50 protein-coding genes and 1 pseudogene (2 of these 51 running past the window's edge) are annotated in these 57,671 nt (G+C 65.8%); 18 read left to right on the top strand and 33 right to left on the bottom strand.

Annotated elements, in window-relative coordinates; all coding sequences use genetic code 11:
* The 18 genes from ftsZ to AC1ME3_RS10845 form a co-directional block, all read right to left on the bottom strand.
* A protein-coding gene (gene ftsZ / locus AC1ME3_RS10930) for a cell division protein FtsZ (protein WP_480953156.1) crosses the window boundary here: on the bottom strand, positions 1-162 show its 5' portion. The gene continues 1,416 nt to the left of window position 1, outside the view; 162 of the gene's 1,578 nt are visible here — the first part of the coding sequence; it begins with the start codon at positions 160-162; its stop codon lies beyond the left edge, outside the window.
* Between the two features lie 113 nt (positions 163-275).
* On the bottom strand, positions 276-1,538 hold the full coding sequence (ftsA, locus tag AC1ME3_RS10925; RefSeq protein WP_056051322.1) for a cell division protein FtsA: 1,263 nt from the start codon (positions 1,536-1,538) through the stop codon (positions 276-278).
* A 1-nt stretch (position 1,539) separates the two neighbouring features.
* Complete coding sequence (locus tag AC1ME3_RS10920; protein ID WP_480953155.1) at positions 1,540-2,514, bottom strand: cell division protein FtsQ/DivIB; 975 nt, start codon at positions 2,512-2,514, stop codon at positions 1,540-1,542.
* On the bottom strand, positions 2,511-3,494 hold the full coding sequence (locus AC1ME3_RS10915) for a D-alanine--D-alanine ligase (protein ID WP_480953154.1): 984 nt from the start codon (positions 3,492-3,494) through the stop codon (positions 2,511-2,513). Before AC1ME3_RS10915 ends, AC1ME3_RS10920 begins: the two co-directional genes overlap by 4 nt.
* Positions 3,461-4,366 carry a UDP-N-acetylmuramate dehydrogenase gene (murB, locus tag AC1ME3_RS10910; RefSeq protein ID WP_480953153.1) on the bottom strand — a complete coding sequence of 302 codons (906 nt, stop codon included), beginning with the start codon at positions 4,364-4,366 and terminating at the stop codon, positions 3,461-3,463. The genes AC1ME3_RS10915 and murB overlap by 34 nt, the downstream gene beginning before the upstream one ends.
* A gap of 83 nt (positions 4,367-4,449) precedes the next feature.
* Positions 4,450-5,868: a UDP-N-acetylmuramate--L-alanine ligase gene (gene murC / locus AC1ME3_RS10905; protein ID WP_480953152.1), complete on the bottom strand. Its 1,419-nt coding sequence runs from the start codon at positions 5,866-5,868 to the stop codon at positions 4,450-4,452.
* On the bottom strand, positions 5,865-7,007 hold the full coding sequence (gene murG / locus AC1ME3_RS10900) for an undecaprenyldiphospho-muramoylpentapeptide beta-N-acetylglucosaminyltransferase (RefSeq protein ID WP_056486645.1): 1,143 nt from the start codon (positions 7,005-7,007) through the stop codon (positions 5,865-5,867). Before murG ends, murC begins: the two co-directional genes overlap by 4 nt.
* Entirely contained in the window at positions 7,004-8,185 is a 1,182-nt protein-coding gene (locus AC1ME3_RS10895) for an FtsW/RodA/SpoVE family cell cycle protein (RefSeq protein ID WP_480955812.1), read from the bottom strand. Before AC1ME3_RS10895 ends, murG begins: the two co-directional genes overlap by 4 nt.
* Positions 8,186-8,256: 71 nt before the next feature.
* Positions 8,257-9,633, bottom strand: a complete 1,377-nt coding sequence (murD, locus tag AC1ME3_RS10890) for a UDP-N-acetylmuramoyl-L-alanine--D-glutamate ligase (RefSeq protein WP_480953151.1) — start codon at positions 9,631-9,633, stop codon at positions 8,257-8,259.
* Complete coding sequence (mraY, locus tag AC1ME3_RS10885) at positions 9,630-10,700, bottom strand: phospho-N-acetylmuramoyl-pentapeptide-transferase (RefSeq protein WP_056051331.1); 1,071 nt, start codon at positions 10,698-10,700, stop codon at positions 9,630-9,632. The genes murD and mraY overlap by 4 nt, the downstream gene beginning before the upstream one ends.
* Positions 10,701-12,080: a UDP-N-acetylmuramoyl-tripeptide--D-alanyl-D-alanine ligase gene (locus AC1ME3_RS10880; RefSeq protein ID WP_480953150.1), complete on the bottom strand. Its 1,380-nt coding sequence runs from the start codon at positions 12,078-12,080 to the stop codon at positions 10,701-10,703. It lies immediately after the preceding gene.
* Between the two features lie 127 nt (positions 12,081-12,207).
* Positions 12,208-13,623, bottom strand: a complete 1,416-nt coding sequence (locus AC1ME3_RS10875) for a UDP-N-acetylmuramoyl-L-alanyl-D-glutamate--2,6-diaminopimelate ligase (protein ID WP_480953149.1) — start codon at positions 13,621-13,623, stop codon at positions 12,208-12,210.
* Between the two features lie 10 nt (positions 13,624-13,633).
* On the bottom strand, positions 13,634-15,352 hold the full coding sequence (locus AC1ME3_RS10870; protein ID WP_060526690.1) for a peptidoglycan D,D-transpeptidase FtsI family protein: 1,719 nt from the start codon (positions 15,350-15,352) through the stop codon (positions 13,634-13,636).
* Entirely contained in the window at positions 15,349-16,038 is a 690-nt protein-coding gene (locus tag AC1ME3_RS10865) for a hypothetical protein (RefSeq protein ID WP_060526689.1), read from the bottom strand. Before AC1ME3_RS10865 ends, AC1ME3_RS10870 begins: the two co-directional genes overlap by 4 nt.
* Positions 16,035-16,985, bottom strand: coding sequence for a 16S rRNA (cytosine(1402)-N(4))-methyltransferase RsmH (gene rsmH / locus AC1ME3_RS10860; RefSeq protein WP_192974370.1), 951 nt, complete (start codon positions 16,983-16,985; stop codon positions 16,035-16,037). Before rsmH ends, AC1ME3_RS10865 begins: the two co-directional genes overlap by 4 nt.
* Positions 16,982-17,482, bottom strand: coding sequence for a division/cell wall cluster transcriptional repressor MraZ (locus AC1ME3_RS10855; RefSeq protein ID WP_480953148.1), 501 nt, complete (start codon positions 17,480-17,482; stop codon positions 16,982-16,984). Before AC1ME3_RS10855 ends, rsmH begins: the two co-directional genes overlap by 4 nt.
* A 523-nt stretch (positions 17,483-18,005) precedes the next feature.
* Positions 18,006-18,245, bottom strand: a complete 240-nt coding sequence (locus AC1ME3_RS10850; RefSeq protein WP_480953147.1) for a hypothetical protein — start codon at positions 18,243-18,245, stop codon at positions 18,006-18,008.
* Positions 18,246-18,334: 89 nt separating this feature from the next.
* Entirely contained in the window at positions 18,335-19,303 is a 969-nt protein-coding gene (locus AC1ME3_RS10845) for a cysteine synthase A (RefSeq protein WP_480955811.1), read from the bottom strand.
* 447 nt (positions 19,304-19,750) lie between these two features.
* Between AC1ME3_RS10845 and AC1ME3_RS10840 the strand changes: the two genes are divergently transcribed.
* From AC1ME3_RS10840 to aat, 3 genes are all read left to right on the top strand, one after another.
* Complete coding sequence (locus AC1ME3_RS10840) at positions 19,751-20,134, top strand: hypothetical protein (RefSeq protein ID WP_480953146.1); 384 nt, start codon at positions 19,751-19,753, stop codon at positions 20,132-20,134.
* Between the two features lie 107 nt (positions 20,135-20,241).
* Positions 20,242-20,964 carry a ParA family protein gene (locus tag AC1ME3_RS10835; RefSeq protein WP_480953145.1) on the top strand — a complete coding sequence of 241 codons (723 nt, stop codon included), beginning with the start codon at positions 20,242-20,244 and terminating at the stop codon, positions 20,962-20,964.
* Positions 20,961-21,692, top strand: coding sequence for a leucyl/phenylalanyl-tRNA--protein transferase (gene aat / locus AC1ME3_RS10830; protein WP_480953144.1), 732 nt, complete (start codon positions 20,961-20,963; stop codon positions 21,690-21,692). Before AC1ME3_RS10835 ends, aat begins: the two co-directional genes overlap by 4 nt.
* A gap of 35 nt (positions 21,693-21,727) precedes the next feature.
* Here aat and AC1ME3_RS10825 read toward each other — a convergent pair.
* The 5 genes and pseudogenes from AC1ME3_RS10825 to AC1ME3_RS10805 form a co-directional block, all read right to left on the bottom strand.
* Positions 21,728-21,961 (bottom strand): annotated as a pseudogene (locus AC1ME3_RS10825) (DUF2155 domain-containing protein); the annotation flags it as partial.
* 197 nt (positions 21,962-22,158) lie between these two features.
* Positions 22,159-22,551: an NADH:ubiquinone oxidoreductase subunit NDUFA12 gene (locus AC1ME3_RS10820; protein ID WP_056060269.1), complete on the bottom strand. Its 393-nt coding sequence runs from the start codon at positions 22,549-22,551 to the stop codon at positions 22,159-22,161.
* A 364-nt stretch (positions 22,552-22,915) separates the two neighbouring features.
* A complete protein-coding gene (locus tag AC1ME3_RS10815) occupies positions 22,916-23,344 on the bottom strand; it encodes a DUF192 domain-containing protein (RefSeq protein WP_480955810.1) in 429 nt (142 codons plus the stop codon).
* 68 nt (positions 23,345-23,412) lie between these two features.
* Positions 23,413-23,988: a cold-shock protein gene (locus tag AC1ME3_RS10810; RefSeq protein WP_082441341.1), complete on the bottom strand. Its 576-nt coding sequence runs from the start codon at positions 23,986-23,988 to the stop codon at positions 23,413-23,415.
* 93 nt (positions 23,989-24,081) lie between these two features.
* Positions 24,082-24,789 carry a regulatory protein RecX gene (locus AC1ME3_RS10805; protein WP_480953143.1) on the bottom strand — a complete coding sequence of 236 codons (708 nt, stop codon included), beginning with the start codon at positions 24,787-24,789 and terminating at the stop codon, positions 24,082-24,084.
* A gap of 94 nt (positions 24,790-24,883) precedes the next feature.
* Here AC1ME3_RS10805 and AC1ME3_RS10800 point away from each other — a divergent pair, with 94 nt between their 5' ends.
* Both AC1ME3_RS10800 and AC1ME3_RS10795 read left to right on the top strand, forming a co-directional pair.
* Entirely contained in the window at positions 24,884-26,647 is a 1,764-nt protein-coding gene (locus AC1ME3_RS10800) for a fatty acyl-AMP ligase (RefSeq protein WP_480953142.1), read from the top strand.
* A 158-nt stretch (positions 26,648-26,805) separates the two neighbouring features.
* Positions 26,806-29,178: a putative bifunctional diguanylate cyclase/phosphodiesterase gene (locus AC1ME3_RS10795; protein ID WP_480953141.1), complete on the top strand. Its 2,373-nt coding sequence runs from the start codon at positions 26,806-26,808 to the stop codon at positions 29,176-29,178.
* A 27-nt stretch (positions 29,179-29,205) separates the two neighbouring features.
* Here AC1ME3_RS10795 and AC1ME3_RS10790 read toward each other — a convergent pair whose 3' ends face one another.
* Positions 29,206-30,495, bottom strand: coding sequence for a M20/M25/M40 family metallo-hydrolase (locus AC1ME3_RS10790; RefSeq protein WP_480953140.1), 1,290 nt, complete (start codon positions 30,493-30,495; stop codon positions 29,206-29,208).
* A gap of 168 nt (positions 30,496-30,663) precedes the next feature.
* Here AC1ME3_RS10790 and AC1ME3_RS10785 point away from each other — a divergent pair, with 168 nt between their 5' ends.
* Positions 30,664-31,335 carry a PAS domain-containing protein gene (locus AC1ME3_RS10785; protein WP_480953139.1) on the top strand — a complete coding sequence of 224 codons (672 nt, stop codon included), beginning with the start codon at positions 30,664-30,666 and terminating at the stop codon, positions 31,333-31,335.
* A gap of 12 nt (positions 31,336-31,347) precedes the next feature.
* Here AC1ME3_RS10785 and AC1ME3_RS10780 read toward each other — a convergent pair whose 3' ends face one another.
* Positions 31,348-31,803 carry a universal stress protein gene (locus AC1ME3_RS10780; protein WP_480953138.1) on the bottom strand — a complete coding sequence of 152 codons (456 nt, stop codon included), beginning with the start codon at positions 31,801-31,803 and terminating at the stop codon, positions 31,348-31,350.
* Positions 31,804-31,938: 135 nt separating this feature from the next.
* On the opposite strand from AC1ME3_RS10780, the gene AC1ME3_RS10775 reads away from it, so the two are divergent.
* The 5 genes from AC1ME3_RS10775 (at position 31,939) to AC1ME3_RS10755 (ending at position 37,284) form a co-directional block, all read left to right on the top strand.
* Positions 31,939-33,294 carry a pyruvate dehydrogenase complex dihydrolipoamide acetyltransferase gene (locus AC1ME3_RS10775; RefSeq protein ID WP_480953137.1) on the top strand — a complete coding sequence of 452 codons (1,356 nt, stop codon included), beginning with the start codon at positions 31,939-31,941 and terminating at the stop codon, positions 33,292-33,294.
* 124 nt (positions 33,295-33,418) lie between these two features.
* Positions 33,419-33,631: a hypothetical protein gene (locus AC1ME3_RS10770; RefSeq protein ID WP_480953136.1), complete on the top strand. Its 213-nt coding sequence runs from the start codon at positions 33,419-33,421 to the stop codon at positions 33,629-33,631.
* The gene (locus AC1ME3_RS10765; RefSeq protein ID WP_480953135.1) at positions 33,628-34,017 is read left to right on the top strand and encodes an acyl-CoA thioesterase; all 390 of its coding nucleotides are present in this window, start codon (positions 33,628-33,630) and stop codon (positions 34,015-34,017) included. Before AC1ME3_RS10770 ends, AC1ME3_RS10765 begins: the two co-directional genes overlap by 4 nt.
* An 18-nt stretch (positions 34,018-34,035) precedes the next feature.
* A complete protein-coding gene (gene lpdA / locus AC1ME3_RS10760) occupies positions 34,036-35,430 on the top strand; it encodes a dihydrolipoyl dehydrogenase (RefSeq protein ID WP_480953134.1) in 1,395 nt (464 codons plus the stop codon).
* Positions 35,431-35,859: 429 nt separating this feature from the next.
* Positions 35,860-37,284: a hypothetical protein gene (locus AC1ME3_RS10755; RefSeq protein WP_480953133.1), complete on the top strand. Its 1,425-nt coding sequence runs from the start codon at positions 35,860-35,862 to the stop codon at positions 37,282-37,284.
* An 18-nt stretch (positions 37,285-37,302) separates the two neighbouring features.
* On the opposite strand, the gene AC1ME3_RS10750 is transcribed toward AC1ME3_RS10755, so the two are convergent.
* From AC1ME3_RS10750 to AC1ME3_RS10735, 4 genes are all read right to left on the bottom strand, one after another.
* A complete protein-coding gene (locus tag AC1ME3_RS10750) occupies positions 37,303-38,421 on the bottom strand; it encodes an RcnB family protein (protein WP_480953132.1) in 1,119 nt (372 codons plus the stop codon).
* 126 nt (positions 38,422-38,547) lie between these two features.
* Entirely contained in the window at positions 38,548-39,042 is a 495-nt protein-coding gene (locus tag AC1ME3_RS10745) for a GAF domain-containing protein (protein WP_480953131.1), read from the bottom strand.
* Between the two features lie 246 nt (positions 39,043-39,288).
* Positions 39,289-39,714: an alternative ribosome rescue aminoacyl-tRNA hydrolase ArfB gene (gene arfB / locus AC1ME3_RS10740; protein WP_093399511.1), complete on the bottom strand. Its 426-nt coding sequence runs from the start codon at positions 39,712-39,714 to the stop codon at positions 39,289-39,291.
* Positions 39,715-39,735: 21 nt separating this feature from the next.
* On the bottom strand, positions 39,736-40,452 hold the full coding sequence (locus AC1ME3_RS10735; protein ID WP_480953130.1) for an RluA family pseudouridine synthase: 717 nt from the start codon (positions 40,450-40,452) through the stop codon (positions 39,736-39,738).
* A gap of 48 nt (positions 40,453-40,500) precedes the next feature.
* On the opposite strand from AC1ME3_RS10735, the gene AC1ME3_RS10730 reads away from it, so the two are divergent.
* Positions 40,501-41,247 (top strand): M15 family metallopeptidase, encoded by a 747-nt coding sequence (locus AC1ME3_RS10730; protein WP_480953129.1) that lies wholly within the window; start codon positions 40,501-40,503, stop codon positions 41,245-41,247.
* A 243-nt stretch (positions 41,248-41,490) separates the two neighbouring features.
* On the opposite strand, the gene AC1ME3_RS10725 is transcribed toward AC1ME3_RS10730, so the two are convergent.
* Complete coding sequence (locus AC1ME3_RS10725) at positions 41,491-41,973, bottom strand: hemerythrin domain-containing protein (protein ID WP_480953128.1); 483 nt, start codon at positions 41,971-41,973, stop codon at positions 41,491-41,493.
* Positions 41,974-42,352: 379 nt separating this feature from the next.
* On the opposite strand from AC1ME3_RS10725, the gene rpoB reads away from it, so the two are divergent.
* Positions 42,353-46,507, top strand: a complete 4,155-nt coding sequence (gene rpoB, locus AC1ME3_RS10720; RefSeq protein ID WP_056051380.1) for a DNA-directed RNA polymerase subunit beta — start codon at positions 42,353-42,355, stop codon at positions 46,505-46,507.
* A gap of 169 nt (positions 46,508-46,676) precedes the next feature.
* Positions 46,677-50,963: a DNA-directed RNA polymerase subunit beta' gene (gene rpoC / locus AC1ME3_RS10715; protein ID WP_056060318.1), complete on the top strand. Its 4,287-nt coding sequence runs from the start codon at positions 46,677-46,679 to the stop codon at positions 50,961-50,963.
* Positions 50,964-51,235: 272 nt separating this feature from the next.
* Here the strand turns inward: rpoC and AC1ME3_RS10710 are convergent, their stop codons facing one another.
* On the bottom strand, positions 51,236-51,553 hold the full coding sequence (locus AC1ME3_RS10710) for a metalloregulator ArsR/SmtB family transcription factor (RefSeq protein ID WP_480953127.1): 318 nt from the start codon (positions 51,551-51,553) through the stop codon (positions 51,236-51,238).
* Positions 51,554-51,660: 107 nt separating this feature from the next.
* On the opposite strand from AC1ME3_RS10710, the gene AC1ME3_RS10705 reads away from it, so the two are divergent.
* Both AC1ME3_RS10705 and AC1ME3_RS10700 read left to right on the top strand, forming a co-directional pair.
* The gene (locus tag AC1ME3_RS10705) at positions 51,661-52,542 is read left to right on the top strand and encodes an acyl-CoA desaturase (protein WP_480953126.1); all 882 of its coding nucleotides are present in this window, start codon (positions 51,661-51,663) and stop codon (positions 52,540-52,542) included.
* A gap of 217 nt (positions 52,543-52,759) precedes the next feature.
* The gene (locus tag AC1ME3_RS10700) at positions 52,760-53,548 is read left to right on the top strand and encodes a hypothetical protein (protein WP_480953125.1); all 789 of its coding nucleotides are present in this window, start codon (positions 52,760-52,762) and stop codon (positions 53,546-53,548) included.
* A 143-nt stretch (positions 53,549-53,691) separates the two neighbouring features.
* Here AC1ME3_RS10700 and AC1ME3_RS10695 read toward each other — a convergent pair whose 3' ends face one another.
* Positions 53,692-54,477 (bottom strand): metallophosphoesterase family protein, encoded by a 786-nt coding sequence (locus AC1ME3_RS10695; protein ID WP_480953124.1) that lies wholly within the window; start codon positions 54,475-54,477, stop codon positions 53,692-53,694.
* Between the two features lies 1 nt (position 54,478).
* Positions 54,479-55,573 (bottom strand): catalase family protein, encoded by a 1,095-nt coding sequence (locus tag AC1ME3_RS10690; RefSeq protein ID WP_480953123.1) that lies wholly within the window; start codon positions 55,571-55,573, stop codon positions 54,479-54,481.
* 106 nt (positions 55,574-55,679) lie between these two features.
* Between AC1ME3_RS10690 and AC1ME3_RS10685 the strand changes: the two genes are divergently transcribed.
* The gene (locus AC1ME3_RS10685; protein ID WP_480953122.1) at positions 55,680-56,354 is read left to right on the top strand and encodes a fumarylacetoacetate hydrolase family protein; all 675 of its coding nucleotides are present in this window, start codon (positions 55,680-55,682) and stop codon (positions 56,352-56,354) included.
* A 42-nt stretch (positions 56,355-56,396) separates the two neighbouring features.
* Positions 56,397-57,671: the 5' portion of an OFA family MFS transporter gene (locus AC1ME3_RS10680; protein ID WP_480953121.1), read on the top strand. 345 nt of this gene lie beyond the right edge of the window; only the first 1,275 of its 1,620 coding nucleotides appear in the window; the start codon lies at positions 56,397-56,399; its stop codon lies off the right edge, out of view.

Here is a 57,671-nt window from a genome sequence, read left to right as displayed (position 1 = left end):
CTTCAACGCCTGCGCGTCGGTGTTCGCCACGAGGAAGTCGACGCCCTGGACGTCGGCCCGCATCATGTTGGCGATCGCGTTGCCGCCCGCGCCGCCGACGCCGATCACCGCGATGCGGGGGGCCAGATCGTCCACTTCGGGACTAAGGAATTCGATGCTCATCGCCGTTCTCCGCACAACCCGGTAGATACGCTACGGCCGGGCCCCTGATTAATCTGTGTGCACCAACGTCACGGCCTGTTCCAGCCGAAATAACGCCAGCGCCCTCGAAACTCTTAATAATTCGCGCGCGCCGCCTGAATCAACTTGCGCATCATACCCATACCCTTTGGCCGATGCACCGTCGTCCGCTGCGGCGCGAGCCCGCGAAGGTCGATCGGGTTGGTCGCCGCATAGAAGGCCAACCCCGCTAGCGTCGCGAACGCCGGTCCGCCATGCGCTTCCGGCAGCGCGGTCAGACCACGCGGTCGACCGATCCGCACCGACCGCCCGAGCGCCTGTTGCGCATAGTCGGCGATGCCCTTCAGCTCGGCACCACCGCCGGTGAGCACAACCTGACGCCCGACCGGCCCCTCGAACTTCAGCTTGGTGAGCGCGTTGCGCACTTCCCCCATCTGATGCTCGAGCCGCTGGCGGATCACGCCGATCAGCTGCGCCTTGGTGATCTGAGCCCCCTCGCCCGCGCCGTCCTCGGCGGAGATCGGCATGACCGGGATCATGTCGTGATTATCGCGGGGGCTGGCGTTGGCCGAGCCGTGGAAGCACTTCATCCGCTCGGCATTCTGCCGCCGCGTCCCGAACGCGCTGGCGATGTCGTCGGTAATGTCCTGCGCGCCGATCGGGATCGAGGTCAGCCCGACGAGCATGCCCCCGGCGAACAGCGACACGTTGGTGATCCCCGCGCCCATCTCGACCAGCGCGACGCCAAGCTCGCGCTCCTCGTCGCTGAGGCAGGCGAGCCCGGTAGCGACCGGCGAGGCGATGATCGACTTCACTTCGAGATGCGCGGACCGCACGCAGAGATCGAGGTTGCGCACCGGTGATCCGTCCGCGGCAACGACATGGATGTGCACGCCAAGCCGATCGGCATGCAGACCGAGCGGCGTCTTCACCCCCGTCAGCCCGTCGAGCGTATAGAGCGCGGGTTGCGCGTGCAGCACCATGCGGCCCTGCGGATCGATCGAGTTGCGCCCCGCGGCGAGCAACGCATCGATATCCTGTTGCTCGACCCGGTGGCCGCCAAGCTCGAACTCGACCTCGGCGACGTCGGACACTAGCCCGCCGGCCGAGAACCCGACCCAGACATTCTCGATGTTGATCCCCGCGATCCGCTCGGCCTGCTCGACCGCCTCGCGCACTGCCGCTTCGGTCGTCGCCATGTCGGCGATATAGCCGCGCTTGACGCCGCGGCTCTCGCGCTGGCCGGTGCCGAGCACGATCAGCTCGCCGCCGTCCCCCTTCTGCGCGATCATCGCCGAAACCTTCGACGACCCGATATCGAGCGCCGTGATCAGCCCTTCCGGTGCCACCTTCGCCATGTCATCCCTCCCCGCCCATTACGTTCGCGCCCGCCGTTTGCGACGGAGTATTCGTAGTTTCGCCTGCCGCCGGCGCGCTGGCCCCTGCGCTGGCAGGTGCCGGCACGTCGACGCTGTGCGCCAGGCTCGCGCCCGGTTTGCGCGCGACCAGCTTGGTCGGATCGCGCATGTCGAACCGAATCCAGCCGCGCCCCAGCAGCGGCCTCGCGCCATCCAGTTCGGCGAACTTCACCAGCGCACGAGGCGCACCGTCCTCGGGCAGCGCCAACGTTTCGCCGCTTTCGAACGTCAGGTCCCAGCGCCGATTGCCGACCCAGGTCGCCGCCTTCACGCGCGGCTTCAGCGCCGGCGCGGCGGCGAGCAACGTCTGGTACGACGCCTCCTGCCGATCCGCGCCCGGCCCGATCACCAGTGGCAAATTCGGGATCGCATCCGGCTGGACCGGCTCCAGCAGTACGCCCGACGAGTCGATCAGCGTCAACTGGCCATTGTCCTGCCACACCGCAGCGGGCGTGCGCTCGACGATATCGACGAGCATCGTGTTGGGCAGCCGCCGCGAGACATGCGCGTCCGCAATCCAGCCATAGCGCAGCAATTTCTGCCGCACCGCCTCAAGGTCGACCGACAGCATCGACGTCTGGTTCTGCTTGTCCTCCAGCGCGACCGCATAGACCGACATCCGGTCCATCCGCTTGAGGCCGGTCACCTCGATCTGCTCGACCTTGAAGCCCGCGCGCCCGGCACCCTCGGCGACCGCCGCGCCGATCATCCCCGGGATGCCGACCCACGTCGCCGCCGCGATCGCCACAGCCCCGCCCGCGCCGAGAATCGACCACGTCGCGATTTTCCGCAGCGTGTCCTCGCTGACCGGGAGCATCCCGACCAGCCGGTCCATGACCGACACCTTCTTGACCGCGACCTTCCGGCGCGGGGCGGGCCGCTTGGGTGGCGGACCGCGCTTGATCGTGCGGCTCATGGGACCCCGTTTTTAGTAGGGGGGTGATCCTGAAGCGCTTCGTCGACAATCGCCTGGACCAGCTCGGCATAGCTCATGCCGATATGCCGCGCCTGTTCGGGGACGAGGCTTAAGGGAGTCATCCCCGGCTGCGTGTTCACCTCGAGAAGGAACAGCCCGTCGACACCGCGCTCGTCATCCCAGCGGAAGTCCGACCGCGACGCGCCCTTGCAGCCGAGCAACCGATGCGCTTCGAGCGCGAGGCTCTTGCAGGCGTCGGTAATTTCGTCGGGGATCTCCGCCGGGCAGACGTGCACCGTCATCCCGTCGGTGTATTTCGCGTCGTAGTCGTACCAGCCGCTCTTGGGCTTCAACTCGGTCACGCCGAGCGCCTTGCCGCCGAGCACCGCGGTCGTCAGCTCGCGCCCACGGATATACGGCTCGGCAAGGAGTTCCTCGAACTCGCCCCACGGGCCCACGCTGTCGCGCGCGATCGGATTTCCGTAGTTGCCGCTGTCGGTAACGATCGCCACGCCGACCGAGGAGCCTTCGTTGACCGGCTTCAGCACATAGGGCCGCGCCATCGGATCGCTCTCGAACAGATCCGCGGACTTGACGATCCGCCCACCCGGCATCGGCACGCCTGCGGGGACGAGCAGCAGCTTGGTCAGCACCTTGTCGATCGCGATCACCGACGTCGCGAGCCCGGAATGCGTGTAGCGCAAGCCCATTAGGTCGAGCAGCCCCTGTACCGAACCGTCCTCGCCGGGGGTGCCGTGGAGTGCGTTGAACACGAGGTCGGGCTGCGCCTCGGCGAGTTTAGCGGCAACATCCCGCCCCATATCGATCCGCGTAACCCGGTGCCCAAGCGACTCAAGTGCGTCCGCACAGCCATTGCCGGACATCAGCGAAACCTCACGCTCCGCCGACCAGCCGCCCATGAGCACCGCAATGTGAAGTGGCGCGCTCACTTCGCGACCCCGACCCGCTGGATTTCCCATTCCAACGTCACCCCCGAATGCGCCTTCACCTTGTCGCGTACCTCTTCACCCAGTGCCTCGATCTCCGCGCTCGACGCGGACCCGAGGTTCAGCAGGAAATTACAATGCTTCTCGCTGACCTGCGCATCACCGCGAGTCAGCCCCCGACACCCTGCCGCGTCGATCAACGCCCACGCCTTGTGCCCCTCGGGGTTCTTGAACGTCGAGCCACCCGTGCGCGAGCGAAGAGGCTGCGAAGCCTCGCGCTCAGCCGCGATCCGGTCCATCTCCGCACCGATCACGGCTGGTTCGCCGGGCGTGCCGGAGAATACGGCTTCGACCACGACGGCTCCCGCCGGAAGGTCCGAATGACGATAGGTGAAGCCGAGTTTCTCGGCAGGCCAGGTCTCGACAGAACCGTCGCGCGTGACGACGGTAGCCTCGACCAGAATGTCGCTGACATCCCGTCCATAAGCGCCAGCGTTCATCCGAACCGCACCCCCAACCGTCCCCGGAATCCCGCGCAAAAACTCAAGCCCGGCAATCCCAGCATCCCGCGCGGCACTGGCAACGGTAATCCCCATCGCTCCCGCGCCTGCACGAACGCGACCGTCCTGCACCGAAACCTTGGCCATCGCCTTAGGCAATCGCACAACGACCCCCGGCACGCCGCCATCGCGCACGATCAGGTTCGAGCCGACCCCGACCGGCAGCACCGGCGTCGAAGGATCAAGATCCCGCAAAAATGCAGCCAGATCGTTCGCCGTATCGGGCCGCACCAGTGTCTCCGCCGGCCCACCGGTCCGAAACCATATGAAAGCCGCCAGCGAAGCCCCTGCCTCGACCTTGATTCCCCTTCCGCTTGCGGGAGGGGTTAGGGGAGGGACTGACATAGCCGCGCCCGTGCCGTCGGATGAGGCCGAAACCCCTTCCCCGACCCCTCCCGCGAGCGGAAGGGGAGCAGAAGCGCGAGCGTTCACGCCAGCACCTTCCCGCGTTCGGCAGCAATCGCATCCGCCAACCCAGCCGCCCACTTCGTGATGTCGCCAGCCCCAAGGCAAACGACCATGTCGTCAGCCTCGATCGTCGCCGCCAACTCCACCGCCAGCGCATCAGCGTCCGCAACCACACCGGCGAACCGGTGCCCCCGCCGCTTCAACCCCTCGACGAGAGCCGCCGCATCGACGCCCTCCACGGGAGCCTCGCCCGCGGCATAGACCGGCGTCACCAACACCCGATCCGCGTCGTTGAACGCCGTCTGGAAATCCTCCATCAGATTGCCCAGACGCGAATAGCGATGCGGCTGCACGACTGCGATCACGCGACCCTTCACGCCCTCGCGCGCCGCCGCCAGCACCGCGCGGATCTCGACCGGATGATGGCCGTAGTCGTCGATGATCGTCACGCCGTCGACTTCACCGACGTTGGTGAAGCGCCGCTTCACGCCGCCGAACTTGGCGAACCCCTGCTGGATCGTTGCATCCGCGATCCCGAGTTCCAGCGCCACCCCGATCGCGGCCAGCGCGTTCTGCACGTTGTGCCGCCCCGGCATCGGCATCTCGATTCCCGCGATCGTCCGCGTCGCGCCATCACGCTCGCGCACCACGCAATCGAAGCGGTTGCCGCCCGGGATCGGCGTGACCTCCACCCCGCGCACATCCGCCTGCGCCGAGAAACCGTACGTTACGACCCTACGATCGCGCACACGCGGCAGGATCCCCTGCACTTCCGGATGATCGAGACACAGCAGCGCCGCACCATAGAACGGTACGTTCTCGACGAACTCGACGAACGCATCCTTCACCGCGTCGAACGATCCGTAATGGTCGAGATGCTCGGGATCGATGTTAGTCACCACCGCGATCGTACCATCGAGCCGCAGGAAACTGCCGTCGCTCTCGTCCGCTTCCACGACCATCCAGTCGCTCGCACCCAGTCGCGCGTTCGAGCCGTACGAGTTGATGATCCCGCCGTTGATGACCGTCGGATCGACCCCGCCCGCATCGAGCAACGCCGCGACCATCGACGTCGTCGTGGTCTTCCCGTGCGTGCCGGCGACCGCGACCGTCGACTTCAACCGCATTAGTTCGGCAAGCATTTCCGCGCGCCGCACCACCGGCACGCGCGCATTGAGCGCCGCCTCGACCTCAGGGTTCGATCGCACGATCGCGGTCGAGACGACCACCACCGCGGCGTCGCCGATGTTCGACGCGGCATGGCCGATCGCCACCGGGATGCCCTTGTCGCGCAACCCCTGCACGACATAGCCCTCGGCCACGTCCGACCCCTGTACGCGATAGCCGAGGTTCTTCATGACCTCGGCGATCCCCGACATGCCGATCCCGCCGATCCCGACGAAGTGGATCGTGCCGATATCCGTTGCGACGCCCTTCATGCGAACTGCGCCTTTGGCTTGGAGGGCGCGCCGACCGGAATCCGCGACAACGGTGCATCCAGGCTCTCGACCAGATCGGCCAGATCGCTCGCCGCATTCGGCCGCCCGCAACTCCGCGCACGCCCCGCCGCATTCTGCAACGCCGCCGGATCGAGCCCGAGTTTCTGCATCTGCTTGGCCAGTTCCACTGCGGTAAAGTCTCCCTGCGCGATCGTCCGCGCGCCGCCCGCCCGCGTGATCTCGCGCGCGTTCACGGTCTGGTGATCGTCTGTCGCACCCGGCAGAGGTACCAGGATCGCCGGACGCCCCGCCGCGGTCAGTTCCGAAATCGTCGACGCCCCAGCGCGTGCGATCACCAGATGCGCCCAGGCCAGCTGCTCGGGCATATCGGGAAGATACGTCGCCAGCTCGGCCGGGATATGATGCTCGGCATACTTCGCGCGCACCGCGTCGATATCCTCGATCCGTGCCTGATGAGTCACCTGCAACCGCCGCCGGAACGTCACCGGCAGCATCGCCAGACCGTCGGGCACCACCTGCGACAGGATGCTCGCCCCCTGGCTGCCACCCGTCACGAGCACGCGAAAAATCCCATCCTCCTCCAGCAGCGGATACGGTCGCGAGCGCAGCGCCAGCACCGCCTCGCGCACCGGATTGCCGACCAAATGCGCCTTGCCCAGCAGCTTGGGCGCGAGACGCTCGGTCGGCTCGGACGAGGTCGCGATCGCATCGACGCGCCCCGCGACGAAGCGGTTCACGCGCCCCAGCACCGCGTTCTGCTCATGCACAGCCGTCGGAATCTTGTCAGCGAACGCCGCCAGCAGCGCCGGCAACGCAGGATAGCCGCCAAAGCCGATTACGGCGGCGGGCTTGAAGGTCCGGTACAGTTCGCGCGCCATCGCTCGCCCGCGCCACATCTCCCGCGTCGCTCTCGCCCAACCAAGCGGCCCGCCGGTAAAGCGCCCAGCCGGCAGGACATGCGTCTGGATATCCTCGAACAACCCCGGAAAGCGCACGCCGCGCGCGTCGCTGACCAACGCGACGCGGTGGCCGCGCTTCGTCAGTTCGGCCGCGAGCGCCGCTGCCGGGACCATGTGTCCGCCCGTGCCACCGGCTGCGAGGACGTAATGCTTACTCATTCACCACTCCAGCGGACGACATAGGGGCTCCGCGTGAGAAACGGATTGCGCCGGGTAAACGCCAGCAGCAACCCCATGCCGACCGACAACGCGATCATCGACGACCCGCCATAGCTGATGAACGGGAGCGTCATACCCTTCGATGGCGCGAGGCCGGTGTTCACCGCCATGCTGACCAACGCCTGCGCGCCGAACTGCGTCGCCAACCCGGCGGACGCCAGAAGCTTGAATTCGTCCTGCTCGTCCAGCAACTTGACGAACACGCGTACCACGATCGCCAGGAAGATCACCGCGATCACCGAGCACGCGATCAACCCGAATTCCTCGCCGATCACCGAGAAGATATAGTCGGTATGCGCCTCTGGCAGCCCGAACTTCGCCGCACCGGCGCCGGGGCCGGTGCCTGTCCAGCCACCCGCAGTCAGCGTATTATGCGCCGCATTCGTCTGGAAATGGTCGCCTGCGCCCTCGCCCTCGACCCCCGGAAACAGGAACGCATCGATCCGCGACCGCGCCACGCCGTAGAAGACATAGGCGGCAATCAGCCCGGCTGGCGCCATCGCGACGAGGCCGAGCATCACCCTGGCCGGCGTCCCCGCGATCATCAGCAGCGCCATCCACACCGAGCAGAAGATGATCGTCTGGCCGAAATCGGGTTGCAGCATCAGCAGCACCGCGACGCCCGCGGTCATCGCGCCGGTGATCAGCACGGTCGGCAGTTCGGCATCCTTCGCACGCAGCGACAACAGCCACGCGACCGTGACGATGAACAGCGGTTTCAGGAACTCGGAAGGCTGGAACTGTGCGAACCCGACGCCGAGCCAGCGCCGTGCACCGTTCGCCTCGACGCCGATGAACGGCGTCACCATCAGCATCAGCACGAACAACGCGCACCCGCCGATCGCCATCCGCCGCGCCATCGACACGGGCATCATCGACACACCGAACAACACGGGGAGCGACACGCCGACCCACATCAACTGCCGCCAGAAATAATAGAGCGGCGCGATCTTGTGGTGCTCGCCCGAATAGCGGACCGCACTCGCCGGCGACGCCGCCGCGACCGCGATCAGCCCGATCGCGATCAGGAACAGCGTCAGCAGCAGCAGCATCCGGTCGATATCCCAGAACCACGTGCCGAGCGGCGACTGATCGCCTCGCCCGCCGCGCCGTTTCATCTTGGCGACGATGCTGGTCTTCGGTGTGCCCATATCGCCCCTAACGTCGATCCTTCCAGCGCGGATATCGGTCATGCCAGCGACTCCACCGCCGCGCGGAACGCAGCCCCGCGCGCTTCGTAATCGCGAAACTGGTCGAAGCTAGCACAGGCTGGGGATAACAAGACAGTGTCGCCGGGCTTGGCGTTTGCGGCGGCAATGCGGACCGCTGCGTCGAGCGTGCCGACATTCTCGACGGGCATGGAATCTTTCAGGATTTCGGCGAACTTCGGGCCAGCCTCGCCGATCGTGTAGGCGTGGACGACGTGGCCGAAGGCGGGCTTGCAGGCGTCGAGGTCGTCGCCCTTCGCGCGGCCGCCGACGATCCAGTGAACCCGGTCGAACGCGGCCAAAGCCGGCGCAGTGCTCTCGGGATTGGTCGCCTTGCTGTCGTCAACATAGGCAACGCCGCCATATGAGGCGATCTGCTCCATCCGGTGCGGCAGGCCCGTGAAACTCGTCAGGCCGCGATCGATGTTGACTTCGCTTACGCCCAGCGCCTTGGCGACGGCGATCGCGGCGAGTGCGTTCTGGGCGTTGTGCGGACCCTGGAGCGTCGGCCAGTTGCTCTGATCCATGCATACGCCCGGGGCGATCTTGGTCAGGTGCCCGCCCTTCGCCGACAGTCCGCGCGCAATCTCGGCAGACGGCGCGTCGCCTATGCCGATGACGGCGTCATGCTCGGCCGACTGCATAGCGAACAACCGCGCCTTCGAGGCGGCATAGCCCTCGAAGCCGTCGTAGCGGTCTAGATGATCCGGCGTGATGTTGAGCAACACCGCGACGTCGCAATCGAGCGTCTGCGTCAGGTCGATCTGGTAGCTCGACAGTTCGAGCACGTAGACGCCGCCCTCGGGGAGCGGTTGCTGTTTGAGGATTGGCAGGCCGATATTGCCGCCCATCAGCGTGGGGATGCCGGCGGCCTTGAGGATATGGTGGACGAGCGCGGTGGTGGTGGACTTGCCATTGGTGCCGGTGATGCCGACGACCTTGTGTGGGGATAGGTCGGCGCGGGCTTGGGCGAAGAGTTCGATATCGCCGATGACGGGGACGCCTGCCGCGCGCGCCGCGGCGGCAAGCGGATGCGTGTTCAACGGCACTCCCGGCGACACGACCAAAGCGTCGAACTCCGAAAGATCATCTAACGGTGCGACTTCTAAAAGCCCTCTCCCCCCCGGGGAGAGGGTTGGGTGAGGGGCTGTTCCAGACGCAACACTGCTTGGCTGCCCCTCACCCCAACCCTCTCCCCGCAGGGGAGAGGGAGTGAAGACGGCACGCTTGGCTTCGTCGGAGTCCCAAGCAACCACGCTCGCTCCACCAGCAACCAACGCCCGCACAGTCGCAGCTCCAGACCGCGCGAGTCCCAGCACCGCATAGCGTTTCCCGCGCCAGGCCTTCGCGATAATCACCGCAGCTTCAACGTCGACAGACCGACCAGCGCCAGCACCAACGCAATGATCCAGAAGCGGATCACCACCGTAGCCTCGGCCCAGCCGAGCTGCTCGAAATGATGGTGGATCGGCGCCATCCGGAACACGCGCTTGCCGGTGCGCTTGTAGAAGAACACCTGGATGATCACCGACAAAGCCTCGATCACGAACAGCCCGCCGATGATCCCCAACACGATCTCGTGATGCGCGACGACCGCGATCGTCCCCAGCGCGCCACCCAGAGCCAGCGACCCGGTATCGCCCATGAACACGGCCGCCGGTGGCGCATTGAACCACAGGAACGCGAGCCCCGCGCCGACGATCGCCCCACAGAAGATCGCCAGCTCACCCGCGCGAGGGACGTGCGGGATACCGAGATAATCGGCGAACTTCACGTTGCCGACGAGATACACGATCACCATGAATGCGACGCTGGCGATGATCACCGGCATCGTCGCCAGCCCGTCGAGCCCGTCGGTCAAATTCACCGCATTGCCGAACGACACGATCGTGAACGCCGCGAACACCGGGAAGAACCAGCCGAGATCGAGGTACATGCGCGACGTGAACGGCAGATACAGATGCGGGCCGTTCTGCGACATGATGATCGTCGCGGCGACACCGGCAATGATGAACTCGAGCAACAACCGTGTTCGCCCGCTGATCCCCGCGGTACTGGCCTTGCGCACCTTGTCATAGTCGTCGAGGAACCCGATCGTCCCGAAGCCGAGCGTCACGAACAGGCACGCCCAGACATACGGGTTGCTCAGGTCCATCCACAGGAAGATGGCGAGGCACATCGAGGTCAGGATCATCAGCCCACCCATCGTCGGCGTGCCGCGCTTCGACAGATGCGATTGCGGGCCGTCGGCACGGATCGGCTGGCCCTTGCCCTGCCGCACGCGCAACCAGCCGATGAACTTCGGCCCGATGATCAGGCCGATGATCAGCGCGGTCGCGACGGCGCCACCGGTCCGCACCGTCTGGTAACGGATGAGGTTCAGCAGGCCGGGAAACCCCAGGTGCTCGGCGAGCCAGTACAACATTCAGTTAATCCCGCCTTTGAGGCCAGCCACTATGCGGGCGAGGCCCACCCCGTTCGATCCCTTGACGAGCACGACATCGCCCGGCGCCAGGATCGTCCGTAACGACGCGAGCGCGGCCGCAGCGTCGCCCACATGGACGGTTTCGATCTGTCCCTCAAGCACCTGCGCTAACGGCGCCATCGCTTCACCGACCAACAGCGCCATTTCGACGCGCGCGGCGAGAATGGGCTCGGCGAGGTTAGCGTGATAGTCGTCGGAGCCCTCGCCCAGTTCGCGCATTTCGCCGAGCACCGCGATGTGGCGGCCGGGTTCATGCCCGAGGACGCTGAGCGTCGCACGCATCGAGGCTGGGTTGGCGTTGTAGCTTTCGTCGATCATCAGCGCCTGCCCGTCGCCGACGGTCACCTGCGACCGCGCACCACGTCCTTGCAATCCGCCGAGTTCGGCCAGCGCGAGGCCTGCGAGTCCGAGATCACTGCCGGCCGCCTGCACGCAGGCCAGCACGCCGAGCGCATTGGACACCCAGTGCGCGCCGGGCTGCGCGATCGTGAAGCTCAGCTCGTGCTCCGCCCCCTGCCCCATCCGCGCAGTGACGAACGTCCCGCCCGTCGGCAGCCGCATCGCCTCGATCGCACGGACGTCGGCGCCTTTCTCGCTGCCGAACGTGACGATGTGCGCGGCATGCGGCGCGGCTTGTCCGAGCAGCCGGTCGCGGTGCGGGCTGTCATAGGGCACGATCGCGGTCCCGTCCGGTTCGAGCCCGGCAAAGATCTCCCCCTTGGCATCGGCGATCGCGCTTTCGTCGGGGAAGAACGCGGTATGCGCAGGCGCGATCGCAGTGATCATCGCAATGTGCGGCTGCACGAGTCGGGTCAGCTCGGCAAGCTCACCGGCGTGGTTCATCCCCATCTCGAACACACCGAACTTCGCGTCGCGCGGCATGCGGGCGAGACTCAGCGGGACGCCGGTGTGGTTATTGTAGCTCTTGACCGAGCGGTGCACCTCGCCGGGCGCGGCGCGGTCGAGGCAGGCGAACAGCGCCTCCTTGGCGCTAGTCTTCCCGACGGAACCGGTGACGCCGATGATCTTGGCGGACGAGCGTGCACGGCTAGCGTCGCCAAGCGCGTTCAATGCGGTAAAACTGTCCGCAACGAGGACGTGCGGGTGGTCGCAAGGCTCAGAAACGATCGCCCCCGCCGCGCCCTGGGCAAAGGCCTGGTCGAGGAAGAGGTGCCCATCGCTAGCCTCGCCCTTCATCGCGACGAACAGGTCACCGGGGCCGACTTCACGCGAGTCGAACGCAACGCCAGTGACGGCGAAGTCGCCTGACGCCATGCCACCGGTAGCGGTCGCGATCTCGACTGAAGTCCAAAGACTCACTGCTCCCCTCCCGCCTGCGGGAGGGGGCGGGGGAGGGGCTGATCAAACAGAGCGACCGCCAGTACGTACGTCGCGCCCTCCCCTAGCCCCTCCCGCAGGCGGGAGGGGAATGAAGACATCGCCGCCCTCACGCCGCGCACTCCCGCGCGACGGTCACGTCGTCGAACGGCAGCACCATATCGCCGACGATCTGCCCCTGCTCATGGCCCTTGCCAGCGATCAGCACGATATCCTCGGGCCCAGCCTCGCGCACCGCCGCACCGATCGCCGCGCGCCGGTCGCCGATTTCCTCAGCGCCGCGCGCGCCCTTCAGGACGTCGCAGCGGATCGCGCGCGCGTCCTCGGTTCGGGGGTTGTCGTCGGTCACGATAACGCGGTCGGCGTGTTGCACCGCGACCTGCCCCATCGTCTCGCGCTTGCCGGTGTCGCGGTCGCCGCCCGCCCCGAACACCACGATCAGCTTGCCACCAGCATGCGGCTTGAGCGCGGCAATTGCAGCTTCGAGCGCGTCGGGGGTGTGGGCGTAATCCACGTACACCGGGGCACCCGACTTCGCGATCACCGCGCGTTCGAGTCGCCCGCGGACCGGTTGCAGGCGAGCCAAGTTGGAGATCGTCGCGCCGATATCGCCACCGGTCGCGATTACCAGTCCGGCCGACACCAGCGCATTCGCCGCCTGGTAGGCTCCGATCAGCGGCAAGGTGACCTTGTACGTCTGGCCGTCAGCCTCGATCGTCAGCCCCTGCCCGAGCAGCGTCGGATCGCGGCCGACCAGCCGCAATGTCTCGCCCTGCGTGCCGACCGTCACCAAGCGGTTGCCGCGCTCGCGGGCCAGATCGATTACGCGTGCCGACTGGGGATCGTCCGCCCAGACCACCGCTGCACCGTCGGTCGACAGCACCTCTGAGAACAGCCGGATCTTGGCGGTGAAATACGCGGCCATGTCGCCGTGATAGTCGAGATGGTCACGGCTGAGGTTCGTGAACGCCGCAGCAGCCACCTTCAGCCCCTCGGTCCGATACTGCGTCAGGCCGTGGCTCGATGCCTCGAACGCGAGGTGCGTCACGCCTTCGCGCGCAAGGCCCGCCACGTTCGACAGGAACGTCACCACATCCGGCGTGGTCAGCCCGGTCGTCACTCGCTCGTCAGCCGTCGTAACTCCCAGCGTGCCGATCGACGCCGCATGAAACCCCGCCATCCGCCAAAGCTGCCGGGTCATCTCGACGCACGACGTCTTCCCGTTCGTCCCGGTGATCGCCACCGACGTCGCGGGAAACGGCGCGAAGAACTTCGCGGCCAGTTGCGCGAACCGTTCGCGGGGGTTGTCGTCGGCAATGTACGTGGCGCCCTCGACCGTCAGCCCAGGCCGCGCCACGACCGCGATCGCGCCCGAGCGGATCGCATCGGCCACGAAATCCTCGCCGTTGACGCGCGCGCCTTCGAACGCGCCGAACACCGTGCCCGGCGCGACCTTGCGGTGATCGATCGCGAACCCCGTCACCTGCGCCTCTTCCGTCCCGTCGGTCAGCGCTGCGAGTTTCATGCAATAGTCCTCATTGCCCGGTCGGCTGTGTACGCGACGGGTCCTGCCACAAAGTCGGCAGGATGTCAGACTCGTCGATGTCGCGGTGCGCGTCGGGCACCACGCCCAGGATCGCACCGACACGCGAGATCGTCCGGCCCACCACCGGCGCGGTATTCCACGCCGCGGTCTTCCACCCGGCGGTTTCCTTCGTCCCGAGCGGCGAATCGAGCATCGCCAGGACGACATAGCGCGGCGCATCCATCGGGAACGCCGCGGCAAACGTCGCCACGTTGCGCGAATGATCGTAGCCGCCGGACACGGCCGCCTCGGCCGTGCCGGTCTTGCCACCGACGCGGTAGCCCGGCGCATCGCCCTTGCGACCCGTGCCGCGCTGCACGATCAGCCGCAGCATCTGCCGCATCCGCGCGCTGGTCTGCTCGCTGATCACGCGACGACCGGCAACCGCATGACCCGGCGCGACCTTCAGCAACGTCGCCGGCCGCCAGATCCCGCCATTGACCAAGGCCGCATAGGCGCTCGCCAGATGCAGCGGGGTCACCGCGATGCCGTGGCCATAGGCCGTGGTCATCGTCGTCGTCCGCGCCCAGTATTTCGGCCACAACGGACGGCCCTTCTCGCGCAGTTCGATATCGGGCTTGGTATCGAAGCCGAGCTTCTTGAACATCGCCTGCATCTTTGCGGGCCCGACCTCGTCGGCAACCCGTGCGGTGGCGATGTTGGACGAATAGATCAACGTCTCGGCCATGTTCAGCCAGCGCTTCGGATCGCCGCGCTCGTCATGGATCGTGAAACGCCCGACCTGGAGCGGATGAGTCGCATCGAAGCGCCGCGCGAACGATGTGACGACACCCGTATCCATCGCGGTCGCCATCGTGATCGGCTTGAACGTCGAGCCAAGCTCGAACACGCTCTGCGTCGTGATGTTGCGGAGCTGTTCGCTGCCCGACATGCCGACGCGGTTGGGGTTAAAGGTCGGCAGCGAAACCATCGCGATCACCTCGCCGGTCGCCACGTCGAGGACGATGCCGCCGGCACCGCGGGCCGAGAACGTCGTCATCGCGCGGCCGAGTTCGCTCTCCATCGCCGCCTGGACGCGGTTGTCGAGCGACAGCGCGACCGGCGTACCGTTCAGCGCCGGGTTGGTCAGCCGCTCGTCGAGCACACGCTCCATTCCGCTCATGCCGTGGCCCGCGGTCGACAGGAAGCCGAGCGCATGCGCCGCCATCGTCGACTGCGGATACAGCCGCTGCGTATCGCGGTCGAACACGATCGCGGGCTCGCCGATCGCGTTGACCTGCTCGACCAGTGCCGGCGACGCGCGCCGCTGGAGATAGATGAAGCTCTTGCCCGACGTCAGCAGCGCATAATAATGCGCCTGGTCACCCGCCTCGGGCATCAGCGCGGCGAGCTTGCTGGCGATCTCGGTCGGATCGCCGATCAGCTTCTTCGGGTGCACCGCGATCGTCCACGCATCGATCGTCCGCGCGAGCGGCGCGCCGTTGCGATCGACGATATCCCCGCGCGCGGCGATCGCCGCCGAGCGCGCCTGCGGATCGGCGAGCGACGCCTGTACCGCCAGCATCCCGAGTCGACCGACCACCACCAGCACCGCTGCTCCGAACAGGAACATCAGCATCATCAGGCGCGTGTGCGCCGTCGCCACCAGTGCATGACGCTGGTTGGCGCTACGTTGCTGCGAGACGGGCCGGGCGACCAAGGCGGTCACCGCCGCTTACGGCTCTCGGAGCGGGCGCCGCTCATGATGTCACCCAGCGTCGTGTCGGACAGGAGCTTGCGGTCGAGCATCGCCACTGCCTGCGGACGGACCTTCGCGACGGCGGCGAGGCGTTCGGTCTTGGCAGCGCGGACGAGTGCGGCCTCGGCGGACCGCGGCGTCGACACCGACGCGCGGATCACGACCGGCTTGAGCGCGGTCTTCGACGCAGCCTGGATCGCGACGTTCATCGCACGCGGCGCAGTAACCTGCGCCATCTGCACCGGAGCAAGCTTCACCACGGCAGGAGCAGCGGTAACCGGCACGATCGACGTGGAGACGACGGACCCCGCCCCCGACGGCACGAGCAGCGCGGCGGTCTGGACCCCGTCCGCGCGCAGGCTGTTGACGTCGAGCGCCGCGAGCGCGGCCTCGCTCACGACGAACTGGCCCGCGGTCGGCGCCGACAGCGCCAGCGTATCGCCGTTCCAGCGCTCGAGCTGCGCCAGATTGCCGCGCGTGTCGAACTCGGTTTCGAGCGCACGGATGTCGCGCTGCGCCGAGCGGATCTGACCATTGACCGCCTCCAGCTTCTTGCGCTCGGCGGCGACCTGCAGCGACACGAGGTAGAAACCGAGCACGACGGCCACGCAGCCCCCGAACCAGCCCACACCCTTCATCCGATACGCCGCCGTCATGTCGTCACCTCTTCCGTCCAGGGTTGCGCGGAGGTCCGCCGCGCCGTCCGTAATGTCGCCGAGCGCGCACGCGGATTGCGTGCGATCTCGGCCTCGCCGGCGCGAACACCGCGGCCGACATGAGAAAAACTAGGTTCCGCAACGGCTTTCACCTGCGGAAGATGACGTGAACCTGAAGGAGAGCCCCCGGACCGCGTGCGCAGGAAGCGCTTCACCATCCGGTCCTCGAGGCTGTGGAAGGTCACGATCGCGAGCCGGCCACCGGGTTTCAGCACGCGCTCGGCCGCCAGCAACCCGTCGGCGAGTTCGCCCAACTCGCGATTCACGTGGATCCGGATCGCCTGGAACGCGCGGGTCGCGGGGTCCTTCTTGTCGTGCGCCTTGTAGCCGAGCGCGCGGCGGACGATGTGCGCCAGCTCGCCGGTCCGCGTCAGCGGGCGCGCGGCGACGATCGCCCGCGCCACGCGCCGCGACTTGGGCTCGTCGCCGTACTGATACAGCACGTCGGCGATCTCGTTCTCGTCCGCCTCGTTGACGAAGTCCGCCGCCGACATGCCGGCCTGCGCCATCCGCATGTCGAGCGGGCCGTCCGACTGGAACGAGAAACCGCGCTCGGCCTGGTCGAGCTGCATCGACGACACGCCGATATCGAGCGTCACGCCATCGACCGGCGCGAGGCCACGCGATTCGAGTTCGGACGCCATCGCCGAGAAATCCGCGGCGATCAGCGTCAGGCCTTCCTCGGCCTCTTCCATCGCGCGACCATTGGCGATCGCGTCTGGATCGCGGTCGAAAGCGACGATCCGCGCGCCCGACTTGAGCAACGCCAGCGTGTAGCCGCCCGCGCCGAACGTGCCGTCGACCATCGTCTCGCCGGGCTCAGGGGAAAGCGCGGCCAGGACTTCGTCGAGCAGGACAGGGATATGCGGAGCATCAGGGCCGCTCACAGCTGCACCCCCTTCTCGGCCATGTAGAAGCGCGCCATCTCCTTGACGACGGGGGGCATGCCGTCGGTGGCGATCAGCGTCGCGGGGTCCCAGATCTCGATATAATCGAGCACGCCATAGAAGAACGCATGGCCCTTGATGCCCGCGTAGAAGCGCGGGAACGCGGGCATGATGAAGCGACCGGAGCCGTCGAACGGCACCGATTCGCCGGATGCTGCGGCGCGCTTGATGTTGTAGTCGTACTCGCCGTTCTCGGACGTGTTCTCGGATTCGCGGCGATCGAGGCGCTCGGCGAGGATGTCGACGTAACCGGGATCATACGCGACCAGGCAGCGATTCTTCTGATGCGCGCCGATGATGATGGTCCCGCCGTCCTTGCCGTTCGCCTTTGGCGCATTTGCGGAAAGGGTCGTCCGGAGCGCCGAAGGGATGGCTACCCGGCCCTTGTCGTCGACAAGGCCGATACCGTCTCCCTGATAGCGACCCCGTACCAACACGCCAAAACCCTTCGAACTGGCGCGCACGCTTCACCGCTTCGAAAAGCAGCCATCGCTACGTTTCGACCGCGTTTTCAGCGAACGATGAAAATGCCCCTGTATTAACCTCCATCTACCATAGCGCTTCGGGGACGCAACGGGATTTTTGGGGATTGGACGGATTAGACGTCAGTTTCGACGGTCAGTCCGGGGGCAATTGCGCGCAGATTGGATACGACCGGGAACGAGTGGCGGTCGGGGCTGGGGAAATTACGGGATCTGGGTGAAGCGTCACGACCTTACAAATCAGTGGCAGACGGTCTGAAACCATGGCCCCGCTGGGTATCATTTTGGACGGGGTATTGCGCTGAAAAGCCAAGCCAACTGTCGCCACCACCCCGGCGAAGGCCGGGGCCCAGTTGAGGGACAGTGATAATTTAAGGCAGCGCGCCGTTACAGCGGCCTTCCCAACTGGACCCCGGCCTTCGCCGGGGTGGTGTGTATTAACGGAAGCCAGCGCCTGCCCAGCGCGCAATGGCGCAGCTTACTGCGCGGGCGCCTGCGCGTTGGCGCTTGGGGCGACGCCCATCTCCGCTAGCGGTTCACCAGCACCGGCGGCATCGGTGACGTTCGAAACACCCATGTTCGCCACCACGTCGGCCTGCGCCGTACCCGCGGTCGCGACCGGCCGTTCGCGATTCGTCGAGCCGATGATCGCGCTGGCAAGACCGATCAACAGCACGACCGCGGCGAGGCCGATCATACCGACCTTGATGCGCTGCATGGTCTGGGAAGGTTCGTGGGGTAACTTCATCTTGCCCTGCCTCGATACCCGACTACCGCGCTTCTGTCGATTCTCGGGAACCATACCGCTCAAGCCAGCCCCTTCGCCTGACGCCATTCGGGATCGTACAGCGTCGAAAGATAGCGGAATCCGGTGTCGCACAGGATCGTCGCGATCCGCTTGCCGGGTCCCAGGTGCTTCGCCAGCGCCACCGCACCTGCGACGTTGATCCCCGACGAAAGTCCGAGACAGAGTCCCTCCTCGTCGAGCAATCGCCGGACCCAGGCATAGCCCTCCTGGTCCGAAATCCGGAACTGCGTATCGATCGGCGCGCCCTCCAGATTGGCGGTGATCCGCCCCTGCCCGATCCCCTCGGCGACCGAGGAGCCTTCGGCCCTTAGCTCGCCGTTCGCGTAATAGTTATAGAGTGCCGCGCCGTGCGGATCGCTGAGCGCGATGCAGACCGCCTCGTCCTTCGCCTTCAATCCAAGCCCAACACCGGCGATCGTCCCACCCGTCCCCGCCGCACAGGTGAAGCCGTCGATTCGCCCGTCCATCTGCGCCCAGATCTCCTCCGCGGTCCCGACGATATGCGCGCGGCGATTGGCGGTATTGTCGAACTGGTTCGCCCAGATCGCGCCCGGCGTCTCCTCGGCGATGCGCCGCGACGTATGGACGAAATGGCACGGCGAAGAGAACGCCGCCGCCGGTACCAGCACCAGTTCGGCGCCGAGCGCTCGCAACGTGTCCATCTTCTCACGGCTCTGCGTCTCGGGCATGACGATGATCGTCTTGTAGCCCTTGGCATTCGCCACCAGCGCAAGGCCGATCCCCGTATTACCCGCCGTGCCCTCGACGATCGTCCCGCCGGGCTGGAGCAATCCGCGCTGCTCCGCATCCTCGACGATGAACAACGCCGCGCGATCCTTCACAGACGCACCGGGGTTCGCATATTCGCATTTGCCAAAGATGTCGGAGCCGGTCGCCTCGCTAGGCCCTTTAAGTCGAACGAGTGGGGTATTGCCGATCAGGGCAAGCGTATCAGGGGTCGTATGCATCATCGCTATGTGGCGTGACGCCTCGCCCGGAGCAAGCGAGCGAAAGTTGGGTGCGGTAAATGCTTTTCCGCGAAACCCGCGCAGCGATGACGCGCTTTTCATCCAAGGTTCATTCGCTTCTCTGTATGATCTATGTTAAGAGTTAAATAGTCAATTGGAGCAGAGATGGTGGACAGATATCGGCATGCGCTCGCTCTTCTGACAGAAGCTTCGGATATCATGGATGCGCTCGGCGACACTCTGATCGTCGCTCATATCGCAACGCCGATGGCGATGATCGAGGGCCGGCTCCACCCAGAAGGTGGCATGGCGAACAAGGATCGTCCGCTGAACCAATAACGGTAAGACTGGACCGTCACGTACCGTGCCCCGTTCGTCGCTATGCGATGGTACCGCAAACCATAAGCCTTGACGCTCCATGCTGCATGCGCGAAGCGAGATCCCGCTATGAAAATCCTCCCCATGACCGCCGTCGCCGCGCTGCTCGTGCTGGCAGCCTGCAACTCCAAGCCTGCTACGCCCGAAGTGCTGGACAGCAATCCAGATCCGATGGCGAACACGCTCGCCAACGCCGCGCCGGTCGAGTTGCCGCCTGCGATCAAGTCCGAGAAGACGCTGCGCTGCAAGGACAACAGCCTGCTCTACGTGACGTTCTTCCAGGGCGACAAGCAGGCCGTGGTCAAGACCAAGAAGGACGGCCCCGCGACGACGCTGAAGTCGGACGTTGCCGGTTCGCCGAAGACCGCCGAGGGCGGCTGGTCGATGACCGGCGACGAATCGAGCGTCACGCTGACCGCACCGGGCAAGTCGACGCAGATCTGCCACGCGTAAGTTTCTACGTTTACGAATGACGAAACGGCCGGCGGATCATCCGCTGGCCGTTTTTCTTTGCGCTGCACACTCTTGCCCTCACCGCCGCGGACCGGCACGCTAGTCTGATGGCAACCGTTGCGATCTACAGCCTCAAGGGCGGCGTCGGGAAGACGACGCTTTCGGTGAACCTGGCGTGGTGCGCCGCGACATTGTCGGCGCGCCGGACGCTGCTCTGGGATCTCGACCCGCAGGCGGCGTCCACTTGGGTGCTCGGCGGACCCCATGGAGCCTGGGGCAAAGTCGACCAGGCGCAGGCGATGTTCTCGAAGGACGTCGCGGTCGCCAAGCAGGCGCGGCCGACCGCCTACCCGCATCTCGACCTGATCGCCGCCGATGCATCGCTGCGGGGTCTCGACCAGCTGTTCTACGAGCTCGACAAGAAGAAGCGGCTCACCAAGCTCCTGTCCGAGCTTGCCGCCTATGACCGCGTGATCCTCGACTGTCCGCCGGGTCTGACCGAGACCGCGGACCAGGTGATGCGCGCGGCCGATCTTATCGTCATTCCCGTCATCCCCTCGCCGCTGTCGACCCGCGCGTACGACGCGGTGGTCCAGCACCTGGGCGGCCGCACGCCGTTGCTCCCGGTCCACGTGATGGTCGACAAGCGTCGTGCGCTGCATGCCGAGGCACTGGCCCGCCACCCCGACTGGCCGGTCATCCCGATGGCGAGCAACATCGAATCGATGGCGGTCAAGCGCGCACCGGTCGGCGTGTTCGCACCGAAGTCGGCCGCGGCGCAGGCGTTTGCGGACCTCTGGCGCCGGATCGAACACCGACTCACCGCATGAGCGACGTTTTAGACCCTCAACTCGTGCTCGGCGCCTATTCGGTCGGCGTGTTCCCGATGGCGGACAGCCGCGACGCCGCCAGCGTGTACTGGGTCGAGCCGCGCCGCCGAGCCGTCCTGCCGCTCGACGGGTTCCGGCTCTCGCGCTCGCTGAGGAAGACGATCGCCGCGGACCGGTTCCAGGTCACCGTCGACACCGCGTTCGAGCGTGTCGTGCAACTGTGCGCCGAGAGCGTCGAGGGTCGCCCCGAGACGTGGATTAACGACGGCATCGAGCGCGTCTTCCAGACGCTGCACGCAATGGGGTTCGCGCATTCGGTCGAATGCTGGGACGGCGGCAAGCTAGTCGGCGGGCTGTACGGCCTGTCGCTCGGCCGCGCGTTCTTCGGCGAGAGCATGGTCAGCCGCGCCACCGACGCGTCGAAGGTCGCGCTCGCGCACCTCGTCGCGCGGCTGCGGACCGGCGGGTTCACGCTGCTCGACTGCCAGTTCCAGACCTCGCATCTCGCCTCGCTCGGCGCGATCGAGATCGAGCGCGCGGATTACGTCGCGTTGCTGGGCGCGGCACTCGAGGGAGCGCTCAAGCCTTCGTCCGCCGCTGGGGTCTCCTCGGCGGCCGGCGACTTCCGTGCGCTCGATCGCTTGGCGGGCAAGGCGTCCGCAGGCGGCGCGGTATCGGGGCCGGTCCCCGGGAAGGTCATCGCACAGCTCTTGGTCCAGACGTCGTAGACCGGATGCTGGACCGCGTTCAGCGCCGGGCGTTCCTTGTACAGCCAGCCCGAGAACGTCCGCCGCCAATGCTTGTCTACGCCGCGCACCAGCACCTGTACGAACGCGCCCGTCAGCTGCTCCTGCTCCCACGGAGCGGTCTGTTCGCACGCGCGCAACCGCAGCACGACGTCGCCCATGCGCGTCGCTTGGCCGGGCTTGAGCCGCACTTCGCGGGTTTCGCCGTTCCGCTTGTTGAGCAGGCCTAGCACCGCGACGCGCTGTGCCATCGGGCTGCCGCCATTGGCGATCGCGGCAGCGCCTGTATCGATCGTCTCGATCGAGGAATTGCCCTGCTCGTCAGCGCCCGGCAGGTCCTGCTGGACCGCGGCTACCTTCGTCGCGGGCGTGGTGAGGGCGCGGTATCCGAACCAGCCGCCGACCGCCAACGCCACGACCAACACGGCCGCGGCGAGCCAGCGCATGATCACCCTTCGGGCGTCCAGGCTTCGTAATCGCCCGTCGCAGCGGCACGGTGGCCACCCTTTTCGAGCGCACCGGCGGGACGATAGGCGAGCGCGGTACCGGTCATGTTAGGTACGGCCGGCTTCTGCCACGCGCGGATCGGCGGCAATGCGCGATCGGGCACGTCGTCGACCTGGTGATGCAGCCAGCTGAACCACGCCGGCGGCACGCGGCTCGCGTCGGTCGCGCCCTGGTAGATCACCCAGCGGCGCGGGTTGCCGGCGGTGTCCTTACCACCTTCGTAATAGACGTTGCCGAGCGCGTCCTCGCCCTTCTTCGCCATGCTGCGCAAGCCGAATTTGGTGCCGAGGGTGGCGCCGTTCCACCACGTGAAAGTCGATGCGAGAAAGCCCATGGTTGGCGCTTACCGCGAGTGGGGGCGGGCTTCAACCTTGATGATGGGGGAAGGCGTCGCGCGACCCTCTAAACGATCTTTCCCCTGGCGGGGGAGGATCGTGGAGTTCGCCGTTTAACGCTTCTGCCTGCAACGGTTCCCGCTTCCTTGTTCTCCCGCGAAGGCGGGAGCCCAGACTGGGTCCCCGCCTTCGCGGGGAAACACTTGGCTGGAGACGTCGGCTAGTCACATATCCCACCCCGGCGAAGGCCGGGGCCCAATTGGGTAACGTCGCTAACGAAGCGCTGTTCGCCGTTACAGCGACCTTCCCAATTGGGCCCCGGCCTTCGCCGGGGTGGTGCCATTGGTCGAACGGTTCGCGCGCCTACTTCGCGCTCTTGTCCCACGTCACCAGATCACCCTCGGCAATCCCCAGTTCCGCAGCACGGCCGCCCATCAGTTCCAGCACTGCGCCGACCGGCTCGCCCGATGGAATCGGCGCTTCGGAAAACGGCACGGTATTCTCAGCGATCCGCGCGATCGTGCCGTCGGCGCGAATATAGAGGATGTCGAGCGGGCTCGGCGTATTCTTCATCCAGAAGTTCGCCGCCACGGGTTCGCCACCCTTGGCGGGATACGGCCAGAACAGCATCCCGCCGTCGGGCTTCAGGTCGGTGCGGAACATCAGCCCGCGCGCCTGCTCGGCCTCCGTCTTGGCACTTTCGACCTTGAACGCATGCGTCCCGTTCGCGCTCTTGATCGTCAGCGGCAGCGTAGCGACCGCGGCCACGTCCGAGTCCGCGCGGCTATTCATGTACGCGACACCCCCGGCGCCGACGCCCAGCGCCAGCACCCCGGCCAACACGGCCTTCGTAACGAACATCATCCGAGATCCTCTTCGACGGCGACGGCAAGCGGCCCTTTACGCCCTTCGACCACGCGCGCGCGGAGCGGCTGGTCTGGCTCGACCGTCTCGATCCCGGCGCGGCGCAGCGTTTCCATGTGGACGAAGATGTCGCTGCCATCGGCACCCCGTACCAGAAAGCCATAGCCCTTCAACCGGTTGAACCACTTCACCGACGCCGCCTCGAACGGTCCCGCCGCGTCGATCATTGCGATCGGGTCGATCCGATCGGGCGAAACCGGTGCCCGAACCTGCTCCTCGACCGCGTTGGTCAGATCGATCGAGAGGATCTCACGCGCCTGGAACCCGCGGCCGCGCTGGACCGACAGCGTCTCGACGCGCGCACCTTCGGGGAGGCTGCGGCGGCCATGCGCCTGCAGGACGGAAAAGTGCACGAGGATATCGCCGACGGTCTCGTCGTCCGCCACCGCGAAGCCGAACCCGCGCGTGACGTCGAACCATTTGATAACGCCGCCGATCGCGCGCGTTTCGGCCGCGCCAACACCCTCAAGCGTCGTCGTTCCCGCTTCCACTGGCCCCACCTCTACCGGCATGTCAGCACCTGCTGCGTGTCGTTACGCATTGTTACACCCCTGGACGCCTTGCTAGCACGGTTCGTCGCAGTCGCAATGAATCCGTTGCGACCCTCAGTCGAAATCCATCGATTCGGGGCTGTCGGACGGCGGTGCAGCAACAATTTTGCGTGCGAGATCGAACCGGTGCCCCGCCCGCAGCATCGCCGCGAGCTGTTTTTCGTGGAGTTTTCGGTCGCCGTCCCCGGTGCCGTAGGGGCCGATTCGCTTGCGCCGCGCGAAGGCGAGCGCCGATTCGACGGCGCGGTCGGCGATGGCGGGCGCAACGGACTCCGCATCGCCTTCATCGATACCGGCCTCGCGGAACGCGCCGGCGACTCGGCGAGCGCCCAGCCCGCGTCGCTGCATCGCAGCAGCGCGTTGCTCGGCAAAGGCGCGGTCGTCGACATAGCCGAGATCGGCCATCCGCTGCGCCAGTTCGCTGGGCTCGGCCAGCGCCGCGTCGGCACCGCCGTCCCAGCCGCGCTCGCGGATCTTCCGCATCAGGTAATCGGTCAGGCGGCCCCGCGTGGTCGCGAACCGCTCGACATAGCGCAGCGCCATCTGTTCGAGCGCCGCGGCATCGAGCGGTTTCGGCGCAGGACGCTCGCGCGCCCGGTCCTTGCCGCGCTCCTTGCCACCGCCCTTCCCGCCACTTTTGCCCCAGCTCTTGCCGCCGCGCCGCTTCGTGCCACCGCTATCGTCGAACGCGCCGTTTTCCTGGTCGCCGGCATCCAGCGACGGGGGAAACGCGTTGCTTTCGCTGTGGCTATCATCGGTCACGCCATCATTGTGCCACACTGGCACCCGAAGTTGAACGGCTAGACTGAAGATAGGCGTGGTGTGTTCAAGCGCCGCGACGAACCAAGGAACTGCGATGACGACCGACACGGCTAACAAGGACGGCATGACCGTAGCGTCAATCGTTGCGACGCCGACCCAAGACGCCCTGCCGCGCCGCTTCGCCGATTTCGGTACCTTGGGCGAAGCGCTCGATTACGCCGCTAGCGGTAACCGCGGGCTTAATTTCCACGACGCGCGCGGCACGTTGTCGCAGCCCTACCCTTATTCGCAACTCCGTACCGACGCCCGTGCGATGGCCGACCGCCTGATCGCCGCCGGTGTCGCTCCTGCCGACCGCATTGCGCTGGTCGCGGAGACCGGCCCCGAGTTCGCCGCGCTGTTCTTCGGTGTCGTCTATGCCGGCGCGTGGCCCGTGCCGTTGCCGCTGCCGACCTCGTTCGGCGGTCGTGACTCGTACATCGAACAACTCCGCGTCCAGCTCGCGAGCTGCGATCCTAAAATGCTGATCTTCCCGCCCGAACTCGCGCAGATGGCGGGCGAGGCCGCGCGCCTGTCGGGCACCGTCGGCATCGACTGGTCCGAGTTCGCGACCCGCGAGGCACCCGCGGCAACGCTACCCGAGGCGAAGCCCGACGACATCGCGTATCTGCAATATTCGAGCGGCTCGACGCGCTTCCCGCACGGCGTCGTCATCACGCATGCGGCGTTGCTCAACAACCTCGCCGCGCATAGCCACGGCATGGAGGTCTGCGACACCGATCGCTGCGTCTCGTGGCTGCCCTGGTATCACGACATGGGGCTGGTCGGCTGTTTCCTGTCGCCAATCGCCAACCAGGTTTCGACCGATTACCTCAAGACCGAGGATTTCGCGCGCCGTCCGCTCGCCTGGCTCGATCTGATCAGCCGTAACGAAGGCACGACGCTCAGCTATTCGCCGACCTTCGGCTACGATATCTGCGCGCGCCGCATGTCGTCGCAGACCAAGGCGAGCGACCGGTTCGACCTGTCGCGCTGGCGGGTCGCGGGCAACGGCGCCGACATGATCCGCCCCGACGTGATGCAGTCTTTCGTCGATGCATTCGCCGATGCCGGCTTCAAAGCCAGCGCGTTCCTGCCGAGCTACGGCCTTGCCGAGGCGACGCTCGCTGTGTCGCTGATGCCGCCGGGCGAAGGCATCCGCGTCGAACTGGTCGAGGAAACGCAGTTGTCGGGTGGCTCGCGTGGCGGGGACCGTCCACAACGATATCGCGCAATCGTCAACTGCGGCAAGCCGGTCCGGGACATGCGAATCGAGATCCGCGAAGAGGACGGCACGCCGCTCCCCGATCGCGCGATCGGCAAGGTCTGGTGCAGCGGCAAGTCGGTGATGGTCGGCTATTTCCGCGACGACGCTGCGACCGAGGCGTGCATGGCGGACGGTTGGCTCGACACCGGCGACATGGGCTATATGTCCGACGGCTACATCTACATCGTCGGCCGCGCCAAGGACATGATCATCGTCAACGGCAAGAACCACTGGCCGCAGGACATCGAATGGGCGGTGGAACAGCTCCCGGGCTTCAAGGCGGGTGACATCGCCGCGTTCGCGATCACGACGCCCGGTGGCGAGGAGACCCCCGCCGTGCTGGTCCAGTGCCGCAGCTCGGACGAAGCTGAACGCCTGCGCCTGCGCGACGAGATTCGCGAGCGCGTGCGGTCGGTGACGGGCATGAACTGCCTGATCGAACTGATCCCGCCGCGCACTCTGCCGCGCACCTCGTCGGGCAAGCTCAGCCGGGCCAAGGCGCGCAACCTGTACCTAAGCGGCGACATAAAGCCGTACGACATCGCAGCCTGAGACCGTCCTGCCTATGAGCAGGCGGCGTAAGCCGGGGCGCCGCTGACATACGGATCGAACTGTGGCAGGAGCAGACGCGACCCTGCGCATTGGCCCCAGACCGAACTTAATTACACTCACCGCGGCCAATACGAACCATCTGCTAACCAAGCTGATCTATGACCGACGTCGTGAGCCTTGCACCACCTTCTCCGTCACGCCGCGTGACCGTCGACATTCCCACGCTGCTGGGGTTTCGCGGCGGCGGCGCGGATCATGTCGAGTGGAGCCGAATCCGTGCTGCACAGCTGTTCGCGGGGCGGAAGATGGCGCTGGTCCTGCTTACCACCAACATTGCCGCGGTGCTGGCAACCGGGTTCCTGGTTCGTAATGCCGTCCCCGCATGGCAGATCGCCACGTGGTCGGCGCTACTCGTTGCAATCGCCGTCGCGGTCGGATTCCGTCGCCTCGCCGTCCATCACAATGGTGAAAGCCAGGCGAGCGTTCGCGATCTGCGCAAGACCGGATGGGAAGGCTTAGCGCTCGGCCTCGGCTGGTCGTGCGTGCCCATTCTGTTCTGTACGCATGCGCCATCGGGCACGACCGCCGGGCTCGGGATCACGCTGACCGTCTTGATGACCGCCGCCGCGTTCGCGATGGCACCGCTGGCGCTCGCGACGCTGGTGTTCCTGGGGTATCTCGGTGCGTCGATGGTCATCCAGCTGCTAATCGCCGGCACGACCTCGGCGGCATTCGGGATCCTGGGCTTTACCCTGTTGCTGATGGCGGGATGCATCAGTCGCGCCCGCGCGCTCGTCCTGATCCGCGCCAACGAGATCACGCTGAACGAGCGCGACGAGACCGTCAGCCTGCTCCTGCGCGAATTCGAGGATACCGGGGCGGACTGGCTATGGGAGACCGATGCCATGCGCCGCATCGTTCGCGCGTCGCCGCGCTTCGCGGTCGCGTGCGGGCTTGAACCGGGCGCCATCGACGGCATGCCGTTGCTCCAGTTGCTCGCGGGGCCAAGCTGGGACAGCGGCGATTTCGCGCCCGAACTGCGAACGCTGGCGGAAAAGCTGCGGCGGCGTGAGAGCTTCCGCGACGTCAGCCTGCCGGTGACGATCGGCGGCCAGGGTCGCTGGTGGGACATTGCCGCCTCGCCTCGGTTCGGTGACGATGGCGAATTCTACGGATTTCGCGGCGTGATTTCCGACATTACCGAGCTTCGCGCATCGGAAGACCGGATCAACCGGATGGCGCGGTTCGACGCGCTCACTGGATTGCCCAACCGCTTGATGATCAACGAGACGCTCGTCGGAACGATGGCCGAGGCCGACCGGTGGGGCCGCCGATATGCGTTCATGATGCTCGACCTCGATCGGTTCAAGGCGGTCAACGATACGCTCGGCCACCCGATCGGTGATCGCCTGCTCGGGCGCGTGTCGGAGCGGCTTGAGGGCTTGATGGCAGACGGCAACTTGTGCGGGCGTCTTGGTGGCGACGAATTCGCGGTGATCGTGCGCGATGCGACCGATGCCACTGTGGTCGACGACCTCGCGCGGCGCATCATCGAGACGCTGTCGCAGCCCTACGACATCGACGCGCACACGCTGTACATCGGCGCCAGCGTCGGCATCGCGATCGGCCCCCGCGACGGCCGTACCGCGGAAATGCTTGTCCGCTCTGCCGATCTCGCGCTCTACCGTGCAAAAGACGCCGGCCGCGGAGTCTATCGTACGTATGAGCCCGAACTTCATGTGAAGGCCGAGGAGCGGCGGATTCTCGAGATGGCGCTGCGCACGGCACTCGAGAATGGCGAGATGCACCTCGAGTATCAGCCGGTCGTCGATGCACGCGGCGAAAGGCTGGTCGCGTTCGAGGCGCTGTTGCGCTGGACCAGTCCGCGGTTCGGCATCATCGCCCCCGAAAAGTTCATTCCGCTCGCCGAGGACGCGCGCCTGATCGCGCCGATCGGGGCGTGGGCGCTGCGCACCGCGTGCGAGGAAGCGGCGACATGGCCGTCCGACATTCGTGTCGCGGTGAACGTGTCCGCCGACCAGCTCCAGAACCCCAATTTCGTGACGACGGTCACGTCCGCGCTGGCGAACACCGGCTTGTCCGCGGATCGCCTCGAACTCGAGGTTACCGAAAGCGTGTTCCTGACCGACGCGCTGGGCGCGACCAAGGTCCTGGAGCGGCTGCTCGATCTCGGCGTCCGTCTCAGCCTCGACGATTTTGGCGTCGGCCATTCGTCGCTCGGCTATCTTAGCCGTACGCGGTTTTCGTCGATCAAGATCGACCGGAGCTTCGTGCGGGATGCCGCCGCCGGGACGCGCGAGGCGGTTGCGATCGTCCACGCGGTGATCGCGCTCGCCCGGAGCCTAGACATCAGCACGACCGCGGAGGGCGTCGAAACCGAAGCCGAGCACCGCATGGCGCAGGCGTTCGGGTGCGCCAACGTCCAGGGCTTCTATTTCGGTCGCCCGATGCCCGTCGAACAGGCGCGCGCGCTTGCGAATGGTCGCTGGAAAGCATCGGCCGCCGCATAACCGGCCGACGCCCCGGCCGGTTTACGATTACCGGGTCGGTCGGCGGTCGCGCCCGGCGAAGCTGACGAGGCTTTCTGCGCCGGTCGCCGACAAAGCGGACACGCCGACGAAATTGTCGTCCACCGGCACCTGCGTCAGGACAGTCCCGGTCCCGGTAACGTCGCGGGTTTCCGCCCAGCTCTGCGCATCGTTGCGACGCCACCGCACGCGGTAACCCGCAGCGCCCGGTACCGCAGTCCACTTCACCGTCGTGTCGCGGGACAATGCCCCGGCGATCGACACGTCTTCGGGTGCCGCGGGGGCGCTGGCGATCCGCGACAGCGTCGCGACGTTTATCGCGGTCACCTTGGCGAGGTACGGAAAGTCCATGCCCTCGATCGTGTCGCCGTAGACCACGCCCTTTTCGGTGCGCAGGTCCTGATGCTGGCGATCCCAATTCTCGGCCGCGACCGAGAACCGCACCGCGGGGTAGCCGAGCTTCAGGAAAGGCTCGTGATCCCCGCCACGACCGAATCGGTCCGGCCGACGGTCGATCATCACGTCGAGGCCACCGGGAATGTCGCGCGCGATACCGTCGATCGCCTTGGCCAGCGCGCGGCTGGGCCCGTCATCCTCGCCGCCCTCGGCCCGACGGCCCTGTTGCGCGACCAGATCCTCCGACGCGCGAATGCCTTCGGAGAACACCCGGACCTTGTCGGCGACGCGTACGCCGCCCTGCCCGACCGTGTTGCCGACGATATCGTTGTTGAGCATCGCCGACACCTGCCAGCCGCGCGCCTTGGCGGTATCGGCGAGCAGTTCTGCGCCCCACAGGCCCTGTTCCTCGCCCGAAAACACAGCGTAGACGATCGTCGCATCGAACTGGCGCTGCGACAGCAGTCGCGCTGCCTCCAGCACCAGAGCAACGCCGGAGGCATTGTCGTTGGCGCCGGGCGCATCCGAGGTAACGTTCATCACGTCGGTGACGCGGCTGTCGATATGCGCGCCGACGATCACGACGCGATTCGGATCGCGGCCCTTCTGGATACCGAGCACATCCTCGACCACCACGCCGGTCGGTGCGCGTGGTCCGGTAAAGCGGCGCGAGATGCGATCGACGGTGATACAACCGCCACACGTCGCGGCGATCTCCTGGAAACGGCTGGCGGCCCAGTTCCGGGCGGCACCGATACCGCGTTTCGGGTCGGTCGTGATCGAGGCGGTATGGCGTGTGCCGAAACCGACCATAGAGGTCACGTCCGCCTTCAGGCGAACAGCCGACGGAGCAGGATAAGGGGCGGCGGCGGCAAGAAGCAGCGGGACGGCAAGGATAGGCATGCGCGGATCGTGGCCTGATCTCGTGCCGCGCTCAAGAGGGTAGCGTGACAATCGTCTCCGGCGGGCAATTTTGTGTGCCGACAAGATGTTATCCAAAATGAACCGATCAAATGTTTGAGACTTTTTAAGTCAACCGCTATTACATGATCGGTAGTGCGAGGACCTAAGATGATCATTGGCCATTCTGTTTCGGACGGCGACGGCGTAATCCTGGCGATAGACGAACCGGTCGCTACGGTGCTGCAACGCACGCAGAAACAGCTTGTAGGCCTGTCCTATCTATCGATTACGCACCCCGACGACGTCGCGCGAAATCTGAGCCACGTTGCCGCATTGCAACCCAATGGCAATTCAGCTCGCATCCGGAAGCGCTATATCGGCGGCGGCGGCGACATCATCACGCTCGAAGTCCAGGTTTCGCGGCTCGGCAACGGCCAGTCGGGTAGACTTATCGGCACGTTGTGCACAACACCTACCCTGGCCGAGCATATCGGTGGCGACGGCATGCCGCATCATCTTTGGCGCCGAGCCAATGACTTACTGAGTGTCATCCGTGCTCGCGACACCGTGCTCGGCTCGGACCTGTTCGCCGATCATGCCTGGACCGCGTTGCTGATCGTTTACGTAGCCGAAGCCGAAAGCCGGATCGCCAGCGTCGACATGGTTGCCGACCAGTTACGCCTGTCGCGGTCGACGCTTGGTCGCTGGATTCGCGTGTTGCAGGCCAAATCCCTGATCGAACCGCCGGATACCAATCGCGATGCGCTGCAACTGACCCAGACTGGGATCGACAGCGTCGAGCGTTTGCTCGCGACGCAACCTGCGATGGCCGTTAATTGACGCTTGCCGCCATCAACTGAGCCGGTCGATCGCCTCCCGCGTCAGCGATCCGGGGATGATCATGACCGGCACTGGCAGCGCACCCGCGTCGGTCCCCGCGAAATGCGCGATAAGTTCGCCCGGCGCGCCGGTCGCCGCGGCGCCGAGAACCAACGCCGCGATATCGGGGTTCGCCGCGATCATCTCGCGGATGATCTTCGCGCTTTCCCCATCGCGCACCGTGATCGAGGGACGCAGGCCGGACTCTTCCAGCAACGTCCCTGCTGCCCCCGCGACCAATCCCTCGGCATGCAGTCGCGCTTCTTCCTCGATCGTCGCCTGGACGCCGCCGAACGCGATGAACTCCTGCGGCGGGATCACCGTGAGGATCTCGACCCCGCCGCCGGTCTTCACCGCACGCCGGGCCGCGAAACGCAACGCGATCCCAGCTTCCGGACTGTCGTCGATAACCACCAGATAAATGCGCATTTTCGCCCCCGTTATGGGACGTAGGTGGCCCGAAGCCGCGCACGACGCAAGACCACGCACTTGTGCCGACGGGGTTGACCCGAGCGGACGAGGGCGCGAGTAGGCATGCCGTTACGTCACGCCCTGGGGAAATCCATGTCGATCGAGATCAAGATGCCTGCGCTGTCCCCGACCATGGAGGAGGGTACCCTCGCCAAATGGTTGATCAAGGAGGGTGACGTCGTGAAATCCGGCGACCTGATGGCCGAGATCGAGACCGACAAGGCGACGATGGAATTCGAAGCCGTCGACGAAGGCACCGTGGTCAAGATCCTCGTCGCCGAGGGTACCGACAACGTGAAGGTCGGCACCGTCATCGCGATCATCGCCGAAGAGGGCGAGGACGCGTCTTCGGTCTCGTCTGCGCCAACCAAGAGCGAGACGCCCGAGCCGGCCGCGAAGGAATCGGAAGCGAAGCCCGATCCGACGGACCCGAACAAGACCGGGACCGAGGCCAAGCCGGTCGAGCGCACCGAAGCTTCGGCCGAGGATCATGGCCGTCCCGACGACGCTGGTTCGGCCAAGCCTGCCGCCAGCGGAGACCGCGTGAAGGCGAGCCCGCTCGCGCGCCGTCTCGCCGCCGACAAGGGCATCGATCTCGGCGCCGTATCCGGCTCCGGCCCCAAGGGTCGTATCGTCAAGGCCGACGTCGAGAGCGCAAAGCCGGGTGCCGCATCTGCTGCTGCGAAGACCGAAGCTGCCGCGCCGACGACTGCCGCCGCTGCTCCCGCGCCTGCCGCGAAGCCTGCGACCGTGCCGGAGATCCCGCACGAGGCGACCAAGCTCAGCAACGTGCGGAAGACGATCGCGCGTCGCCTGACCGAGTCGAAGCAGACCGTCCCGCACATCTACCTCACCGTGAACGTCCGTCTCGACGCGCTGCTCAAGCTGCGCGGCGAGCTGAACAAGAGCCTCGAGTCGCGCGGCGTGAAGCTTTCGGTCAACGACCTGCTGATCAAGGCGCAGGCCGTCGCGCTCATGCAGGTCCCGAGCTGCAACGTGATGTTCACGCCAGACCAGCTGATCACCTTCCAGCGTGCCGACATCTCGGTCGCGGTGAGCACGCCGTCGGGGCTGATTACGCCGATCATCGTCGGTGCGGACACCGCATCGCTGTCGTCGATCTCGAGGCAGATGAAGGATCTCGCGGGCCGTGCGCGCGACGGCAAGCTGAAGCCTGAGGAATATCAGGGCGGTACCGCCTCGATCAGCAACATGGGCATGTTCGGCATCACGCAGTTCGATGCGGTCATCAATCCTCCGCAGGCGATGATCCTCGCGGTCGGCGCGGGCGAGAAGCGTCCGGTCGTGATCGGTGACGAACTGGCGGTCGCGACGGTCATGTCGGCCACCGGCAGCTTCGATCACCGCGCGATCGACGGGGCCGACGGCGCGCAGTTCATGAAGGCGTTCAAGCACCTCGTCGAGAACCCGCTGGGCATGCTGGCGTAAGCGAAGGCATGACCGTCGCCCCCCTCCCCTCCACGCCGTTCGTGCTGAGCGAAGTCGAAGCAGGTGAGTCTCACACCCTTCGACATCGCTCAGGGCGAACGGGGGTGTGCGGTTCCAATTCACTATGACAAAGACGACGATCGAGATCCTGCACATCCTCGGCGGGCTCGTGGCGGCGGTGGCGATGACCTGGGCGGCGGCATGGTCCTACCCGCTTGGGCAGGACGTGATCTGGTCTTGCGGGGCCGCGGCGATGGTCGCGACCGTGCTGATGGGCGTGGGACCGTTGCGCCGCGCCCGGCGGCTCGACCGAACGACCCGCAGGAGCGAAGCATGACCGACCTGCCCCCCAACAAAGCGCCGACGATCCGCGTCACCGCAATGCCCGCCGACGCCAACCCGTATGGCGACATCTTCGGCGGCTGGCTGATGGGCCAGATGGATCTCGCGGCCGGCTCGGTCGCGTCTCGGCGTAGCGGCGGCCGTGCCGTCACGATTGCGGCGGACGCGATGAAGTTCCACATGCCGGTGGTCGTCGGCGACGAAGTATCCGTCTACGCCGAACTGATCACGGTCGGCCGCACGTCGATGACGATCGAGGTCGAGGCCTGGCGCCGCGCGCGTCACAGCAACGACAGCTGCAAGGTGACCCAGGCTCGCTTCATCTTCGTGGCGGTCGGCGACGATCGCAAACCGCGGCCCGTGCCGCCCGAAACCAACTGATTTTCAAAGGACTCTACCGTGGCTGATACCTATGATCTCGTCATCCTCGGCTCGGGCCCCGGCGGCTACGTCGCCGCTATCCGTGCGTCGCAACTCGGCCTGAAGGTCGCGATCGTCGAGCGCGAGCGGCTGGGCGGCATCTGCCTCAACTGGGGCTGCATCCCGACCAAGGCACTGCTGCGCACGTCGGAAATCTATCACTACATGCAGAACGCCGAGAGCTATGGCCTCAAGGCGGACAATGTCGGCTTCGACCTCGCCAAGATCGTCGACCGCTCGCGGAAAGTCGCGGGCCAGCTGAACGCGGGCGTGAAGGGCCTGATGAAGAAGAACAAGGTGACCGTTGTCGAAGGCGTCGGCACCGTGACCGCTAAGGGCAAGCTGTCGGTCAAGCAGGGCGACAAGACGGTCGAGCTGGAAGCCAAGAACATCATCGTCGCGACCGGCGCCCGCGCGCGCGACCTGCCGTTCGCCAAGGCCGATGGCGAGCGGATCTGGACCTACCGCCATGCGATGGTGCCGACCGAGATGCCGACCAAGCTGCTGGTCATCGGCTCGGGCGCGATCGGCGTCGAGTTCGCCAGCTTCTACAACGACATGGGTGCCGACGTGACGATCGTCGAGATGCTCCCGCGGATCCTCCCCGTCGAGGACGAGGAAGTCTCCGCGTTCATGGACAAGGCGCTGACCAAGCAGGGTATCAAGCTGCTGACCCAGACCGGGCTCGAAGGGCTTGTCCCCTCGGCGAACGGCGTCACCGCCAAGATCAAGGCGAAGGACGGCAAGGTTTCGGAAGAGACCTTTAGCCACGCGATCATCGCGATCGGGATCGTGCCCAACACCGAGAATATCGGGCTGGAGGCTTTGGGCGTCGAGACCGACCGCGGCCACATCAAGACCGACGGCTATGGCCGCACCAACGTCGACGGCATCTGGGCGATTGGCGACGTCACCGGCGCGCCGTGGCTCGCGCACAAGGCGAGCCATGAGGGCATCATCGCGGTCGAGAAGATCGCCGGCGGCTCGCCGCACCAGATGGACAAGGCCAACATCCCCGGCTGCACCTATTCGCGCCCGCAGGTGGCGTCGGTGGGCATGACCGAGGCGAAGGCGAAGGAAGCCGGGTACGAGCTGAAGGTCGGCAAGTTCCCCTTCATCGGCAACGGCAAGGCGATCGCGCTAGGCGAGGCCGAGGGCTTCGTGAAGACGGTGTTCGACGCGAAGACCGGCGAACTGCTCGGCGCGCACATGGTCGGCGCGGAAGTGACCGAGCTGATCCAGGGCTATGTCGTCGCACGCCAGCTCGAGACGACCGAAGCCGAGCTGATGGAGACGGTGTTCGCACATCCGACGCTGTCCGAGATGATGCACGAGAGCGTGCTGGCGGCGTACGGCCGCGCGATCCACTACTGATCTTCTGATCCTCCCCCGCCAGGGGGAGGTGGCGCCGAAGGCGTCGGAGGGGGAGGACACAGATTAGGCGTGGTCGCTCTCCTCCCCCTCCGTCTGGCAACTGCCAGCCACCTCCCGCTGGCGGGGGAGGATTTGAAGTTGGTACGCCGCGCTTTTCCGTCATCCTGACGAAAGTCAGGATCCAGGATACCGCCCGCAGCCCTTTGTAACTCTGGATCCTGACTTTCGTCAGGATGACGACGTGTGATGGCAGGCATGCTAGCGGCCCTGTACCAGCGATATCCGGCCGATCGACCGATCCGGGCAAACTATCCCGTTTCGGCCCCATCTCTCTTGACCGTCGCGCGTGACGCACCGAAAGGTCGCGCCAGCCATCAGATCGGGCTGGAAGGATCTCGCGGCTAAGACCTCAACGTGCAGGACCCGCGAATGTCGATCGAACCTGCCGCTCGCCCCCAACAGCGCTACATCGCCATAGCCGCAGCCGCGCTGTGCATCGCCTCGCTCGCGCTGTTCTGGCCGGGTACCGCGATGTACGATACTGTCGCGCAATATCGGCAGGTCCTGTCGGGGGCGTACGACGACTGGCATCCGCCGGCGATGGCGCGCGTCTGGGCGCTGCTCGCGGCGTTCGGCCCCGGCGCGACGCCGATGCTGGTCCTGCAACTCGCCACATACTGGCTAGGCCTCGGGTTGATCGCGGCCGCGCTAGCCCGGCTCGGGCGTTCCCGCAGCGCTGTGGCAATCCTCGCGATCGGCCTCATCCCGCCCTTCCTCGGCTGGCAGGGCGTCGTGCTCAAGGACGCGCAACTCGCCGGTGCACTGCTCGCCGCAGTCGGGATCATCGGCTGGTGGCGGCTTGCGCGCCGTCCGCTGCCCGGTGCGATGTTGGTTCCGGTGGCGCTGCTGCTCGCCTACGCCGTGCTTGTCCGCGCGAACGCCGTCTTCATCGTCGTCCCCCTGCTCGTGACCCTCGCCCCGCGCCCGATCCACCCTGTAGCAAAGCTTGCAACCGGCCTCATTGCAGTGGTGCTCGTGCTTGGCATCGCGCCTGTCATGAACCACCGCCTGCTCCGCGCGCAACCTAGCGGCGTCGAGGCTACGCAGGCGCTCTACGACCTTGCCGGCATCGCCGCGCGCGTCCCGACGAGCGACACCACCGGCCTCACGCAGTCAGAGGCGGCGACCGTGGTCGCCCGGGGTTGCGCGAAGCCGTTCTTTTGGGATCCGCTCGGCGACGAGGCACATTGCGGGACGACGATGGCGCGGCTGCGCGCGCTGCCGACCGGGGCGCTGTACGTCGCGCTTGCGTCGGCGGCGCTGCATCATCCGATCGCCTATGCCGGACACCGCCTCGCGCACCTGAACTCGACCGACCGCTGGTTGGTCCCGTTCCACTGGCCGAGCGCAGCACCGCCTGCCGCGTCCGAGCCGAACACGCTCGGGCTCGCCAATCCCGGCGTCGGCGCACGCGCGTGGGAGGCACTGACCGCGGTCGTCGTCGAGACGCCGCTCGGCTGGCCGATCGCCTGGATCGTCGTCGCGATCGCCGCGCTTGCCGTGAGCCTGTCGCGTCCACGCGATTCGGTCCGCGATCTAGCCACTGCGTTGCTCGTGTCCGCACTGGCGCTCGAGGCGAGCTTCGCGGTCCTGAGCATCGCGTCCGACCTGCGCTATCACTTGTGGCCGATGATCGCGACCGCGGTGGCGGCCGTACTGCTCGCCGATCGCCCGCCGCCTCGAAATATACTCGCGATCGGCCTGAGCGTACTCGTTCTAGTCGTTGCTAGCGGCATTGCGGCACGCGTCATGCTGCCTCAGCCACCGCAGACCTACGCAGGCATGCTCGGCTGAGGGCCCGCAAGCCGCAGGTCAGCGCCGCCGGCGCACCGTCCGGCGCGGACGGGACACAGTGTCGTAATATTCGGTCGTGGTGGTGGTCGTGGTCACCGGCACGGATTGCACGATCACGGTCGTCGAACCGGCAGGATACGCCTGACCACTGGTCGTCGTCACCGTCGTAACGCCGTCGGGCGATGTCCAGGTGCCGCCCGGTGCCACGGTATAGCGACCGGGTTGCGAGTATCCGGCATCATAGGACGGCTGTGGTGGCGGATAGTCGGCCGCATAGGACGGCGCGGCATAGTCCGGGGCATAGTCCGGGGCATAATTGTCCGCATCCGCTACGTAGGCAGGCGGCGGTGCATAGCCGGCGCCATAACCCCGAACCGGTGGCGGCGGTGCTCGGCGACCGCGATCTTCGGCCTTGTCGATCGCATAGCCGGCCGCGGCACCGACTCCTGCACCGATCAACGTCCCGCCGAGGCGATTGCCACGGCCGCCGATGACGTTGCCGGCGACGCCGCCCGCGACCGCGCCAATCGCGGCGCCACCCAGACCCGTGTCACGGCGTGGCGCCGGACGATCTGCGTTGGGCTGGACGTAGCCGCGGTCGCTCGGGCTCGCATAGACATTGTCGTTGCGCGCATAGGCGCGTGGATCGACTGCGACATAGCCGCCACCGCCGGCCCGATCCCAGTCGATGTCGCTTGTCGTGTCGTAGACCGACCCGCGCGCGTCGATCAGCACGGCGTCGTCATAGTAGCGCGCCCAGTTATAGCCCTGCGGTGGCTGTGCGAGGCCGTAGTTCGACCAGTCGCCGACGTAGAAACGCGGTGCATTCCAATAGGCGGGCACGGCCCAGCCGCGATGCGGGCGGCGATAGCCGGCCCAGCCGCCGGGGGCATTGGCACCCGCCCACCAGCGCCCGCCGATCTTGCTGCCCCAGCGCGAGGACCGCGGCGCAGCGACCGGCCGGGTCGGCGCCTGCACGACGGGCATCTGCGCGGCGATCGGACCAGGACGGCCGGGACGGGCCATCGGCGCCTGCATCGCAGTGCCAGGGGCGGGATAGCTTGCGCCGGGACGTTGCGCGTCCGCGACACCGCCTGCCAACACCAGCCCCGCGCTCGCGATCAAAAGCCTCCGCATGTCCGTCTCCCTGGTTTGCCACCCGATCCAGCGCAAACGCCGGATATCTTACCGCGTTGCTTACCAAGTGTGCGGGGGAGTCGCCAGAAGGCGTGCTGTCCCGAAACGGGGCGCGTCGGACCGGTCTTAGATCAACCGCTCGGCGAGCAATGCCGCCAGCGCCTCGCACCCTGCCGCGTCCTCGGCATCGAACCGCGCGGGTTCGGGGCTGTCGAGGTCGAGCACTGCGATCAGCATGCCGTCCTTCGTCACCGGCACCACCAGTTCGGAGCGGCTGGCGGCATCGCAGGCGATGTGGCCGGGGAAGGCATGGACGTCCTCGACCAGTTGCGTCTTCAGCGTCGCGGCGGCGGCCCCGCAGACGCCCTTGCCGACCGGGATGCGGATGCAGGCGACCTTGCCCTGGAACGGGCCGAGCACGAGTTCGCCCCCCTGCGCATCGGGCACCAGCCGGTAGAACCCCGCCCAGTTAAGGTCGGGGAGATACTCCCACACGAGCGCGGCTGCGTTGGCCATGTTGGCGATCGGGTCGGTCTCGTCCGCGGTCAGCGCGTCGAGTGCGGCGAGCAGGTCGCGGTAGAGATCGGCCTTGGTGCCGGCGGCGATATCGAACTGGTACATCTGTCTTCCTTGATTGAGAGGCAGCTAACGCTCCCCCAAATCCGTCACCCAGCAGAAGCTGGGGTGACGCAGCGGCAATGTGGCGATCCTCCCCCGCCAGGGGGAGGTGGCGCCGCAGGCGACGGAGGGGGAGGACACGGAACACCCGACATCGCGTGCCTCCCCCTCCGTCTGGCTAGCGCCAGCCACCTCCCCCTGGCGGGGGAGGATTGCGAGGTTACCGAGACGCTCATAGGCATGGCCCGCTCAGTCGTCGCGGACCTTGCCGCGCCCCGCCTTCACCCCGCTGCGCACCTTCTTCGTATCGACCCGCCGCGCCTTCGCCGCCTTGGACGGCTTGGTCGCGCGGCGTGCCTTGGGGACGATCGTCGCCTCCTTGATCAGCGCGACCAGCCGCTCGCGGACTTCCTGGCGGTTGAGCAGTTGCGACCGCGAGCCTTCGCTCCGCAGCACCAGCACGCCGTCACGCGTGAGACGCGATCCGGCGAGCACGGCGATGCGGTTTTTCACCGCCAGCGGCAGGCCGGGTGAGAGGCCGACGTCGAAGCGCAGGATCACCGCGCTATCGGTTGTGTTGACGTGCTGGCCGCCGGGACCACCCGAGCGCGTCGTGCTCTCGATCAGCTCGCTGTCGTCGATCGAGATCGATCGCGTGATCGGGATCGCGACCATCAGCCCCTGCCCTCAGCCCGCTCAGTCGTCGGTAGAGTCGGGCGTCGTGACTTCGGCAACCGGTGCGGCATTGGCAACCGAAGTCGCTTCGTCCGCGAAACCGGCCTTGGCGAACCGCTCGGGCAGCGGCGCTTCGGCGAGCACGTCGGGCTTGCCCGGGCGCGGCACGATCAGGCGTTGCGCGTGGAGCATCATGCCGAGCCCGTCCGCCTTGCCGTAGACGCCGTCGCCGACCACCGGCGCACCGAGGCCGCTCGCGGCGTGGACGCGGATCTGGTGCGTGCGGCCGGTCTCGGGCAGGAACTCGACGAGCGAACGCCCGTCCTTGATCTCCAGCACGCGCCAGTTGGTGCGTGACTTCTTGCCCTCGGGGTCCTCGACCATCCGCCAGCCGGTCTCGGCCGTGCTGACCTTGCCGAGCGCCATCTCGATCAGGCCGGACGTGCCCTCGACAACGCCATCGAGCAGCGCGACGTAGCGCTTCGACACGAGGCCCTGCTCGAACGCCTGCTGCAACCGAGCATGCGCCTTGGGGTTGCGCGAGAGGAGGAGACAGCCGCTCGTGTCGCGGTCGAGCCGGTGCACCGCCTTCGGCCAGCGCTGGAAGCCGAACTTCAGGCTTTCAAGATGATTTTCGAGGCTCAGCGAGCCATCGCGGGGCGGATCGACCGGCAGCCCTGCGGGCTTGTCGATCACCAGGGCCTCGCCGTCGAGGAAGAGTACGCGTTCACCATGCATGGCGCCGCCCTTGCCATCATTAGCGCCTGCGTGCCAGAGCCCGCGTCGATGTTGCACCGCACGCTGGCCCTCGCGCTCCTGTTCGCCCCCACGATCGCGGAAGCACAATTGTGCGAGGGGCAGAGCGCGGCGATCGCGCCGGACGGTCGCGCGTTCGGGCATTTGCCGTACGGCGACGCGCCCGAGAGCGAACTGGTGACGCTGCCGTCGGCGTATTCGGTGGGCAATCCTTGCGTGGTACGCGCCGACATATTGCCCGACCTGTTGCGGCTGTTCGCGGCGGCGCAGGGCGATCCGTCGGTGATGGGCCAGCTTCGTGCGCTGTCGTGCCAGCGGTCGATCGCGCGCCAACGCAGCGTCTTCTGTCGCGGCGAAACGAGCAGTCCGGCCGACCGCGCGATCTCGGTCGCGCCGCCGGGGTATAGCGAGCATTCGACCGGCTACGCGCTGGATTTCGCGGTGCGTCCGGCGAACGGGTGTCCCGATGCGGAGGCGTGCATGGCTGCGACTCCTGCCGCACGTTGGCTGCGGCTGAACGCGCCGCGGTTCGGGTTCGAGCAGAGCTTTCCCGGTGGGAACAAGCAGCATGTGAAGTGGGAGCCGTGGCATTGGCGCTGGGTCGGCGCGAGCGAGAGTGCGCCGGGGGCAGCAAAGGCGCGGTTCGTGTTTGCGCGGGCTCGGCGGGAGTATCCGGCGGATCCGGGGGTTTTGCCGCTGGTGGTGAAGGTTACCGTGCAACCGCCGGTGCCGGTGGCGCCGGTGGTGGTCGTGCCTTCGAAGAAGAAGCGGCGGTAACGCTCTTCCGATCCTCCCCCTGGCGGGGGCGGATCGAGTCAATTCATTGCCGCAACTCAGTGCACCCCCTGCCCTTGAGTAGCACCACCCCGGCGGAGGCCGGGGCCCAGTTGGAGAACGTTGCTGACGACAGGCAGCGCTTCGTTACTGCGACCTTTCCGACTGGGCCCCGGCCTTCGCCGGGGTGGTAGCTTTGTTGGGGAGGAGACTGGGAATGCGTTCGGATTGGCTGCCCCACCCTCCTCAGTGCAGCACCAGCCCACCCGGACGCACCACGCCATCGCGCAACGCGTGGTCGTACAGAAGCTCGGTCTCCAGCTTCACCTGATGCGCCAACCGATCGAGCATCGACTCCGCCTGCACGCCGAACGCAGCCCAGTCCTTGGGCGAAATCGTCGGCAGCCAGCGGCCGATGAACGCCTTCCAGTCCGAGCGGAGGATGTCGAGGTCCTCTTCCATCATCGCGATCGCATCGGCCGAGCAATGCGCCTCCATCGCCACGACGGTGCGATCGATGACCTCGTCCTCGACGCCAAGGTGATCGGCGACTGTAACGGCAAGTTCGATCAGCTTGCGCGAGGCGAGCGCGCTCTGGGTGCTCGGTTGCCTAGCGAGCAGGACGAGATCGGCGCACTGCCCGGCGATCTTCTCGTGATCGTCGATCAGCCGTGTCCAGTTCGCGCGATCCTGGTCGGATACTGTCCGCACTGCGATCCTGTCGTTCATGACGCCGCCTACTCCTTGCGAGGGCCACCCGGTGATACTGGAAATACGCATTACATCGTGTCAGGGATGCAGATAGCGTCGGCCAGCACCTGGTATCTATAGTATTTCCGGCAGAGCGACCGTGTCGAAACGACCGTTTGACGCGGGCCCCTTTGACATCACGCCGTGCCGCGCCTATATCCGCCTTTCACCACAGCATCCGGGAAATGACATGCCGTCGCGCAGCGTGTCGATCGTATTGGATACCGAGGTTTCATACGCTGAGAGCCGCCGCACCTGATGCGCGCGGCCTTTTTGCGTGAACGTGCGTCCCGCTCGGGGGTTCCCGAGCACGAATTTTCGGCTGACCCGATCAGTTTTTATAGGGCAAAATAAACCTATGGCATCCAAGGCGATCGAACACGGCACTGCAAAGCGCCGTATCCGCAAGGTTTTCGGCAACATCCACGAAGTCGTGCAGATGCCGAACCTGATCGAAGTCCAGCGCGAGAGCTACGAGCAGTTCCTGCGCTCCGACAAGTCGATCGGTCACGTTTCGGGTCTCGAGAAGACGCTGCGCAGCGTGTTCCCGATCCAGGATTTCGCCGGCACCGCCTATCTCGATTTCGACGACTACGTCCTTGAGCCACCGAAGTTCGACGTCGAGGAATGCCGCCAGCGCGGGATCACCTACGCCGCGCCGATGCGCGTCACGCTGCGTCTGACCGCGTTCGAGGTCGATCCCGATACCGAGGCCAAGTCGGTCATCGATATCAAGGAGCAGGACGTGTACATGGGCGACATGCCGCTCATGACCGAGAACGGCACGTTCTTCATCAACGGCACCGAGCGCGTCATCGTCAGCCAGATGCACCGTTCGCCGGGCGTGCTATTCGATCACGATCGCGGCAAGACGCACGCATCGGGCAAGTACCTGTTCGCAGCGCGCGTGATCCCGTATCGCGGTTCGTGGCTCGATTTCGAATTCGACGCGAAGGACATCGTCAACGTCCGCATCGATCGCAAGCGCAAGCTGCCCGTCACGGCGCTGCTCTACGCGCTCGGCATGACGTCGGAAGAGATCCTCAACTATTTCTACAACCGCGTGACGTTCGTCCGCGGCCAGGGTGGCTGGATCGTTCCGTTCCAGGTCGAGAACTGGCGTGGCCAGAAGCCGATGTTCGACATCGTCGATGCGAAGACCGGCGAAGTCGTGTTCCCGAACGGCCAGAAGATCAGCCCACGCGCTGCCAACAAGGCGTTCAAGGATGGTCTCACCGACCTGCTGATCCCGACCGAGGAAATCTTCGGCCGCTATTCGGCATATGACCTGATCGACGAGTCGACCGGCCGTATCTACATCGAAGCCGGTGACGAAGTGACCGCCGAGAACCTCGAACTGCTCGACCAGGCAGGCATCGAGCGCCTCGACCTGCTCGACATCGATCACGTCGCAACGGGTCCGTGGATCCGCAACACGCTCAAGGTCGACAAGGCCGAGGAGCGCGAGCAGGCGCTCAGCGACATTTACCGCGTGATGCGTCCCGGCGAGCCGCCGACGCTGGAGACGGCCGAGGCATTGTTCTCGGGTCTGTTCTTCGATCCGGACCGCTACGACCTGTCGGCCGTTGGTCGCGTGAAGCTCAACATGCGTCTCGACCTCGACGTCGAAGACACTGTGACGACGCTGCGCACCGAGGACATTCTCGAGGTCATCAAGACGCTCGTGAACCTCAAGGACGGCAAGGGCGAAATCGACGATATCGACAACCTCGGTAACCGTCGTGTCCGTTCGGTCGGCGAGCTGCTCGAGAACCAGTACCGCGTCGGCCTGCTCCGCATGGAGCGCGCCGTGAAGGAGCGCATGTCGTCGGTCGACGTCTCGACCGTCATGCCGAACGACCTGATCAACGCGAAGCCTGCGGTTGCCGCGGTCCGCGAATTCTTCGGCTCGTCGCAGCTGTCGCAGTTCATGGATCAGACCAACCCGCTGTCGGAAGTCACCCACAAGCGTCGCGTGTCGGCACTTGGACCAGGTGGTCTGACGCGTGAGCGCGCCGGCTTCGAAGTCCGCGACGTTCATCCGACGCATTATGGCCGCATCTGCCCGATCGAGACGCCGGAAGGCCCGAACATCGGTCTGATCAACAGCCTCGCGTCGTTCAGCCGCGTCAACAAGTACGGCTTCATCGAGACGCCATACCGCAAGGTCGTCGACCACAAAGTAACCGACGACGTCGTGTACCTGTCGGCGATGGAAGAGGCCAAGCACACGATCGCGCAGGCTAACGCCGAGCTCGATTCGTCGAACGGCTTCGTCGAGGAGCTGGTGTCGTCGCGTCAGGCTGGCGAATTCCTGATGGCGCTGCCCGACAACATCACGCTGATGGACGTCAGCCCCAAGCAGCTCGTCTCGGTCGCCGCATCGCTCATTCCGTTCCTGGAAAACGATGACGCCAACCGCGCACTGATGGGCTCGAACATGCAGCGTCAGGCCGTGCCGCTCGTCCAGGCCGAGGCGCCGTTCGTCGGCACCGGCATGGAAGAGACGGTTGCGCGTGACTCGGGTGCAGCAATCTCGGCCAAGCGCGCGGGCATCGTCGACCAGGTCGACGCGGCGCGTATCGTGATCCGGGCGACCGGCGAGATCGATGCCGGCAAGTCGGGCGTCGACATCTACACGCTGATGAAGTTCCAGCGCTCGAACCAGTCGACCTGCATCAACCAGCGTCCGCTGGTGAAGGTGGGCGATGCGGTTCGTGCAGGCGACGTGCTCGCCGACGGCCCGTCGACCGAGTTCGGCGAGCTGGCGCTGGGTCGCAACAGCCTCGTCGCGTTCATGCCGTGGAACGGCTACAACTACGAGGATTCGATCCTGATCTCCGAGCGGATCGTGAAGGACGACGTGTTCACGTCGATCCATATCGACGAGTTCGAGGTGATGGCTCGCGACACGAAGCTTGGGCCAGAGGACATCACGCGCGACATCCCGAACGTCGGCGAGGAAGCGCTTCGCAACCTCGACGAAGCGGGCATCGTATACATCGGTGCAGAGGTCGAGCCGGGCGATATCCTCGCCGGCAAGATCACGCCGAAGGGTGAATCGCCGATGACGCCGGAGGAGAAGCTTCTCCGTGCGATCTTCGGCGAGAAGGCCAGCGACGTACGCGATACGTCGCTTCGCCTGCCGCCGGGCGTGTCGGGTACGGTCGTCGACGTTCGCGTCTTCAACCGTCACGGCATCGACAAGGACGAGCGCGCGATGGCGATCGAGCGCGAGGAGATCGAGCGCTTGAAGAAGGATTCGGACGACGAGCGTTCGATCCTGAACCGTGCGACCTGGTCGCGTCTTCGCGAGATGCTGCTCGACCAGACCGCCACCTCGGCGCCGAAGGGCGTCAAGAAGGGCGTCGTGATCGACATGGATCTGCTCGACAGCGTCGACCGCCACGAGTGGTGGAAGTTCGCGGTCGCCGACGACAAGGTCCAGAGCGATCTGGAAGCGGTCAAGATCCAGTATGACGATGCAGCCAAGCTGATCACGGACAAGTTCCACGATCGTCGCGAGAAGCTGGAGCGTGGTGACGAGCTGTCGCCGGGCGTGCTGAAGATGGTCAAGGTGTTCGTCGCGGTGAAGCGCAAGCTGCAGCCGGGCGACAAGATGGCCGGCCGTCACGGCAACAAGGGCGTCATCAGCCGCATTCTGCCGGCGGAGGACATGCCGTTCCTCGCCGACGGTACGCCGGTCGATATCGTGCTCAACCCGCTGGGCGTGCCGTCGCGCATGAACGTCGGGCAGATTTTTGAGACGCATCTGGGCTGGGCCGCACGTGGCCTGGGTCAGTCGATCACCGCGGCTCTCGAGACGTGGCGCGAAGAGAATCCGGACGCCAAGCCGGGTGCGATGCCCGAGGCGGTCCGCGATCGCCTCAAGACGGTGTACGGCGAGCAGTATCACGCCGAGATCGACGCCCGCACGGGTGACGAGATCGTCGAGCTGGCCAAGAACCTGAAGGGCGGCGTGCCGATGGCGACGCCGGTGTTCGATGGTGCCCGCGAAGCCGATGTCTCGGCGATGCTGGCGCTGGCGGGCCTCGACACGTCGGGTCAGTCGGACCTGTTCGACGGCCGCACCGGCGATCAGTTCGATCGCAAGGTGACGGTGGGCTACATCTACATGCTGAAGCTCCACCATCTGGTTGACGACAAGATCCACGCACGGTCGATCGGGCCGTACTCGCTGGTCACGCAGCAGCCGCTCGGTGGTAAGGCGCAGTTCGGTGGGCAGCGCTTCGGCGAGATGGAGGTCTGGGCGCTCCAGGCCTACGGCGCGGCGTACACCTTGCAGGAAATGCTGACGGTGAAGTCGGACGACGTGGTCGGCCGCACCAAGGTCTACGAGGCGATCGTCAAGGGCGACGACACGTTCGAGGCCGGCATCCCGGAGAGCTTCAACGTGCTCGTCAAGGAAATGCGCTCGCTCGGCCTGAATGTGGACCTGAAGCAGTCGGAGCCTGGCTTCGACAGCGACGGCATCCAGATCGCGGCGGAGTAGTTCCTTTGCCCTCCCCTCCCGCTCGCGGGAGGGGACCGAGGGGTGGGCTCCCGGCCGGCAGCGAAGCGCGACGTCGATGCCGGGCGCCCACCCCCTCCCAGCCTGAAGAGGCTGGGCCCCTCCCCCTCCCGCACGCGGTAGGGGGGAAGATTTTTCCTAAGGACAGCTCATGAACGAGATGACCCCCTTCGCCAATCCGGTCGCCAAGACCGAGACGTTCGACCAGATCCAGATCGGCATCGCGTCCCCGGACAAGATCCGTTCGTGGTCGTTCGGCGAGATCAAGAAGCCCGAGACCATCAACTATCGCACGTTCAAGCCCGAGCGTGACGGCCTGTTCTGCGCGCGCATCTTCGGTCCGATCAAGGACTACGAGTGCCTGTGCGGCAAGTACAAGCGCATGAAGTACAAGGGCATCGTCTGCGAGAAGTGCGGCGTCGAGGTTACCGTCTCGAAGGTCCGCCGCGAACGAATGGGCCATATCGAGCTCGCCGCCCCGGTCGCGCACATCTGGTTCCTGAAGTCGCTGCCATCGCGCATCGGCCTGCTGCTCGACATGCAGCTGAAGCAGCTCGAGCGCGTGCTGTACTTCGAGGCGTACATCGTCATCGAGCCGGGCCTGACCCCGCTCGAGAAGTACCAGCTGATGACCGAGGACGAGCTCCTCGACGCGCAGGACCAGTATGGCGAGGACGCGTTCTCGGCCGGTATCGGTGCCGAAGCGGTCCGCATCATGCTCGAATCGCTCGACCTCGTCGGTGAGCGTACCGCGCTGCTCGAAGAGCTCGCGGTCACCAAGTCCGAGCTGAAGCCCAAGAAGATCATCAAGCGCCTGAAGGTCGTCGAGAGCTTCATCGATTCGGGCAACCGCCCGGAGTGGATGATCCTCGAGGTCGTTCCGGTCATCCCGCCCGAGCTGCGCCCGCTGGTGCCGCTGGACGGTGGCCGTTTCGCGACGTCGGATCTGAACGATCTGTATCGCCGCGTGATCAACCGCAATAATCGTCTCAAGCGTTTGATGGAGCTTCGTGCGCCGGACATCATCGTCCGCAACGAGAAGCGCATGCTCCAGGAGGCCGTCGACGCATTGTTCGACAATGGTCGCCGCGGTCGCACGATCACGGGTGCCAACAAGCGTCCGCTGAAGTCGCTGTCCGACATGCTCAAGGGCAAGCAGGGCCGCTTCCGTCAGAATCTGCTCGGCAAGCGCGTCGACTATTCGGGTCGTTCGGTCATCGTGACCGGGCCTGAGCTGAAGCTGCACCAGTGCGGCCTGCCGAAGAAGATGGCGCTCGAGCTGTTCAAGCCGTTCATCTACGCACGTCTCGATGCGAAGGGTCTGTCGATGACCCTGAAGCAGGCGAAGAAGTGGGTCGAGAAGGAGCGCAAGGAAGTCTGGGACATCCTGGACGAGGTGATCCGCGAGCATCCGGTCATGCTGAACCGTGCGCCGACGCTTCACCGTCTCGGCATCCAGGCGTTCGAGCCGGTTCTGATCGAGGGCAAGGCGATCCAGCTTCACCCGCTGGTCTGCTCCGCGTTCAACGCCGATTTCGACGGCGATCAGATGGCCGTGCACGTCCCGCTGAGCCTCGAGGCCCAGCTCGAAGCGCGCGTCCTGATGATGTCGACGAACAACATCCTGTCGCCCGCCAACGGCAAGCCGATCATCGTTCCGTCGCAGGATATGGTCCTCGGTCTCTATTATCTGTCGATGATGAAGGAGAACGAGCCGGGCCAGGGGATGCTGCTCGGTGACATGGCCGAAGTGCACCAGGCGCTGAACGCCCAGGCGGTCACGCTGCACACCAAGGTCATCAGCCGCGTTCCGCAGACCGATGAGAAGGGCAAGCAGTACCTCAAGCGGTACGAGACGACCCCGGGCCGCATGCTGCTCGGCGAGTGCCTGCCGCACAGTCACAAGGTGCCGTTCGACACCGTCAACCGCCTCCTCACCAAGAAGGACGTGGGCGACGTGATCGACGAGGTCTATCGTCACACCGGCCAGAAGGAGACCGTGCTGTTCGCCGACGCGATCATGTCGCTCGGCTTCCGTCACGCGTTCCGTGCCGGCATCTCGTTCGGCAAGGACGACATGATCATTCCGGACGCCAAGGTTGGTCTGGTCGACGACACCAAGGCGCTCGTGAAGGACTTCGAGCAGCAGTATCAGGACGGCCTGATCACGCAGCAGGAGAAGTACAACAAGGTGATCGACGCCTGGAGCCGTTGCGGCGACCAGGTCGCGAACGCCATGATGGACGAGATCCGTGCGGTGAAGGTCGACGAGGAGACCGGCCGTGAAAAGCCGATCAACTCGATCTACATGATGGCCCACTCGGGTGCTCGTGGTTCGCAGGCGCAGATCAAGCAGCTTGCCGGCATGCGTGGCCTCATGGCCAAGCCGTCGGGCGAGATCATCGAAACGCCGATCATCTCGAACTTCAAGGAAGGCCTGACCGTCCTTGAGTACTTCAACTCGACCCACGGCGCTCGCAAGGGCCTCGCGGATACGGCGTTGAAGACCGCGAACTCGGGCTACCTGACCCGTCGTCTGGTCGACGTGTCGCAGGATTGCGTCATCATCGAACCGGATTGCGGCACGACCCGCGCTCTGGAGATGAAGGCCATTCTTCAGGGTGGTTCGACGATCGCAAGCCTCGGCGAGCGCATCCTCGGTCGTACGACCGCGGAGGACATCGTCGATCCGAAGACCGGCAAGGTCGTCATCCCGTCGGGCACGCTGCTCGACGAGCCGATGATCACGACGATCGAAGGCCTCGGCACGCAGTCGTGCAAGATCCGCAGCCCACTGGTCTGCGAGTCGAAGATCGGCGTCTGCGGCAAGTGCTACGGGCGCGATCTCGCCCGCGGTACGCCGGTCAACATCGGTGAAGCTGTCGGCGTCATCGCCGCGCAGTCGATCGGTGAGCCCGGCACGCAGCTGACGATGCGTACGTTCCACATCGGTGGTGCGGCGCAGCTCAACGAAACGTCGAACCTCGAGGCGCATGCCGACGGTACGGTGCAGTTCCGCGATCTGCGTATCATCGTCGACCAGCGTGGCCGTCGCGTGGTGCTCAGCCGCTCGGGCGAAATCGCGATCGTCGACATGGACGGCCGCGAGCTCTCAGTCGATCGCATCCCCTACGGTGCGTACGTGCTGTTCGACGATGGTCACATCGTGTCGCGCGGCGATCGGATGGCCGAGTGGGATCCGTTCACCATGCCGGTGATCACGGAGAACCCTGGCACGATCAAGTATGTCGACCTGATCGAGGGCAAGACGCTCACCGAGCAGACCGACGAAGCCACGGGCATCGCCCAGCGCGTCGTGATCGAATATCGTGCGGCGACCAAGTCGAAGGAGGATCTGCGTCCGCGCATGACCTTGCTCGACGAGACGTCGGGCGAGACCGGTCGTTACATGCTGGCGATCGGCGCGACCTTGTCGGTCGAGGATGGCGCACAGGTGTTCGGCGGCGACGTCGTGGCCCGCGTCAGCCGCGAGAGCGCCAAGACTCGCGACATCACCGGTGGTCTGCCGCGTGTTGCCGAGCTGTTCGAGGCACGTATCCCCAAGGACTCGGCGATCATCGCCAAGATCTCGGGCCGCGTCGTGTTCGGCAAGGACTATAAGGCGAAGCGCAAGATCGGCATCCAGCCCGAGGATGGCGGCGACGTCGTCGAGTATCTGGTGCCGAAGTCGAAGGTGATCGACGTCCAGGAAGGCGATTACGTCAAGCGCGGCGACAACCTGATCGGCGGCTCGCCCGATCCGCACGACATCCTCGAGACGATGGGCATCGAACCCCTCGCCGAGTATCTCGTGTCGGAAATCCAGGAGGTCTATCGTCTCCAGGGCGTGAAGATCAACGACAAGCACATCGAGACGATCGTTCGTCAGATGCTGCAGAAGGTCGAGATCACCGACGGCGGCGACACCACGCTGCTGAAGGGCGAGCAGGTCGATCGCGAGGAAATGGACGCGACCAACGAGAAGCTCGAGAAGAAGCAGACCCGCGCACAGGGCAAGCCCATCCTGCTCGGCATCACCAAGGCGTCGCTGCAGACCCGCAGCTTCATCTCGGCGGCATCGTTCCAGGAGACCACCCGCGTCCTCACCGAGGCAGCGGTCCAGGGTAAGCAGGACATGCTGATGGGCCTGAAGGAGAACGTGATCGTCGGCCGGCTCATCCCGGCAGGCACCGGTGCAGGCCTCAACCGCCTGCGTGTCGTGGCCAACAGCCGCGACGCCGCGATGCGCGTCCAGCAGCGCAAGATGGCGGAGGTGTCGATCGTGGCACCGATGTCGGCTGCCGACGAGCACGCCGCCGAACTCGCGCGCTCGCCGCGTGATGCAGGCGGCACGGGTGAGGATCCGCTCGCAGCAGTCGTCACCTCGGGCACCGGCACCGACGCGGATGCCGGCGAGTATCTGAACGAGACCGAGTAATCGGTTTCGTCAGACGCCTTGCGCGCTGACTAAGAATAAGGCCGCCGTCCGGGATACCGGGCGGCGGCCTTTTTCGTTTTGGGGCGGAGCGATCCCCGTTTCGGACGCATTCGAATGGATCGCCAAACCGCTACCGCGTCACCGGATCGTGAGAAATGGTGGCATCAGCCAGACGCGAGGCGCATTAAATTCTGCTTGAAGGCAGCGACCGAACTTCCTGGTTGCCCGGCTGAAGCGAAATTGACGGTTCTGCACCCGCTAGACCGGTCAAATCAGCGTTCGTCTTCCGCCTCGCGGGCCAACGTCGCGCTCTCACGTTTCAGCGGGCGTGAAACCGGGCAAACCTCTTGGACAAAGCCGTTGAGCGTATTCGCGAGGCTTTCCGGCACAAGCCGGTAGAAGACGAACTGACCACGCTTCTCGCTGACGACCAGGCCAGCCGCTTCCAGGATTGATAAGTGCTGCGAAATCGATGGTTTCGACATGGCGAAACGCGAGGCGATGTCACCCGCGCTTAGTTCCGCATGGGCAAGATAGGCAAGGATTTTACGTCGCACGGATGACGACAAGGCTTCGAATACACGCTGCATGACACAGCATTTAGGCAATGAGCTAAGCATTGACAAATCGAACTCTTCAATTAGGCATATACCTAATTACCGAAGGATGATCGATGGCCTGTCTGTCTACCGCCCGCATGACCGCCTTGCCGCTCAGCAATGCCCGGCAGGGTGAAGTACGATGGGCGCCGATGCGCTCGCTCTGGATCGGCGGCATGATATGCTGCACGCTGTTGCTGGCGCCACTATACGTCACGCCGGGGGCGGTGTTGCTCTGGCTCGGCACCTCGGCGGTCACGCTCTGCCTCGGTCATTCGATTGGGTTGCACAGGCTGCTGATCCACCGCAGTCTCGACGCGCCACGCTGGTTCGAACGAGTGCTAGCCTACCTGGGCACGTTGGTCGGTATGGCCGGGCCGCTCGGTATGGTGCGGATGCACGACACACGGGACTGGGCGCAACGGCAGGCGGAATGCCACGATCTGCATGCACATCGGGCATCGTTGCTGCGCGACGCCTGGTGGCAAATGCATTGTCGACTCGATCTCACGCACCCGCCTCGCTTCGAACTTGAGCCACGCCTGCGTGACGATGGCGTGCTGCGTCTCCTCGAACGCACATGGATGGCGCAACAGCTCCCATGGGCACTGCTGTTTCTGTGGGCGGGTGGGCTACCCTGGCTGATCTGGGGCGTACCGGTGCGTATCGCGGTCGGCGTCACGGGCCACTGGCTGGTCGGCCACATCACGCATCGTAATGGTCCCCAGGGATGGAGCATCGATGGCGTTGCCGTTCAAGGGCATGACCTGCCCGCTGCGGCGCTCATCACGTTTGGCGAAGCCTGGCATGGTAATCACCATGCATGGCCTGAGTCTGCCCGACTCGGTCTTGAACCAGGGCAACACGATCCTGGCTGGTGGGTGCTGCTGGCGCTGCGGCGAACGGGACTGGTGTCCGGGTTGAAGGAACCTTGGATGCTGGTGCCGAGGGACGGATTGCGCCGAGTTGACCTTGACTGATGATCGGTCGCAGGCAGCGCGCGGTGATGCATTCCCGTAAGCGCGTCGGTCGTGCCGAAGGCAGGATGGCAACCGGTATCCAAGCAGGACACGCGGGTTCTTTCGCTACCTCTCATGCGCTAGCGCTCGCGGCGACGCCGATCCCGGCGCATGAAGTCTTCGTCACATGGCGGCGAGCGGTTGCCGAGCAGGTGTCACGCGGCTAGGCGGGCTGCCGATGCGGTCGGCGTACCATCCTTCGTCGATCGAGACGCGCGGTTCGACCCGACGGCGCAGCGGCGCGTTCGTGCTGACCGTCATCGCGCATGTCCTGATCCTGCTGCTGCTGCTGCGACTGGCGCCATCGGTGACCTCGAAGCCCGAGGAACGCCGCGAGCCGGTCACCTTCCAGATCGCCCCCGATCAGACTGCGCCTACGCCCGAGAAGCGTACGCCGTCGCCGACCAAGCAGAAGCGTGCCAGCGGTGGTTCGCCGCAGCGCGCGGCACCAAGGGTCCCGTCCGCACAGGCGCCTCCTGCCCCGCCGAAGTCGCCGCCACCGTTGCCGATCAAGATGCTCGGCGGGATGGAGATGTTCGATGCGGCCGATATCTCCAAGATGCCGTCGCACCCCGACGACCAGCTCGCCGGCGGGGACGGTGGCAGCGGTGCGGGCAAGGGCAAGGACAGCGGTTCGGCCTACGGCCCCGGCGAAGGCCCGGGTGGCGAGCGGCTGTACAAGGTCGAATGGTATCGTCGCCCGACCGACGCCGAACTCAACGGTTACCTGAAGAGCGCCCCGCCGCCGAACAGCTGGGCGAAGATCGCCTGCCGGATGATCGCGAATTACCAGGTCGAGAATTGCCGAGCGCTCAGCGAGTCGCCGGTTGGTTCGGGGCTCGCGCGCGCGATGCGGCAGGCTGCGTGGCAGTTTCGGGTTCGGCCGCCGCGCGTTGGCGGGAAGCAGATCCTCGGCGGATGGGTGGAAATCGATATCGAGTTCAATTCCGGCAAGGCAGCGGACTAGGCAAGACTATAATTCTCCCCCGCCAGGGGGAGGTGGCACCGAAGGTGACGGAGGGGGAGGACACGGAACAGCGGTCGGCGCTTACCTCCCCCTCCGTCTGGCAAGCGCCAGCCACCTCCCCCTTGCGGGGGAGGATGACAAGATCACACGGCGCTCGTGATCGAGTGCTTCGCCTCGTCGGACAGCGTCCGAGCCAGCGTCTCGAACTGCCCGCCCTGGACACGGATCTCGTTGAACGCAGGCGGGCTGCCGCGCGTCCGCTTCGACAGCGTGCCGGCACCAATCATCCGAATGATTCGCCCGGCCCGCTCGACCGGCACGTCAAACGGGTCGTGGACGTGACCCGACAACACGGCATGCGCGCCGGCCTCGGCCAACGCCGTCAGCGCCTCGTCGCCGTTGCGCGTTTTGGCCGTCCCCGTCGTCCCCCCCTCGATCAGAGGGTGATGCGCACCGATGAGGATCAGGTTACCCTTCGGCACATTCGCGATCATAGCTAGCGCGCGCTTTAGCGAACCGGGGCTCACACGCCCCTTCGACCAATTCCACCGCCACTGCGCCCGAGCGGTCGTCTTGAGCGGCACGACCGTGACACCTGGAAGCTCCAACGGCTTCTCGATCATCTGCTCGACCGCGGCATAACGCTGGTACGGCGCGAACAGCCGCCGGAACGGGTCCCAGTAATAGGGGATGTCGTGATTGCCGACCTCCAGCGTCACCGGCACGCCGAGCGACCGCAGCCAATCGCCACCCCGCTGGAACTCGTCCTTCGTCGCGCGCATCGTCAGATCGCCGGTCATGATGACCGCGTCCGGCTTCTCGTCCGCGACGCGTTCGGAGAACCAGGCGATCGCCGCCGGGTCCTCCGCGCCGAAATGCACGTCGCTGACGTGGAACAGCTTCAATCCAGCACCCCCCATACCCGTCATGTCAGGCGAGTTCGGACAGCTTGGCCGGCTCGTGCATCGGGCAGCCGTTGAACTGGCCACGGAAGTCCGCCGACTGCTTGTACGTGTCCTTGCGCGTGCGGTTCACGCCGCCGAGCGGCTGATGCGCGGTGATGCCGTGCCAGATGCTGTACGACAGTGCGTCGTCGGTACGATCGGTGACGCCCTGTTCCCACGACAACTGCGCCGGCACTTCGAGCGTCGCGACCGTCACGAACGGGCTCTCCGCCTCGTCCCAGACCGCCGAGGCGTCCTCGATCGGCATTTTTTCGAGATCGGTGTTCAGCTGCACGCGGAACTCCCACTTGCCGCCATGCTCGACGAGTTCCTCGCGGACGACTTCGCGCAGTGCATCCGGACGCGCGGTAATGTCGACCAGATCGCCGGTCAGTCGCGTCAGTTCGGGCGATACCGGGAACAGCGCGACCTTCGCGATATAGTCGCCGAAGCGGAACGGCGTCTGCGAATAATAGGTCTCGCCAAGCGGATGGACGGGCTTGGCACCGCCAAGCGTGGTCAGCGTCGCCGACTGGCCGCCGACCGCCTCGAGCGCGGACTCGACGACGCGGAAGGTGGCCGACATTGCCTTCTTCACGCCCTCGAAGCGGTCGGTCGTCTTCGACAGGAGCTTCAGGTTCTTGGCGAAGGCCTTGGGGTCCGCCGCAGAGAAGGCCGGGCCGTTGACCATGATGAAGTCCTGCGTCGTGTCGCCTTCCGACCCCGGCAGGCGCGCGCCGTCGACGTCAAGGATCTTCAACGCAAGACCACGTGGCAGGCTGATGCTGTCGTCGAGGATATCGCCGGCGTTGGTCGAGATGCGGATGATCGCCTCGTGGCGGCCGGGCGTCGCGAAGATGCCCTGCGCGAGTTCGGGCGGAAGATTGTCGGCGATCGTGAACGTACCGCGCGCGATGCCATGGGCCTTGGCATGGACCGAGCGGACCGCGTGGCCGTAGTCCTGCGATGTCGTCTCCAGGATATCCTGGAACGAGTCCTTCATGCCCTGCAAAGTCTCCTGCTCGTCGGGAGCGATCGTTTCGACGGACGGATCGAAACGGACGGGCTGGTTGCTAGGCATGGGTATCTCCTCTTGGTACGCATCGGTAACCCGTTGAACCGGTGGACGTTCCGCTTTCGTTGCAAACCTGGCGCCAGTGCGTGATGAAACTGTTAGAGGAGCCATCATGCACATCCCCACGATCATCGCGCCGTCCGTCGCCATCGTCGGCACGTCCGACCGCTTCCCCGTTCGCCGGATCTTCTGCGTCGGCCAGAACTATGCCGATCACGCCCGCGAGATGGGCTCCGATCCTGATCGCCAGGAGCCGTTCTTCTTCTCCAAGCCCGCCGACGCGGTCGTCGCGAACGGCAGCACGCTGCCCTTCCCGCCCAAGACCGAAGACCTGCATCACGAAGTCGAACTCGTGATCGCGCTCGGCACGGGTGGCAAGGATATCGCGGTCGAGGATGCTGCCGCGACGATCTTCGGCGCTGGCGTCGGCATCGACCTGACGCGGCGCGATCTCCAGGCGGCGGCAAAGAAGGCCGGGCGCCCGTGGGACATGGCGAAGGGCTTCGATCGCTCCGCCCCCGTCGCTGCCATCACGTCGGGGATCCCCGCGACCAAGGGCAGCATCGCGCTCGCTATCGACGGCAAGACGCGCCAGTCCGGCGACCTCTCGATGATGATCTGGAGCGTGCCCGAGATCATCGCGACGCTGTCCACCTTCGTCGAGCTGGCCCCTGGCGATTTGATCTTCACCGGCACCCCCGCCGGCGTCGGCCCGATCCGACGCGGACAGACCGTGCACGCCACGATCGACGGTTTCGAAACGCTTGTGGTGACATTCGCCGACTGATCGTCCACGCTGCCGCCAATACCGATAATAAGCGGGGGTTGGATGACGAACACGATCGACACGGGGACCACCGGGTTCTTGAGCAGGGCGCGAACCGTCGCCGCGCCAGGCTTCAACCGCTGGCTCGTGCCCCCCTGCGCGCTCGCTATCCACCTGTGCATCGGCATGGCGTACGGGTTCAGCGTGTTCTGGTTGCCGCTGTCGCGCGCGATCGGGATCACCGACCCGGTCGCCTGCCCCAACCTTACGCTGCTCAGCGCGCTGACCACCACGACCTGCGACTGGCGAGTCAGCGACCTCGTCTGGACGTACACGTTGTTCTTCGTCGTGCTCGGTGCCGCCGCCGCGATCTGGGGCGGCTGGCTCGAGCGCGCAGGCCCGCGGAAAGCCGGCGTCGTCGCAGCATTCTGCTGGTGCGGCGGCATGGGCATCGCCGCGATCGGGATATCGACGCATCAGCTCTGGCTGATCTGGCTCGGGTCGGGCGTCATCGGCGGGATCGGGCTTGGGCTCGGCTACATCTCGCCCGTCTCGACGCTGATCAAATGGTTTCCCGATCGGCGCGGCATGGCGACCGGGATGGCGATCATGGGCTTTGGCGGCGGCGCGATGATCGGCGGACCGCTCGCCGATTTGCTGATGAAGCATTTCGCTAGCCCGACGGGCGTCGGCGTGTGGCAGACGTTCCTCGTCCTGGCGTGCATCTATTTCGTGTTCATGATGGCCGGCGCGATCGGCTACCGCGTGCCGGCCGAGGGCTGGGCGCCCGCCGGCTGGACCGCGCCGACGAGCGCCAAGGCGTCGATCAGCCGCTTCAACGTCGCGCTGTCGGACGCGCACCGCACGCCGCAATTCTGGCTGGTATGGCTGGTGCTGTTCTTCAACGTCTCCGCCTCGATCGGGATCATCGGCATCGCTTCGCCGATGTTGCAGGAGCTGTTCGGCGGACGCCTGATCGACGCGCCGAGCGTGTTGTTCACGGCGTTCGACGACGACCAGAAGAAAGCGGCGGCGGCAGTCGGCGCAGGGTTCGTCGGTGCGATCAGCCTGTTCAACATCGGCGGGCGGTTCTTCTGGGCGTGGCTGTCCGATCGGATCGGCCGCAAGCCGCTGTTCGCGACGATCCTCGCGGCAGGCGCCGTGCTCTACGGGTTCGCGGCACCGGCACTGGCGGGCACCACCCTGGGCCTGTTCATCCTAGTCTTCTGCATCCTCGCGTCGATGTACGGCGGTGGTTTCGCGACCGCGCCGGCGTATCTCGCCGACCTCTTTGGGACCAAATATGTCGGTGCGATCCACGGACGATTGCTGACCGCC

This window comes from Sphingomonas sp. BL2 (assembly GCF_056680015.1).
The sequence above is the reverse complement of the archived record's forward strand: the minus strand, read 5'-3'. Positions and strand labels throughout refer to the sequence as shown.

Coding starts and splice junctions, on each gene's coding strand:
- AC1ME3_RS10845 (WP_480955811.1), bottom strand. CDS start 19,303: ATGCATACGACCCCTGATACGCTTGCCCTGATCGGCAATACCCCACTC.
- AC1ME3_RS10765 (WP_480953135.1), top strand. CDS start 33,628: ATGACCGACCTGCCCCCCAACAAAGCGCCGACGATCCGCGTCACCGCA.
- AC1ME3_RS10755 (WP_480953133.1), top strand. CDS start 35,860: ATGTCGATCGAACCTGCCGCTCGCCCCCAACAGCGCTACATCGCCATA.
- murG (WP_056486645.1), bottom strand. CDS start 7,007: ATGAGTAAGCATTACGTCCTCGCAGCCGGTGGCACGGGCGGACACATG.
- AC1ME3_RS10875 (WP_480953149.1), bottom strand. CDS start 13,623: ATGAAACTCGCAGCGCTGACCGACGGGACGGAAGAGGCGCAGGTGACG.
- AC1ME3_RS10790 (WP_480953140.1), bottom strand. CDS start 30,495: ATGCCTATCCTTGCCGTCCCGCTGCTTCTTGCCGCCGCCGCCCCTTAT.
- rpoB (WP_056051380.1), top strand. CDS start 42,353: ATGGCATCCAAGGCGATCGAACACGGCACTGCAAAGCGCCGTATCCGC.
- AC1ME3_RS10775 (WP_480953137.1), top strand. CDS start 31,939: ATGTCGATCGAGATCAAGATGCCTGCGCTGTCCCCGACCATGGAGGAG.
- AC1ME3_RS10795 (WP_480953141.1), top strand. CDS start 26,806: ATGACCGACGTCGTGAGCCTTGCACCACCTTCTCCGTCACGCCGCGTG.
- AC1ME3_RS10710 (WP_480953127.1), bottom strand. CDS start 51,553: ATGCAGCGTGTATTCGAAGCCTTGTCGTCATCCGTGCGACGTAAAATC.
- AC1ME3_RS10920 (WP_480953155.1), bottom strand. CDS start 2,514: ATGAGCCGCACGATCAAGCGCGGTCCGCCACCCAAGCGGCCCGCCCCG.
- AC1ME3_RS10725 (WP_480953128.1), bottom strand. CDS start 41,973: ATGAACGACAGGATCGCAGTGCGGACAGTATCCGACCAGGATCGCGCG.
- AC1ME3_RS10770 (WP_480953136.1), top strand. CDS start 33,419: ATGACAAAGACGACGATCGAGATCCTGCACATCCTCGGCGGGCTCGTG.
- murB (WP_480953153.1), bottom strand. CDS start 4,366: ATGTCAGTCCCTCCCCTAACCCCTCCCGCAAGCGGAAGGGGAATCAAG.
- AC1ME3_RS10800 (WP_480953142.1), top strand. CDS start 24,884: ATGACGACCGACACGGCTAACAAGGACGGCATGACCGTAGCGTCAATC.
- AC1ME3_RS10780 (WP_480953138.1), bottom strand. CDS start 31,803: ATGCGCATTTATCTGGTGGTTATCGACGACAGTCCGGAAGCTGGGATC.
- AC1ME3_RS10685 (WP_480953122.1), top strand. CDS start 55,680: ATGCACATCCCCACGATCATCGCGCCGTCCGTCGCCATCGTCGGCACG.
- AC1ME3_RS10850 (WP_480953147.1), bottom strand. CDS start 18,245: ATGCAGCGCATCAAGGTCGGTATGATCGGCCTCGCCGCGGTCGTGCTG.
- AC1ME3_RS10700 (WP_480953125.1), top strand. CDS start 52,760: ATGCGGTCGGCGTACCATCCTTCGTCGATCGAGACGCGCGGTTCGACC.
- AC1ME3_RS10840 (WP_480953146.1), top strand. CDS start 19,751: ATGAAAATCCTCCCCATGACCGCCGTCGCCGCGCTGCTCGTGCTGGCA.
- rpoC (WP_056060318.1), top strand. CDS start 46,677: ATGAACGAGATGACCCCCTTCGCCAATCCGGTCGCCAAGACCGAGACG.
- AC1ME3_RS10815 (WP_480955810.1), bottom strand. CDS start 23,344: ATGAATAGCCGCGCGGACTCGGACGTGGCCGCGGTCGCTACGCTGCCG.
- mraY (WP_056051331.1), bottom strand. CDS start 10,700: ATGTTGTACTGGCTCGCCGAGCACCTGGGGTTTCCCGGCCTGCTGAAC.
- AC1ME3_RS10895 (WP_480955812.1), bottom strand. CDS start 8,185: ATGAAACGGCGCGGCGGGCGAGGCGATCAGTCGCCGCTCGGCACGTGG.
- AC1ME3_RS10820 (WP_056060269.1), bottom strand. CDS start 22,551: ATGGGCTTTCTCGCATCGACTTTCACGTGGTGGAACGGCGCCACCCTC.
- ftsA (WP_056051322.1), bottom strand. CDS start 1,538: ATGGCGAAGGTGGCACCGGAAGGGCTGATCACGGCGCTCGATATCGGG.
- AC1ME3_RS10865 (WP_060526689.1), bottom strand. CDS start 16,038: ATGACGGCGGCGTATCGGATGAAGGGTGTGGGCTGGTTCGGGGGCTGC.
- AC1ME3_RS10750 (WP_480953132.1), bottom strand. CDS start 38,421: ATGCGGAGGCTTTTGATCGCGAGCGCGGGGCTGGTGTTGGCAGGCGGT.
- arfB (WP_093399511.1), bottom strand. CDS start 39,714: ATGGTCGCGATCCCGATCACGCGATCGATCTCGATCGACGACAGCGAG.
- AC1ME3_RS10915 (WP_480953154.1), bottom strand. CDS start 3,494: ATGGGAAATCCAGCGGGTCGGGGTCGCGAAGTGAGCGCGCCACTTCAC.
- AC1ME3_RS10690 (WP_480953123.1), bottom strand. CDS start 55,573: ATGCCTAGCAACCAGCCCGTCCGTTTCGATCCGTCCGTCGAAACGATC.
- AC1ME3_RS10730 (WP_480953129.1), top strand. CDS start 40,501: ATGTTGCACCGCACGCTGGCCCTCGCGCTCCTGTTCGCCCCCACGATC.
- AC1ME3_RS10705 (WP_480953126.1), top strand. CDS start 51,661: ATGACCGCCTTGCCGCTCAGCAATGCCCGGCAGGGTGAAGTACGATGG.
- murC (WP_480953152.1), bottom strand. CDS start 5,868: ATGAAGGGCGTCGCAACGGATATCGGCACGATCCACTTCGTCGGGATC.
- AC1ME3_RS10695 (WP_480953124.1), bottom strand. CDS start 54,477: ATGACGGGTATGGGGGGTGCTGGATTGAAGCTGTTCCACGTCAGCGAC.
- AC1ME3_RS10735 (WP_480953130.1), bottom strand. CDS start 40,452: ATGCATGGTGAACGCGTACTCTTCCTCGACGGCGAGGCCCTGGTGATC.
- AC1ME3_RS10785 (WP_480953139.1), top strand. CDS start 30,664: ATGATCATTGGCCATTCTGTTTCGGACGGCGACGGCGTAATCCTGGCG.
- AC1ME3_RS10745 (WP_480953131.1), bottom strand. CDS start 39,042: ATGTACCAGTTCGATATCGCCGCCGGCACCAAGGCCGATCTCTACCGC.
- aat (WP_480953144.1), top strand. CDS start 20,961: ATGAGCGACGTTTTAGACCCTCAACTCGTGCTCGGCGCCTATTCGGTC.
- AC1ME3_RS10810 (WP_082441341.1), bottom strand. CDS start 23,988: ATGCCGGTAGAGGTGGGGCCAGTGGAAGCGGGAACGACGACGCTTGAG.
- AC1ME3_RS10835 (WP_480953145.1), top strand. CDS start 20,242: ATGGCAACCGTTGCGATCTACAGCCTCAAGGGCGGCGTCGGGAAGACG.